The sequence below is a fragment of the Serratia sp. Ae19-1 genome (assembly GCF_059801225.1).
This window is the reverse complement of the sequence record NZ_JBCHWD010000007.1, coordinates 1-55476: the sequence shown is the minus strand read 5'-3', so window position 1 is coordinate 55476 and position 55476 is coordinate 1. Positions and strand designations below refer to the sequence as shown.

At 58.0% G+C, this 55476-nt stretch carries 55 protein-coding genes (1 of these 55 only partly in view); 24 read left to right on the top strand and 31 right to left on the bottom strand.

Annotation, left to right across the window (positions count from 1 at the left end):
* A protein-coding gene (gene ppx, locus AAIE04_RS19255) for an exopolyphosphatase (RefSeq protein WP_019452418.1) crosses the window boundary here: on the bottom strand, nt 1-601 show its 5' portion. It extends 950 nt beyond the left edge of the window; only the first 601 of its 1551 coding nucleotides appear in the window; the start codon lies at nt 599-601; the stop codon falls past the left edge of the window.
* Nucleotides 602-611: 10 nt separating this feature from the next.
* Nucleotides 612-2675: a polyphosphate kinase 1 gene (gene ppk1, locus AAIE04_RS19250; protein WP_498577542.1), complete on the bottom strand. Its 2064-nt coding sequence runs from the start codon at nt 2673-2675 to the stop codon at nt 612-614.
* Between the two features lie 396 nt (nt 2676-3071).
* On the opposite strand from ppk1, the gene AAIE04_RS19245 reads away from it, so the two are divergent.
* The 3 genes from AAIE04_RS19245 to pstB are packed head-to-tail and all read left to right on the top strand — an operon-like array spanning nt 3072 to nt 7730.
* Nucleotides 3072-5243, top strand: a complete 2172-nt coding sequence (locus tag AAIE04_RS19245) for an ABC transporter permease subunit (RefSeq protein ID WP_498577541.1) — start codon at nt 3072-3074, stop codon at nt 5241-5243.
* Nucleotides 5240-6889, top strand: a complete 1650-nt coding sequence (gene pstA, locus AAIE04_RS19240) for a phosphate ABC transporter permease PstA (protein ID WP_498577540.1) — start codon at nt 5240-5242, stop codon at nt 6887-6889. Before AAIE04_RS19245 ends, pstA begins: the two co-directional genes overlap by 4 nt.
* A gap of 28 nt (nt 6890-6917) precedes the next feature.
* Nucleotides 6918-7730 carry a phosphate ABC transporter ATP-binding protein PstB gene (gene pstB, locus AAIE04_RS19235; RefSeq protein WP_019452422.1) on the top strand — a complete coding sequence of 271 codons (813 nt, stop codon included), beginning with the start codon at nt 6918-6920 and terminating at the stop codon, nt 7728-7730.
* Nucleotides 7731-7794: 64 nt separating this feature from the next.
* On the opposite strand, the gene AAIE04_RS19230 is transcribed toward pstB, so the two are convergent.
* Nucleotides 7795-8286 (bottom strand): TIR domain-containing protein, encoded by a 492-nt coding sequence (locus tag AAIE04_RS19230; RefSeq protein WP_197668221.1) that lies wholly within the window; start codon nt 8284-8286, stop codon nt 7795-7797.
* The gene (locus tag AAIE04_RS19225) at nt 8283-9737 is read right to left on the bottom strand and encodes an SIR2 family protein (protein ID WP_498577539.1); all 1455 of its coding nucleotides are present in this window, start codon (nt 9735-9737) and stop codon (nt 8283-8285) included. The genes AAIE04_RS19230 and AAIE04_RS19225 overlap by 4 nt, the downstream gene beginning before the upstream one ends.
* Nucleotides 9738-10106: 369 nt before the next feature.
* On the opposite strand from AAIE04_RS19225, the gene AAIE04_RS19220 reads away from it, so the two are divergent.
* The 4 genes from AAIE04_RS19220 to AAIE04_RS19205 all read left to right on the top strand — a co-directional run bounded on the left by AAIE04_RS19220 (nt 10107) and on the right by AAIE04_RS19205 (nt 18012).
* Nucleotides 10107-11774: a ShlB/FhaC/HecB family hemolysin secretion/activation protein gene (locus AAIE04_RS19220; protein ID WP_498577538.1), complete on the top strand. Its 1668-nt coding sequence runs from the start codon at nt 10107-10109 to the stop codon at nt 11772-11774.
* Nucleotides 11775-11834: 60 nt separating this feature from the next.
* Nucleotides 11835-17081, top strand: coding sequence for a DUF637 domain-containing protein (locus AAIE04_RS19215; RefSeq protein ID WP_498577537.1), 5247 nt, complete (start codon nt 11835-11837; stop codon nt 17079-17081).
* Nucleotides 17078-17344 (top strand): hypothetical protein, encoded by a 267-nt coding sequence (locus AAIE04_RS19210; RefSeq protein ID WP_239504281.1) that lies wholly within the window; start codon nt 17078-17080, stop codon nt 17342-17344. The genes AAIE04_RS19215 and AAIE04_RS19210 overlap by 4 nt, the downstream gene beginning before the upstream one ends.
* Nucleotides 17345-17646: 302 nt before the next feature.
* Nucleotides 17647-18012, top strand: a complete 366-nt coding sequence (locus AAIE04_RS19205; protein WP_049242884.1) for a DUF596 domain-containing protein — start codon at nt 17647-17649, stop codon at nt 18010-18012.
* 208 nt (nt 18013-18220) lie between these two features.
* Here the strand turns inward: AAIE04_RS19205 and AAIE04_RS19200 are convergent, their stop codons facing one another.
* The 4 genes from AAIE04_RS19200 to purM form a co-directional block, all read right to left on the bottom strand.
* The gene (locus AAIE04_RS19200; RefSeq protein WP_498577536.1) at nt 18221-18436 is read right to left on the bottom strand and encodes a hypothetical protein; all 216 of its coding nucleotides are present in this window, start codon (nt 18434-18436) and stop codon (nt 18221-18223) included.
* 199 nt (nt 18437-18635) lie between these two features.
* A complete protein-coding gene (gene speG, locus AAIE04_RS19195; protein ID WP_004941631.1) occupies nt 18636-19187 on the bottom strand; it encodes a spermidine N1-acetyltransferase in 552 nt (183 codons plus the stop codon).
* Between the two features lie 113 nt (nt 19188-19300).
* Nucleotides 19301-19939: a phosphoribosylglycinamide formyltransferase gene (purN, locus tag AAIE04_RS19190; protein WP_015378720.1), complete on the bottom strand. Its 639-nt coding sequence runs from the start codon at nt 19937-19939 to the stop codon at nt 19301-19303.
* On the bottom strand, nt 19939-20976 hold the full coding sequence (purM, locus tag AAIE04_RS19185; RefSeq protein WP_432524488.1) for a phosphoribosylformylglycinamidine cyclo-ligase: 1038 nt from the start codon (nt 20974-20976) through the stop codon (nt 19939-19941). Before purM ends, purN begins: the two co-directional genes overlap by 1 nt.
* A 255-nt stretch (nt 20977-21231) precedes the next feature.
* On the opposite strand from purM, the gene upp reads away from it, so the two are divergent.
* Both upp and uraA read left to right on the top strand, forming a co-directional pair.
* Nucleotides 21232-21858, top strand: a complete 627-nt coding sequence (gene upp / locus AAIE04_RS19180; protein ID WP_004941642.1) for a uracil phosphoribosyltransferase — start codon at nt 21232-21234, stop codon at nt 21856-21858.
* Between the two features lie 207 nt (nt 21859-22065).
* Nucleotides 22066-23355, top strand: a complete 1290-nt coding sequence (uraA, locus tag AAIE04_RS19175; RefSeq protein WP_004941645.1) for a uracil permease — start codon at nt 22066-22068, stop codon at nt 23353-23355.
* Nucleotides 23356-23400: 45 nt separating this feature from the next.
* Here the strand turns inward: uraA and AAIE04_RS19170 are convergent, their stop codons facing one another.
* Both AAIE04_RS19170 and AAIE04_RS19165 read right to left on the bottom strand, forming a co-directional pair.
* Nucleotides 23401-23649 (bottom strand): GlsB/YeaQ/YmgE family stress response membrane protein, encoded by a 249-nt coding sequence (locus AAIE04_RS19170; RefSeq protein ID WP_498577535.1) that lies wholly within the window; start codon nt 23647-23649, stop codon nt 23401-23403.
* Between the two features lie 32 nt (nt 23650-23681).
* Nucleotides 23682-24197, bottom strand: coding sequence for an E3 ubiquitin--protein ligase (locus AAIE04_RS19165; protein WP_154747545.1), 516 nt, complete (start codon nt 24195-24197; stop codon nt 23682-23684).
* Between the two features lie 272 nt (nt 24198-24469).
* On the opposite strand from AAIE04_RS19165, the gene hda reads away from it, so the two are divergent.
* On the top strand, nt 24470-25171 hold the full coding sequence (hda, locus tag AAIE04_RS19160; RefSeq protein WP_025159568.1) for a DnaA inactivator Hda: 702 nt from the start codon (nt 24470-24472) through the stop codon (nt 25169-25171).
* Between the two features lie 7 nt (nt 25172-25178).
* Here the strand turns inward: hda and AAIE04_RS19155 are convergent, their stop codons facing one another.
* From AAIE04_RS19155 to AAIE04_RS19135, 5 genes are all read right to left on the bottom strand, one after another.
* Nucleotides 25179-25724: a helix-turn-helix transcriptional regulator gene (locus AAIE04_RS19155; RefSeq protein ID WP_063919862.1), complete on the bottom strand. Its 546-nt coding sequence runs from the start codon at nt 25722-25724 to the stop codon at nt 25179-25181.
* A 13-nt stretch (nt 25725-25737) separates the two neighbouring features.
* Nucleotides 25738-25968 carry a hypothetical protein gene (locus tag AAIE04_RS19150; RefSeq protein WP_498577534.1) on the bottom strand — a complete coding sequence of 77 codons (231 nt, stop codon included), beginning with the start codon at nt 25966-25968 and terminating at the stop codon, nt 25738-25740.
* Nucleotides 25969-26168: 200 nt separating this feature from the next.
* Nucleotides 26169-26522 carry an arsenate reductase (glutaredoxin) gene (gene arsC, locus AAIE04_RS19145; protein ID WP_019452429.1) on the bottom strand — a complete coding sequence of 118 codons (354 nt, stop codon included), beginning with the start codon at nt 26520-26522 and terminating at the stop codon, nt 26169-26171.
* A 20-nt stretch (nt 26523-26542) separates the two neighbouring features.
* Nucleotides 26543-28012: a beta-barrel assembly-enhancing protease gene (gene bepA / locus AAIE04_RS19140; protein WP_063919860.1), complete on the bottom strand. Its 1470-nt coding sequence runs from the start codon at nt 28010-28012 to the stop codon at nt 26543-26545.
* A 29-nt stretch (nt 28013-28041) separates the two neighbouring features.
* Nucleotides 28042-28266: a hypothetical protein gene (locus AAIE04_RS19135; protein WP_074055495.1), complete on the bottom strand. Its 225-nt coding sequence runs from the start codon at nt 28264-28266 to the stop codon at nt 28042-28044.
* An 85-nt stretch (nt 28267-28351) separates the two neighbouring features.
* Here AAIE04_RS19135 and AAIE04_RS19130 point away from each other — a divergent pair, with 85 nt between their 5' ends.
* The gene (locus tag AAIE04_RS19130) at nt 28352-28891 is read left to right on the top strand and encodes an RrF2 family transcriptional regulator (RefSeq protein ID WP_019452431.1); all 540 of its coding nucleotides are present in this window, start codon (nt 28352-28354) and stop codon (nt 28889-28891) included.
* A 160-nt stretch (nt 28892-29051) separates the two neighbouring features.
* Nucleotides 29052-30260, top strand: a complete 1209-nt coding sequence (locus AAIE04_RS19125) for an NAD(P)/FAD-dependent oxidoreductase (RefSeq protein WP_498577533.1) — start codon at nt 29052-29054, stop codon at nt 30258-30260.
* Nucleotides 30261-30296: 36 nt separating this feature from the next.
* Here the strand turns inward: AAIE04_RS19125 and AAIE04_RS19120 are convergent, their stop codons facing one another.
* The gene (locus AAIE04_RS19120; protein WP_019452433.1) at nt 30297-30758 is read right to left on the bottom strand and encodes an Lrp/AsnC family transcriptional regulator; all 462 of its coding nucleotides are present in this window, start codon (nt 30756-30758) and stop codon (nt 30297-30299) included.
* Between the two features lie 193 nt (nt 30759-30951).
* Here AAIE04_RS19120 and AAIE04_RS19115 point away from each other — a divergent pair, with 193 nt between their 5' ends.
* Nucleotides 30952-31569 (top strand): LysE family translocator, encoded by a 618-nt coding sequence (locus AAIE04_RS19115; protein WP_025159569.1) that lies wholly within the window; start codon nt 30952-30954, stop codon nt 31567-31569.
* Between the two features lie 25 nt (nt 31570-31594).
* On the opposite strand, the gene AAIE04_RS19110 is transcribed toward AAIE04_RS19115, so the two are convergent.
* The 3 genes from AAIE04_RS19110 to AAIE04_RS19100 form a co-directional block, all read right to left on the bottom strand.
* The gene (locus AAIE04_RS19110) at nt 31595-32023 is read right to left on the bottom strand and encodes a TOBE domain-containing protein (protein ID WP_074055492.1); all 429 of its coding nucleotides are present in this window, start codon (nt 32021-32023) and stop codon (nt 31595-31597) included.
* A 113-nt stretch (nt 32024-32136) separates the two neighbouring features.
* Nucleotides 32137-32589, bottom strand: coding sequence for a GNAT family N-acetyltransferase (locus tag AAIE04_RS19105; RefSeq protein ID WP_498577532.1), 453 nt, complete (start codon nt 32587-32589; stop codon nt 32137-32139).
* Between the two features lie 30 nt (nt 32590-32619).
* Entirely contained in the window at nt 32620-32868 is a 249-nt protein-coding gene (locus tag AAIE04_RS19100; protein WP_232807618.1) for a hypothetical protein, read from the bottom strand.
* 807 nt (nt 32869-33675) lie between these two features.
* Here AAIE04_RS19100 and AAIE04_RS19095 point away from each other — a divergent pair.
* Nucleotides 33676-34752 (top strand): AI-2E family transporter, encoded by a 1077-nt coding sequence (locus AAIE04_RS19095; protein ID WP_019453894.1) that lies wholly within the window; start codon nt 33676-33678, stop codon nt 34750-34752.
* Between the two features lie 43 nt (nt 34753-34795).
* Here AAIE04_RS19095 and bcp read toward each other — a convergent pair whose 3' ends face one another.
* Both bcp and AAIE04_RS19085 read right to left on the bottom strand, forming a co-directional pair.
* Nucleotides 34796-35260, bottom strand: coding sequence for a thioredoxin-dependent thiol peroxidase (gene bcp / locus AAIE04_RS19090; protein ID WP_019453893.1), 465 nt, complete (start codon nt 35258-35260; stop codon nt 34796-34798).
* Between the two features lie 2 nt (nt 35261-35262).
* Nucleotides 35263-35868 (bottom strand): glycine cleavage system transcriptional repressor, encoded by a 606-nt coding sequence (locus AAIE04_RS19085; RefSeq protein ID WP_369795937.1) that lies wholly within the window; start codon nt 35866-35868, stop codon nt 35263-35265.
* A gap of 110 nt (nt 35869-35978) precedes the next feature.
* On the opposite strand from AAIE04_RS19085, the gene dapA reads away from it, so the two are divergent.
* From dapA to ypfH, 6 genes are all read left to right on the top strand, one after another.
* Complete coding sequence (gene dapA, locus AAIE04_RS19080; RefSeq protein WP_029988781.1) at nt 35979-36860, top strand: 4-hydroxy-tetrahydrodipicolinate synthase; 882 nt, start codon at nt 35979-35981, stop codon at nt 36858-36860.
* Nucleotides 36861-36876: 16 nt separating this feature from the next.
* Nucleotides 36877-37929: an outer membrane protein assembly factor BamC gene (gene bamC / locus AAIE04_RS19075; protein WP_019453890.1), complete on the top strand. Its 1053-nt coding sequence runs from the start codon at nt 36877-36879 to the stop codon at nt 37927-37929.
* A gap of 170 nt (nt 37930-38099) precedes the next feature.
* Nucleotides 38100-38813 carry a phosphoribosylaminoimidazolesuccinocarboxamide synthase gene (purC, locus tag AAIE04_RS19070; protein ID WP_019453889.1) on the top strand — a complete coding sequence of 238 codons (714 nt, stop codon included), beginning with the start codon at nt 38100-38102 and terminating at the stop codon, nt 38811-38813.
* 209 nt (nt 38814-39022) lie between these two features.
* Complete coding sequence (gene ypfJ, locus AAIE04_RS19065; protein WP_074055489.1) at nt 39023-39889, top strand: KPN_02809 family neutral zinc metallopeptidase; 867 nt, start codon at nt 39023-39025, stop codon at nt 39887-39889.
* A gap of 54 nt (nt 39890-39943) precedes the next feature.
* Complete coding sequence (locus tag AAIE04_RS19060; RefSeq protein WP_498577531.1) at nt 39944-41956, top strand: tRNA(Met) cytidine acetyltransferase TmcA; 2013 nt, start codon at nt 39944-39946, stop codon at nt 41954-41956.
* Between the two features lie 120 nt (nt 41957-42076).
* Nucleotides 42077-42766 carry an esterase gene (gene ypfH, locus AAIE04_RS19055; protein ID WP_154747551.1) on the top strand — a complete coding sequence of 230 codons (690 nt, stop codon included), beginning with the start codon at nt 42077-42079 and terminating at the stop codon, nt 42764-42766.
* Nucleotides 42767-42796: 30 nt separating this feature from the next.
* On the opposite strand, the gene AAIE04_RS19050 is transcribed toward ypfH, so the two are convergent.
* The 5 genes from AAIE04_RS19050 to AAIE04_RS19030 all read right to left on the bottom strand — a co-directional run bounded on the left by AAIE04_RS19050 (nt 42797) and on the right by AAIE04_RS19030 (nt 45959).
* Nucleotides 42797-42982 (bottom strand): YpfN family protein, encoded by a 186-nt coding sequence (locus AAIE04_RS19050; protein ID WP_004941720.1) that lies wholly within the window; start codon nt 42980-42982, stop codon nt 42797-42799.
* A gap of 2 nt (nt 42983-42984) precedes the next feature.
* Nucleotides 42985-43659 (bottom strand): M15 family metallopeptidase, encoded by a 675-nt coding sequence (locus AAIE04_RS19045; RefSeq protein ID WP_019453885.1) that lies wholly within the window; start codon nt 43657-43659, stop codon nt 42985-42987.
* Complete coding sequence (gene dapE / locus AAIE04_RS19040) at nt 43656-44783, bottom strand: succinyl-diaminopimelate desuccinylase (RefSeq protein WP_074055486.1); 1128 nt, start codon at nt 44781-44783, stop codon at nt 43656-43658. The genes AAIE04_RS19045 and dapE overlap by 4 nt, the downstream gene beginning before the upstream one ends.
* Complete coding sequence (locus tag AAIE04_RS19035) at nt 44780-45166, bottom strand: ArsC family reductase (protein ID WP_025159572.1); 387 nt, start codon at nt 45164-45166, stop codon at nt 44780-44782. The genes dapE and AAIE04_RS19035 overlap by 4 nt, the downstream gene beginning before the upstream one ends.
* 241 nt (nt 45167-45407) lie before the next feature.
* Nucleotides 45408-45959 carry a helix-turn-helix transcriptional regulator gene (locus AAIE04_RS19030; protein WP_019453882.1) on the bottom strand — a complete coding sequence of 184 codons (552 nt, stop codon included), beginning with the start codon at nt 45957-45959 and terminating at the stop codon, nt 45408-45410.
* A gap of 518 nt (nt 45960-46477) precedes the next feature.
* Here AAIE04_RS19030 and AAIE04_RS19025 point away from each other — a divergent pair.
* Nucleotides 46478-46903 carry a GNAT family N-acetyltransferase gene (locus AAIE04_RS19025; protein WP_498577530.1) on the top strand — a complete coding sequence of 142 codons (426 nt, stop codon included), beginning with the start codon at nt 46478-46480 and terminating at the stop codon, nt 46901-46903.
* A 7-nt stretch (nt 46904-46910) separates the two neighbouring features.
* Here AAIE04_RS19025 and AAIE04_RS19020 read toward each other — a convergent pair whose 3' ends face one another.
* Both AAIE04_RS19020 and AAIE04_RS19015 read right to left on the bottom strand, forming a co-directional pair.
* Nucleotides 46911-47342, bottom strand: a complete 432-nt coding sequence (locus AAIE04_RS19020) for a GNAT family N-acetyltransferase (RefSeq protein WP_198637021.1) — start codon at nt 47340-47342, stop codon at nt 46911-46913.
* Nucleotides 47343-47351: 9 nt separating this feature from the next.
* Nucleotides 47352-47831: a tetratricopeptide repeat protein gene (locus AAIE04_RS19015; protein ID WP_019453879.1), complete on the bottom strand. Its 480-nt coding sequence runs from the start codon at nt 47829-47831 to the stop codon at nt 47352-47354.
* A 216-nt stretch (nt 47832-48047) separates the two neighbouring features.
* Between AAIE04_RS19015 and ypfM the strand changes: the two genes are divergently transcribed.
* Entirely contained in the window at nt 48048-48107 is a 60-nt protein-coding gene (gene ypfM / locus AAIE04_RS19010) for a protein YpfM (RefSeq protein ID WP_100396732.1), read from the top strand.
* Between the two features lie 126 nt (nt 48108-48233).
* Here ypfM and acrD read toward each other — a convergent pair whose 3' ends face one another.
* Nucleotides 48234-51371, bottom strand: coding sequence for a multidrug efflux RND transporter permease AcrD (gene acrD, locus AAIE04_RS19005; RefSeq protein WP_498577529.1), 3138 nt, complete (start codon nt 51369-51371; stop codon nt 48234-48236).
* A gap of 291 nt (nt 51372-51662) precedes the next feature.
* On the opposite strand from acrD, the gene AAIE04_RS19000 reads away from it, so the two are divergent.
* A complete protein-coding gene (locus AAIE04_RS19000) occupies nt 51663-51941 on the top strand; it encodes a winged helix-turn-helix domain-containing protein (RefSeq protein ID WP_004941750.1) in 279 nt (92 codons plus the stop codon).
* A gap of 30 nt (nt 51942-51971) precedes the next feature.
* Here AAIE04_RS19000 and AAIE04_RS18995 read toward each other — a convergent pair whose 3' ends face one another.
* Both AAIE04_RS18995 and narQ read right to left on the bottom strand, forming a co-directional pair.
* Entirely contained in the window at nt 51972-52604 is a 633-nt protein-coding gene (locus tag AAIE04_RS18995) for a response regulator (protein WP_498577528.1), read from the bottom strand.
* Between the two features lie 161 nt (nt 52605-52765).
* Nucleotides 52766-54442: a nitrate/nitrite two-component system sensor histidine kinase NarQ gene (gene narQ, locus AAIE04_RS18990; protein WP_198636990.1), complete on the bottom strand. Its 1677-nt coding sequence runs from the start codon at nt 54440-54442 to the stop codon at nt 52766-52768.
* Between the two features lie 388 nt (nt 54443-54830).
* On the opposite strand from narQ, the gene nudK reads away from it, so the two are divergent.
* Nucleotides 54831-55406, top strand: coding sequence for a GDP-mannose pyrophosphatase NudK (gene nudK / locus AAIE04_RS18985; RefSeq protein ID WP_019453874.1), 576 nt, complete (start codon nt 54831-54833; stop codon nt 55404-55406).
* Nucleotides 55407-55476: the final 70 nt, after the last annotated feature.

The following is a 55476-nucleotide window of genomic DNA, read 5'->3' as shown; positions in this document are numbered from 1 at the left end:
TTTCCAGCTTCTGCGCCGCCGCCAAGCGCGCGCGGCGGAAGTTGTTTTTGCTGATCTCGCCGCCCGGGAAGAACAGCTGGGCGAAGCTGACGCAGCCCATGCGGCGGCTTTCCGCCAGCAGCGGCTCGAAGTCTTCGCCGATCACCAGCTCGGTGGAGCCGCCGCCGATGTCGATTACCAGCTTGCGGCCTTTCTCCGGCTGAGTGTGCTCCACACCCATGAAGATCAGACGCGCCTCTTCCTGGCCGGCGATGATTTCGATCGGGTAGGGGATCACTTTGGCTGCGCGCTTGAGGAACACTTCGGCGTTCACCGCCTGACGCAGGGTATGGGTGCCGACGATGGTGACGTTATCCGCCGGGAAGCCCTGCAGCCGCTCGGCAAACAGTGCCAGGCAGGCCAGGCCGCGTTCTATCGCCTCTTCACTGAGTACGTTGTTGCTGTCCAATCCGTCGGCGAGATGTACCCGCTGTTTTAAACGGCCCAATACCTGTAAGGCGCCGTTGACGACGCGGGCGATCACCATGTGGAAACTGTTCGACCCGAGGTCGATGGCGGCGATTTCCTGCGGTTTGTTCGTTGCAGTGTTTTTTAGCGGCATAGTTGCTGGCCTACTGTCCTGGTTGTTCCAGAGCTTTTAAGTACTCGTAAATAGCCACCTGGGCGCGCACTTTGCGGCGATTGCCGCGCGGCACGTACTGGTTGCTCAGTTCTTTATCCACATAGCGGGCTTTGACCGTATCGCTGAACAGGATCTCCAGAATGTCCAGAACGCGCTGTTTCAGCGCCGGATCCAGCAGCGATACCGCCACTTCGATACGGTAATCTATGTTGCGGGTCATCCAGTCGGCGGAGGACAGATACACCCGTTTGTCACCTTTATTGTCGAAAACGTAAACCCGATCGTGTTCCAAAAAGCGATCGACGATGCTGATCACCTGAATATTGTCGCTGATCCCCGGCAGGTTGGGAATCAGGGAACACATGCCGCGCACCAGCAGGCGGATCTTCACGCCGGCGCCGGACGCGGTATATAACCGATCTACCAGCCCTTTATCCACCAGATTATTTATTTTCAACATAATGCCGGCCTGTTCCCCGGCCTGGGCGTTGGTGATTTCGTTGTCGATCAGCTCATACAGCTTCAGGCGCGAGTTCTGCGGCGACACCATCAGGTTGTCGAAGGTGACCGGCCGGTAGGGGTTCTCGATAAAGTTGAATACCCGGCGCACCTCGTTGGTGATGCGTGAGTCGGCGGTCAACAGCGAATAGTCGGTGTAGATGCGCGCGGTTTTTTCGTTAAAGTTGCCGGTACCGATATGAGCATAGCGCACAATTTCATCGCCTTCACGGCGCGAAATCAGGAACAGTTTGGCGTGGATTTTCAGCCCCGGCGCCGAGAAGATTACGTGCACGCCGGCTTCGGTCAGGCGTTTCGCCCAGTGGATGTTGGCCTCTTCGTCGAAGCGCGCCTGCAGCTCGACCACCACCGTGACCTTTTTGCCGTTGTGCGCGGCGTGGATCATCGATTCGATGATGCGCGAATCTTTCGCCACCCGGTAGATGTTGATCTTGATAGCCAACACGCTCGGATCGAACGATGCCTGGCGCAGCAGCTCCAGCACGTGTTCGAAGGTGTGATACGGGTAGTAGAGCAGCACGTCCTTTTCGCGAATGGCGTCGAAGCCGTTGCGGAAACCGTCGAACCAGATGTGGCGCAGGCGCGGCAGCGGCTTGTTGACCAGATTGGCCTTGCCGACGTTCGGGAAACTGATGAAATCTTTGAAATTGTGGTAGCGGCCGCCGGCGATCACCGAATCGTAGTTGGAGATGCCCAGCTTGCCGCGCAGCAGTTCCACCATTTCATTCGGCATGTCGCGCTGATAAACGAAGCGCACCGGCTCGGCGGTCAGGCGTTGTTTCAGGCTGGAAGACATCAGTTCCAGCAGGCTGGATTCCATTTCGGTCACCAGATCGTACTCTGCGTCGCGGGTCATCTTCATCGAATAGGCGTTGAGCGCGTCGTAGTCGAAGAAGCCCTTGAAAATATCGTCCAGGCAGTAGCGCAGAATGTTGTCGAGCAGGATCATCGGCTTGCGGCGGCGCGGCGCTTCCGGCGGCAGATTGACGAAGCGCGGCACCTTGTCGGACGGGATTTCCAGCAGCGCATAGTCGATGCGCGCCCCGCGAATGATCTCCACCGCCAGGTAGGTGTAATCGTCTTTCAGGAACTGCACCAGATTGGTGTCGTGGTTGATCAGGATCGGCGTGATGTGTTGGCGCAGATGCTGCTTGAAATATTGCCGCAGCCAGATTTGCTGGTTTTCGGACACCTGGCGTTCGTTGATCAGGAAGATCTGATTGCGCGCCATTTCCAGCAGCAGATCGTTATACAGGCCATCGAACTCCTGATCGGTTTTCAGCACCTTGGCCTGGATCTTTTTCAGCAGGTGGCGTGAGGCGCCGGCGGAGCCTTGCTCTTCACTGATCAGGATGCGCCGTTTGAGATCGGCGAAGCGGACTTTATAGAACTCGTCGAGGTTGTTGGAGTAAATGCCCAGAAAACGCATACGTTCAATCAGGGGATTGCTCTTATCTGCGGCTTCCTGCAACACGCGTTCATTAAAGGATAACCAGCTTAGTTCTTTTTCGATGTAGAGCTTTTCCTGACCCATTGCCACTCCAGTTCAATTTTAGAATAGGATCCGGGACGCAGCGCCCGGATGCCGCTCTAGTGTCCTTCATCATTATTGCGAGAGATTGACAGGAAAGTCCAACATATCCATTGCGTTGGCGCGCGGTGTTTTTCGGCGGCAATAAATTTTCGTTGAGGCGGGACGCGCAACGGCGATGTGAACAGCATGAAATGATGGTTAGCTGGCTTATTTTTGGCGTTATCAAGCGTGTTAATGGTCATTTTTTAGCAATATATCAACGTCATATTATCTGTTTGCAGTGTAAAAAACCTGAATTGTGCTGGATAACTTTGTCATGCAAACGTCATAAAACTGACATAAGATGCCCGGTTATCTTACGGCGCAAGCCCGATTACTTCAGCGACAGCGAGAGACATGACACAGACGACGGCAAATCAACATCCCCGAGATCGCCTGCGCGGGCGCATCGACCGTGGCGTGCAGGCGGCAGTGACCGCCAGCGGGCTGATGGTGTTGATGACGTTGATGCTGATCTTCGTTTATCTGCTGTTTGCCGTGCTGCCGCTGTTCAAACCGGCCTCGCTCGGCCAGGCGCAGCCGCTGCCGATCGCAGTGTCGGCCCCGGCGTTGGCGCTGGGTATGGACGTACAGCAGCGAGTGGGTTATCGCATCGACGCGCAGGGCGCGGGGCAGTTTTATCGCCTGACGCCGAGACAGGGCGAGCAGGCTCAGACGCCGCTGGCGCAGCAAACGCTGTTGGCCAAACCGGCGCTGCTCGCGCAGGCTGCCGGTGAGCGCGATCTGTTTGCGCTGGCGCAGGCCGACGGCCGGTTGGTGGTGGCGCGCGCGGATTTCGCCACGGCGGAAAATGGTCGGCCGCAGTGGCTGTTCCCGCTCGGGCAACAGCCGTTGGCGCTGGATCCGCAGCGTAAGCCGCTGAAGCTGTTATCGTTGGCGGATGCGCATCGCGGGCAGTATCTGCTGGCCGGGGTGACCGACGATCGGCGCCTGGTATTCGGCCGCTTCAGCCCCGATCGGCCGCCGCAGTTCAGCGAGCGCCCGCTGGAGCAAGGCGGAGAGCAACTGGTGCTGACGCCGGATGGCCGCCAGCTATACCTGCTGACCGGCAACCGGTTGGCGCGTTATGAAATCGACGGCGCGCAGCTGCAGCTGCGTGAAACGCGCACCTTGGGCGAATATGCCCCGTATCAAATGACGGCGCTGCCCGGCGGCAGCGCGCTGCTGATCAAGGGTGCCGACGGCAATCTGCGCGAGTGGTTCGAGGTGGAAAAAGATCGGCGCTGGCGCCTGACGCCGGTGCAGCATTTCGACCACGGCGCCGACGGGCAGGAGCTGACGGTGGCCGAGCCTTACCGCCGGGTGTTCGCCACCCTGCGGCCCGACGGCGGTTTCTCGCTATTCTCTACCATTCAACCACAGCCGCTGCTGAATACCCGTTTGGGTGCCGAGGTGCGGCAGATGGCGTTCGCACCGCGCGGCGATGGCCTGCTGCTGGAGAGCGACAAAGGCTGGCAGCGCTATGCGCTCGACAACCCGTACCCGGACGTCACCTGGCGTTCGCTGTGGGGCAAGGTGTGGTATGAGAATTACCCGCAGCCGGCCTACGTCTGGCAGTCGACCTCCGGCGAAGACAGCTACCAACCTAAATTCAGCCTGATGCCGGTGATCTTCGGCACCTTCAAGGCGGCGGCTTACGCGATGCTGTTCGCCATTCCGCTGGCATTGGCCAGCGCCATCTATACCGCTTACTTTATGACGCCGGGGTTGCGGCGGGTGATCAAACCGGCCATCGAAGTAATGGGCGCGCTGCCGACGGTGGTGATCGGCCTGGTGGCCGGCATTTGGCTGGCGCCGATCATCGAGCAGTATTTGTTGGCGGTGCTGGCGTTGCCGCTGCTGTTGGCGGCGGCGGTGCTGCTGTGCGGCGCGTTGACTCATCGCCTGATGCCGCGCTGCCGGCCGGGCGTCGATCTGCTGCTGCTGTTGCCGCTGCTGGCGTTGACGGTGTGGCTGGCGTTCAGCCTGGGGCCGTGGCTGGAGGTGGCGCTGTTCGGCGAGCCGCTGCACTTCTGGTTGGGAGATAATTACGATCAGCGCAATGCGCTGGTGGTGGGCGTGGCGATGGGCTTCGCGCTGGTGCCGATCATCTTTTCGCTGGCGGAGGACGCGTTGTTCAGCGTGCCGGCCACCTTGAGCCAGGGCTCGCTGGCCCTGGGCGCCACTCAATGGCAGACGGTGATCAAGGTGGTGCTGCCTTCCGCCAGCGCCGGCATTTTCTCCGCGCTGATGATCGGCTTTGGCCGCGCGGTGGGGGAAACCATGATCGTGCTGATGGCCACCGGCAACACGCCGATCATTGATGGCAGCCTGTTCCAGGGGCTGCGGGCGCTGGCGGCCAACATCGCCATCGAGATGCCGGAGGCGGTTTCCGGCAGCAGCCATTACCGCGTGCTGTTCCTGACCGCGCTGGTGCTGTTTGTCTTCACCTTCGTGTTCAACACGCTGGCGGAGGCGGTGCGCCTGCGGCTGCGCAAACGCTACACGCCGAATCAGGAGGCGCCATGAAGAACTGGGTGAAGAGCGGGTCGCCATGGATATGGCTGACCGCCGGTTCGGTCGCCGTCAGCCTGTTGGCGCTGATCGGCATCCTGCTGCTGCTGGCCGGACAAGGGATGCGCTATTTCTGGCCGAGCCCGGTCTATCAGTTTGAGCTGAATCAGAACGGCGCCGGGCCGGTGACGGTGATCGGCGAGCTGTATCAGCAGCAAAGCATTTCGCGCCGCCAGCTGACGGAGGCGGGCGTGACGCCACCGGGCGAGGCGCAGAACGTCGAGCGTTACCTGATCAAAGTCGGCAACCGCGAGCGCGAGGGGCAAGATTTCCGCACTTTGCTGGCCAGCGATATCCGCAGCCAGAGCACGCCGCGCAGCCTGCTGGTGCTGGAGCGCGACAGCCACGGCACCGCCTACGGCTATCTGGCGGGGCTGCTGGAGGATGGGCAACCGCTGACCGGCCGCAATCTGGGGCAGGCGTTGCAACAGCGGCTGCCGCAGATCGCCGCGCTCTCGCGCCAGGCGCACGACATTCAATTCCGCGATATGGCGCGCATCAATCAACAGTTTGACGCGCTGCGGCTGCGGGAAAAGCGTATGCTGCGCGACGATAAGCTGGACGCCCGTGCGCAGGACGGCATCAAGGCCGAGCGGCTGGAGCTGCAGCGGCAGTACCAGCAGCTGTCCGAACGCCTGGCGGGGCTGAACCGCGATCGCCAGCGTGACGCGCTGCTGTTGCGCGACATGCACGGCCAGACGTTGACCATTCCGCTCAGCCAGGTGCGTGATGCCTGGTACCCGAACGCCATGAGCACCACCGAAAAACTGGCGCACTGGGGCGATCAGGTGAAGAAGTTCCTCACCGACAGCCCGCGCGAGGCGAACACCGAAGGCGGGGTGTTCCCGGCCATTTTCGGCACGGTGTTGATGGTGATCCTGATGTCGATAGTGGTGATGCCGTTTGGCGTAATTGCGGCGGTATATCTTCACGAATATGCCGGCAACAATCTGCTGACGAGGGTGATCCGCATCGCGGTGGTCAACCTGGCCGGGGTGCCTTCGATCGTCTACGGCGTTTTTGGCCTCGGCTTCTTTGTTTACATGATTGGCGGCACGCTCGATCAGCTGTTCTATCCTGAGTCCTTGCCCAACCCGACCTTCGGTACGCCCGGCGTGCTGTGGGCGGCGCTGACGCTGGCGCTGCTGACGCTGCCGGTGGTGATCGTCGCCACCGAGGAAGGGCTGTCGCGCATTCCCACCTCGCTGCGGCAGGGCTCGATGGCGCTGGGCGCCAGCCGGGCCGAGACGCTGTGGCGCATCGTGCTGCCGATGGCGGCGCCGGCGATGATGACCGGCTTGATTCTGGCGGTGGCGCGCGCCGCCGGGGAAACGGCGCCGCTGATGCTGGTGGGGGTAGTTAAATCGGTGCCGGTGCTGCCGGTGGACGAGATTTTCCCGTATCTGCACCTGGAGCGGAAGTTTATGCACCTGAGCTTCCAGATCTACGATATGGCGTTCCAGAGCCCGAGCGTAGAGGCGGCGCGGCCGCTGGTGTTCGCCACCGCCTTCCTGCTGGTGACGATCGTGGTGAGTTTGAATCTGGCGGCGATGGGCATCCGCCATTCGTTGAGGGAGCGGTACCGAGCATGGTCGCAGTAACAATGACGCTATTTTTGGGGAGTGCGTAATGGGTTTGATGACGCCAGGCAGTTTGCCCCGGCTGGATGTCCAGCATCTCGACGATGAACAGACCGCGCTGGCGGTCAACGGCCTGAATCTGTTTTATGGCGACAAACAGGTGCTGCACGATATTTCGCTGCGCATCCCGAAACACCGGGTGACGGCGCTGATCGGCCCTTCGGGCTGCGGTAAATCGACGCTGCTGCGCTGTTTCAACCGCATGAACGATCTGGTGGACAACTGCCGGATCGAGGGCGATCTGCAGCTGAACGGCGCGGCGATCTCCGGCGCGCAGATCGACGTAGCGGCGCTGCGGCGGCGAGTGGGCATGGTGTTCCAGCGGCCGAACCCGTTCCCGAAATCGATCTATGAAAACGTGGTGTACGGCCTGCGGCTGCAGGGCGTGCGCGACCGGCGCTTGCTGGATGAAGCGGTGGAGCGTTCGCTGCGCGCCGCCGCGCTGTGGCATGAGGTGAAGGACCGGCTGCGCGAAAATGCGTTCCGCTTGTCCAGCGGCCAGCAGCAGCGCCTGGTGATCGCGCGCGCCATTGCCATCGAGCCGGAGGTGTTGCTGCTCGACGAGCCGACCTCGGCGCTGGATCCGATCTCCACGCTGACCATTGAGGAACTGATTTCGGCGCTGAAACAGCGCTACAGCGTGGTGCTGGTGACGCACAACATGCAGCAGGCGGCGCGGGTTTCCGACTACACTGCCTTTATTCATCAGGGCCGGCTGGTGGAGTACAACGACACCGACGCGATTTTCACCTCGCCGCGCCAGCGGCGCACCGAGGATTATATTACCGGGCGGTATGGGTGAGGCGTTTGGGCTATAAACAAATGAAAGGCTGCACAACCATGCAGCCTTTCGTCTATCAGGGGCATCAGTAATTTTCGCGGATGCGGATCGCTTCTTCTACCCACTCAGCCAGGTTCTCTTTGATGTGGTTATAGACATTGGTGCTGGTCAGGTAAGGCGGATCATAGGCTTTGGCGATAGCGGAAAGTTTTGTTTCACCCAGTTTGATGTGATCCAACGGGTTTTTACCTTTCTCGGTTTGGTCGCCGGCGCTGTCTTTCAAATTGTGGATATACACCACCAGCACGCCCATGCCTTTTTTCCAGGCCTCGCATATTTCGAAATTAATCCATTTACGATTAGCGGTATCTTTACCGGCGAGAATCACGGCGCAGCTGCGATTGTCCAACTGACTTTTGATCCAATCGGCGATGGCTTTATCGCCGCCTTTTTTCACCTCCTCCCAATCGTTATCCGTGGCCGGCCGGTTACCGTCCAGCGCGCCCATTTCGCGTACCTGAGAGGCGCGCCAGTTGTCCGGCTCATAATGGAAACTGTAAAAGCATTTTCTGGTCATCGGGGGTTATCCTTAGTAATGATATCGATTAGTACCAACAGGCATTTTTTCTTCTCCGCCAGGCTGCCCGGTTCGTTAAGCTGATCCAGCAGATTCATGGCGGCGGGGTGGCGGTGGTAGAGGGTTTCTTTCATTTCCTCCTTGATTTTCCGGTAGATCTCGGCGGATGCGCTGCCGGTACAACCGATAGGAATGCAGACGCAACCTTGTTCCATGGCGATCTGAAACTCTTGCAGTAAACCGTCGGCCAGCACGTATTCGCCCTCGGCATTGCGTTTGTTGCCGAACAAAAAGATTGCGATGCCGCTGAGCGAAATCATGTTCTGGCGGTATTCCCGCCAAAGCTCTGGCAGCGCTATGCCCCCGCTGGCGAATTGGGGGAAAGGGCGTAATACCAGCTGGCTTTCGCTGATTTTTCCTTGGCTGTCGTAAATGGCTTCTAATGCGCCGTTGATCACCGCCGTGCCTACGCCCCAGCCGAAGCCGTTGACGATGCGGTACTGTTTGCGGATAAGCAGGCGCGCCAGGCGATGTATGAACTGGATGGACTCTTCACGGGCATAAGGATGGTAGTTGTCGGCGCTGCCGGAGATAAACACCGTGCTTTTCTTGAACTGCGTTTCGATGGCATACAGCAGGTCGGTGATTTGCCGATAGTCATCCACCAGCAGCGTTTGAATGCCGTAACGACGCAGATCGTTGATCATTAAGCCTTGTTTACGGCTGTTGTAGTCACAGGACGCCTGATCCTCGCTACCGTTATCGCCGAGCTGTACGCGCCGCATAATGCAGTAGTGGTTTCTTTGCCCTTCGGCATACTGTGCATAGAGGCGACTCAACACATATTGCAGATTGGGATCTTCGAAGCTGAAACCGATAAACAGGAAGGTTTTAGCGGTCAGCTCCGCCATCAGCATGTTGATAAAAGGAAGGTGTGTGCGGGAGTAAGTCTCGTATTGTTCGCGAGTGATAATCGCCTGGTTGGGATTTCTATAGTCACCATGCATTTTATATAAAACAACATCACGTTTGTGAATGTTAGTGGTCAGGCTTTCCGGTGTAGTTTTAACGTCGCAAACGCGGTTGTAACGAGCGTAAGTTTTTTCAATCAGGTCGTCGTAGTTGGTGGTCCAAAGTGACGCTATCGGTAATCTGGCGATAATCCGGTGGTTTTCTGTTTCTTCCGCCTGTTCAGCGAACTCTGTAATTATTTTTTGATTTATCTTATGCCTGTTGCCTTTTTCATTGAGGTGATACTGCGCCAGGGAAATAAGATCGCTCTCTTTTTCGATATCCAGCCCCAGTTCATAAGCGATATCGCCGATAAGCTCTTTCCAGCTAACGAAACCGGCGGGGATAGACAGCCCGGCGCCGGCGAACAGTGCGGCGCTGCCAGCTTTAATATCATTAACGTAATCACGAATAAACAGTTCTATATCACGGTTAAACATGAGGCTATCCCCGATATTGTTTTTCTTTATTGGTTGGTTAATAACTATGTTTTTTATGAATTAATTATGCGAGTATAACTACCAAGATAAAAGGGTGAATTAACTTTGTAAACTCTGCTTGTTTGTTTTTGCCGATATTGATCGTGTTATTTTTATATTGAATTTATTTGTTTTTATTATTCGTTTTTTTAATTTTAATATTAATTAAATTCACTCTGGATAATAAGCTGCAGTAGCTGTGGCATATGCACATTTTTTCCGCATTGTGATTTTGATCAAATAAAAGTAATTCTCATTATTATTGATTGGCGACATAAAGTGTATATACTTCGCTAAGATGTGTAAGTTAACGTAAATGGATGTATTTAAATGTGTGCATGGAAGCCGAGGATTTGGCCTGTGCTTTTGGTGTTTTGCAGCTCGGCGTGGTGCGCAGAAATCACCAGCCCTGCCGATCGCGACAGCATTACCCAACAGCAGAAAACGTTGCTGGAACAGGCCCAGCAACAGCGCGAGGCGCTGCAAAATAACGTTGAATTGCCGGCGTTACCGCTGCCTGTGCCAGCCGCCGCAGGAGCGGTTTGCCAGCCGGTGCGGCAGATTGTTTTTGAGGGCGCCGAACATCTTTCCTGGTCGGTAAAAGAAAGCCTGGCGCGCCCGTATCAGGGGCGTTGTCTGACGCTGGAGCACATCAACCGCCTGGTGCGCGAAACCACCAATGCTTATCTGCAACGCGGCTACGTCACCTCGCAGGCCTGGTTGCAGGAGCAGGATATCTCCCGTGGCGTGTTGACCGTCAGCGCCAGCGAAGGGCGAATCGAGTCCATCACGCAAAACGGTGAGCAGACACCTGCGCTGAAGATGGCGTTTCCCGCCCTGGTTGGCGACATATTGAATCTGCGCGATATCGAGCAGGGCATGGAGCAGCTCAACCGCCTGCCGTCGCAACAGGTGACTATCGATATTCAACCTGGCGAGCAACCCGGCTTTTCCAACGTGGTTTTGCTGCGCGGTGCCTCGCGCGCACCGGTCTCTTTCTCTTTCGGCGCCGATAACAGCGGCCAGAAAAGCACCGGCACCGGGCAGATGAACGCCGCCTTCTCGCTGGATAATCCACTGCGTCTCGCCGATCAATGGTCGCTTTCCGCAGCGCGCAATAACGATTTCAGCCCGCATCATCGCAGCCGCAGCCTGAACGGCAGCGTCACCTTACCCTATGGCTATTGGCTGTTCAGCTACCAGTACGCCTGGAACGATTTTTTCCAGCAGGTGCCGTTCAACGGTGCCGCTTACCGCTATCTGGGCAATAACCAGACCCAGCGTCTGGGCGCCAACCGCACGTTGCTGCGGGATGGCAAACGTAAGCTGGCTGTGGATATCGGGCTGGCGCGGCGCACCACGGAAAATAAGCTGGCGGGGGAACGATTGGGCGTCAGCAGCCCGACGCTCAGCATCGCCAGTCTGGCCCTCAATTACAGTGCGGTCGCGGGCGGCGGCTATATGACGCTGAACCCGACGGTAAGCCGCGGGCTGCGCATGCTGGGCGCTACCGTCGACGATCCTGAGCGCGACGGAGCGCCGCGCAGCGAGTTCCGCAAGCTTGGTCTCAGCGCCAGCTATTTCTATCCGCTCGCGCCTTCTCTCTACTACCTGACCTCGGCCTACGGACAAACCAGCGCAGACAACCTGTATGCCGGGGAACGCATTTCCATCGGTGGGCAATACTCGGTGCGTGGCTTTAAAGAGCAGTACCTGACCGGCAATCGCGGCGCCTACTGGCGCAATGAACTCAACTGGCAATGGCAGACCTTGCCGGGGCTGGGGGAGCTCTCTTTGACCGGCGCGTTAGACGCCGGCTGGCTGCAGGGGCGCGCCGGGCAGATCGACGGCGGCAGCGTCGCTGGCGCGGCGCTGGGCGCCACGTTAAGCGGCCGTTGGTTCAATCAGGCGATCACCGTCGCTAAACCGTTGACGCACCCAGACAGCCTGCAACCGGATCGTTGGGTGGCCTACTGGCAAGCCACCGTCACGTTATAACGCCAGCACACAGCAGGAGCGCCTCGGCGTTCAAAACAACATCCTTTCGAAGGAATGAATATGGATAAGCTCAACCCTCCGTTGGCGCGGGGCGCCAGCTATTTGCTGATCTACCTGACGGCTTTCCAGCCGTTGCACCCGGCGTTCGCCGCCGGCATTACCGCCGCCAACGGCAATACGCAGGTGGTTATCAAGCCGGGCGACGTGCCGGTGGTGAATATCGCCACGCCGAACGGTGCGGGCATTTCGCACAATAGCTATCAGGACTTCAATGTTGCTGCGCCTGGCGCGGTGTTGAACAACGCCACCGCCGCCGGTCAGTCGCAGTTGGCCGGGCAGTTGAATGCCAACGGGAATCTCAAAGGCAAGGCCGCGGAGCTGATCATCAACGAAGTCACCGGAGGCAGTCGTTCCGAGCTGCAGGGCAAGCTCGAGGTGTTCGGCAACAAAGCCAATGTGATGATCGCCAACCCGAATGGCATCACCTGCAACGGCTGCGGCTTTATCAACGCGCCGGGCGTGACGTTAACCACCGGCAAACCGCAGTTCGACAAGCAGGGCGCACTGGAGGCGCTGGAGGTGAAAAAAGGCGGCGTCACCATCGGCGGTAAAGGGCTGGACGGTTATAGCGCCGACTATGTTGACATTATCAGCCGCGCAACCGAAGTGAATGGGCAAATCAACGCCAACAATCTGTCGCTGACACAGGGCGCCAACCGTGTCAGTTTTAAAGACGGCACCATCAAGCCGATCGCCGGCGAAGGCGCCAAACCAGTGTTGGCGGTGGACACCAAGGCACTGGGCGGCATGTACGCCAACAAAATCCGCCTGGTGGCCAATGAGGATGGGGTAGGGGTTAACCTGAAAGACCTTATCACCAATCAGCGAGATATCACGCTGAACGTGAACGGTAAAATCACCCTTAACGGCACTACGCACAGTAAGACCGACCTTAACGTCAGCGCGAAAGAGCTGCTTGTAGCGCCATGGAGCGTGGTACAGGCGGATCAGGACGCTACGCTGGCCAGCCAAACGCTCACAAACGCCTGGCAAATTACCGCCAGCCGCGATATTCGCGTGTTCAGCGATACGGTGCGTAACATAGGTGCCGATACCAAAATCCATGCCAATAACAATCTGTGGATCCAGAAGGACGCGCAGGGCAACAAGGCTAACCTGATTGAAAACCGCTCAGCGACCATCAAGACTAATAGCGGTGATTTGGTTATACGAACTGAACGCTTGAATAACGTTGTTGATAATTTTGTCATGGGGGAACGTCCTGATAAAGTTGATGAAGAGGGCATGCGGCTTTTTGGTGAGATATATAACGCACGAAAAACGGGGAATATTCGCGACCGGAATGATTTTTATAATAATGACCTGAAGGTTACAAATGATTATTTCAAGATTGAATGCAGTGATGGGTGGGAGTGTGTTGCGGGTATATACACTCCTCGGGATATTTGGATAAATAATGAAACAAAGAAAAAATTTGTTCAAGGAGTATCAGCCGCAGGTCGTATTGACGCTGGCGCTAATCTGTATGTGAACGCATCCTCGCTTTATAATCATTTAAGTGAAATTCGTGCTAATAAAAATATTATTTTGACAGGAAGTGATTTGACTCTGAATAGCCAAGCTATTGGCTCGCTCAGAACTTATACTCGCTTCTCTCCAGATACGGATGTATATGGCGAATATAAAAAAATTGGTTGGATCCTTCCTCCTTTGAGTTTTATTCGTGCCGACGGAGCATCCCAAGCTTGGAGGAATGAAGGGAACATCAATTCAGTCATTTCTGCTGGGGGGAATCTGGTTGCTGATTTTAAAAACACCATTAACTTTGATACTGCACTCCCTTATGATCCCACGCGAACTCAAGAGGTCGGTATTGCTCCACGTGCGAAGGCCGTCAACGCAAATAACATTGTGATGCATGCCAATAATATTTTTATTACAGATGGCGTTGGCGCACGTACCGACTTGACCATCCAGGCGGACGATCAGGTCAACCTTGGTCAGGCCGCACTGTCTGCCGGCAGAGAGCTATCGATAACGGCTATCAACAATATTGACGCTTGGCAAAGCAGGCTTCAGGGGACGCAGGTTAATTTAATCAGCCGCTCAGGGGATATCAAAAGCCATTCAGCAATAACAACCCGCTATTTTCATCCCGATGGCAACGTGGCATTTGCCAACATCACGGCCAATGACCTGACGGTGAATGCAGGAAAAAACATCTTACTGAATGACACCGAACTGCATGTTGGTTGGAACATCACCGGCATGGCAGGAAAAAGTTTCACGATCTTCAATAACGATCGTTTATTGCCCCCGTCGGCTCTACTCACAAGTACTGAACGTGTCTCTGGCCAGCAGCATTTTAATCGGGCGTTTGCCGCACCTGGCAAGGCAGAGGTGAGAGAAAACATCACGATTATTGCCGGTGAAAATATCGATCTGCCGGGAACCTATCTGAAAGCAACATTGGATATGGTGTTGAACGCAGGAAAAAGTGTTCTTCTCGGACTAAGAACGGTTAATCCAAGCTATAGCCATTATTTTAGTTCATCCCGAACGCCCGAATTGCGTGCCAGTATCAACGGCATGCGCAGCCTGCAGATTTCAGCCGGCATGGATATCGCCGCACCGGGGGCTTATCTTTATTCGGACGGTAATGTTACAGCCTATGCTGGCCGTAATCTCTGGTTGGGTTCGCAGGGCTATTCGTATCTTGATGCTACCAACGACAACAACAGGGACGATCGCCACCTAACCACTTTTGTGCGTGCAGGGAAAAACTTGACGTTGGCGTCGAACGAGGAGCTGTCGGCCAGTGGTTCGGCATTGTTGTCTGGTGGTGATATGACATTGAGCGCCGGCGGCAACATGCGTTTTGACGCGGTGCAAAATTATACCTATCGGGAGGGAGGTAACGAGTATACGGAAAGCCTGGTCCAACAAGGCAGTGAGCTCAACGCGGGCGGTCTGATGACCGTTATTTCCAACGGCAGTATCTTGTTCCAGGCCACTAAATTGACGGCTAAAAGGGCGTTGGATGTGGCCGCTAAAGGCGGGTATCTCTATGCCCAGGCGATGGAAGAATCTAGCCACTACGAAAAGAAAGAGGTTAAGCGCAAGTGGTGGGGTAAAAAAACCGAGGTTAAGCAAACCCGTCACGACGTCGTCAATAAGGTCACCGAGTTTTCTGCCGACGGTGATATCAACTTATTGAGCCGAGACGATAGCACCTATGAGGCCAGTAAAATTGCGGCTGGGCAAAATGCACGATTGACCAGTGCACAGGGCAAAATCAACTTCCGTGCAGTAAAAAATACCGGATTTGAACAAACGGTTACGTCTTCTAAAGGATTTTATATTACTCAGTCCAACCGGGGCTATGAAGACAATAAATGGGTGTTGCCAAGTATTTATACAGGCGGAAAGTTAACGGTTGATGCGGCTCAGGGTATTACTGCTGACGTAAAGTTGAAGAACGGCCAGACATTGCAAAACGCGGTAGCCGCGTTGGGCAATACACCGGGTACGGACTGGCTCAAAGATCTCAATACCCGTAACGACGTGCAGTGGTCTGTGGTTAAGGACGCTTATGATAGCTGGGACTACAAGAGCCAGCACCTGAATCCGGCGGTCGCGGCGGTGATTGCCATCGCAGCGGCGGCGGTTACCGCAGGAGCCGGTCTTGCTGCAGCGGCCGGCCAAAGTGCCGTGACCGCCACCGGTGTGGCCGGTGCGACCGCTTCGTCGGCAGTGTATGGCTCGGCTTACGCCGGCATGACGTCGCTGGCTTCCCAGGTGGCGGTGGCACTGGTCGATAATCAGGGCAATTTGTCAAAAACCCTGAAAGTATTGGGCAGTAGTGAGACGGTCAAGGCGACGGCGACGGCAATGGCAATTGGTGGTGCACTGGCGGGCTTTGATCAGGTGCTGGACACCAATGTGCCGGCAGACAAGGCGCGATTGCCAGCGCTGATAAAGGACGAGGGGTGGAGCAAGATTGCTCAGCGTGTAGCGGGGCAATCGGTCATCAGTTCCAGCCTGAATACCGCCATCAATGGCGGCAGCTTCAAAGACAACCTGACCAATGCGCTGCTGGCGAACATCGGCAGCCAGGTTCAGGCCGAGGGCGCCAATCTGATCGGGGATAACGGTCAGGTTCTCGATATACCGGGCCGGGCCGTAAGTCATGCCGTTCTGGCGGGCGTGGCCGCAGAAATCGGCAAGGGTAATGCCAAAGGCGCGGCGGCCGGGGCGCTGGCGGCGGAGCTAGCCGGGGTGATATTGGGCGACAATATCATCAAGCCAGAGGAGTGGCAGAAGAAATCGGAACAGCAGGCGCAGATGGCACGAGTACTGGGCGCTGCCGCAGGCGCAGTCTTCACCGGCAAGTCTGATGGTGCTTACAGCGGTGCCATCGGTGGTGAGAATGCGTTCCGATACAACTATCTCAGCCACAAACAGCAAGAATTGATGGAGAAAGATTTGGCGGCCGCGAAATCGCCGCTGGATAAAGCGTTGGTGTTGGCTAGTTGGGGAATAACGAGTCATACGCAGGATGGCGCCTTTGCGGCGGGTGTAGTCTCGGGCATCCCGGTTGAAATCAGCGATACGGTGGATGGTTTAGTCGCCGTGGCCAGCAATCCACGCGAGGCCGCGGATGCATTAATAGCTCTGATAAAGAACGATGAACGCTTCTCGATTATTGGCGAAAGTGTGAAACAGGAATACCTGGGGCGGGTCGAGACATTCAAGACGAAGTATGAACATGCAGGCGTGGATGGCGCTTTTGGTGCAGGTCTGGAATTTGGTAAACTGACGATGGCTGGGCTAGGGCTGTTTGCTGGGGCCGCCGGCGCAGGTAAGCTGGGTGTAAAAATAACTAGTAACACGCTTAAAGCTACTTCTAAAGCTGCCGAGAAAAACACATTAATTGCTCTAGATCGCATGCCAAAAAGTGAGACGAAACTTCCGTGGGACTCTTGGCAAAATTATCCGAAAAAAACAGTTGATGGACGTCAATACGCACGTATAGGTGATCGTCTTTACTCTCAACATGCCGTTGACAGAATGCAACCAACAAGCTTAGGTTCCCCAGCAGGAACCATTGGACCTGGAAAAACCATTTCACCCAATATAGTTGAGCATGTAATTAAAACAGGTGTTACTGAATCAAGCATATCTAATGGTATTCAAAGGACAATTTATCGGGCTGGTGACATTGGTGTGGTTACTGAGAATAATGGTAACATAATAATCACAATCCTTCGTAGGAGCGAAAAATGAGTGAGTGGATTTATCCCGATGTAATTAAAAAACTTAGGTTTTCCTGTATGGCCTTTTTAGATGGAAAACTATCTGTAGCTGAAGTTCAATCAGAAATAGATAACGCAGGTAACAGTATTGTAGCGGTAGAGGAAAAATGGTTACGACAGGAGCTACTTGATGCGGAAAGCGATATTGAACTTTTGGTCTTCACTATTGACAATGAAAAATTGACAGAGGCTGTCACACCTATCGTACAGAATATTATCAAGGCAATAAGTTAGGATATGGTCTTCATCCCTATTTCAGCAACGTGCTATGCATCATAAATAGGCACATGATAACGTTTATGGAGGCTGCTGACCCACGCATGGAAACGGCTCTTCGGAGTCGTTTTACTCGGTTAGAGGGAGTGTGGAGCTTTCATATACAGATACCTAAAATAATAAAAATGATAAATTACTCTATAGATACATCAGGGTGTGTGTATCGGTGTTCTATTGATGTTATTGGGAATAAAGATATAAACAAAGTATCGCATCTCTCGGATAACAAGTTTGAAATCAAGTTTAGATAGGTGATCTATATGCTTACAATAGAGCAATATGAAAATAGGAAGGAAGCTCTTGTGGGAGCATCGATGGTGACTATTTGGGAAAATATTCATCCGGATAGTCTATCAGGTAAGATCTGTCTTTCTTTTTATGAGGAAAAAGAGTTATTCCTCTGGTTTATCGAGCATTTGATGAATGAGGGGATAGTAAAACTTGGTAACGGGGGCGAGTTCTTGAAGGGAACAGTGAAAGAGCAGGTCGATAAATTTAGAGCCAGTTTTCCTAATACTCCTGAAGAGATGGAATATGGCGCTTTTAATGGATATTGGTTTTTATCTGATGCATGCCCCGCAGGCCTTGTCTGGATTCACGAAAACGGCTATCAAGATTGGACTTAGATGCTGCTGTTATAAATAGTGCGTAATATTATTGTTTGACTACTAAAAGCCCGCTGTTGCGGGTTTTTAGTTTTTTTAAATTTGTATCTATTCCATCTCAGTTGTTATAAGTAATTCTGTTAGAGTGCATATGCGTTACAAAGTGCTCTTTTTGATAATATGTCTCCCGCATAACTTGTTCTGCAATATCTACGATGAAATTGGGTTTTTATCGTCCCCGCCCCGAAACCCGCAGCACCACCCCCACCAGCAGCAACGCAGCGCCTGAGGCATAGAGCGGGAACCAGCGCGTCCACCAGAGCGGGGAGAACAGCGGGGTGCTATTGGGGTCTGCGGAGGCGTAGCCGCTATAGGTATTCAGACCGGCGGCGATGGCGAGCATCGCCAGACCGATGAAAAGCAGCAGGTTTGAGACGGTCGTCATGGCATTTTTCCTTTGTAGAGGCAGAGGGTTACTCTTACTATCACTATTAATTATTTTTCGATTAATTATCTTGGGGGATATTATTCATTTTTTATTCATCAGGCTATTTCCTGACGATAAAGAGCATCCCTTAATACTAGCCACTTATTTCCCAATAAAAAACCCGCTTTCGCGGGTTTTCTCTTTTTCTTGCTAAGCGTCACTTCACCAGCGGCTTATCATTGGGCGTTTTGAACTTCGCCAGATATTGCGGCTGGAAGATGCACATGCGCAGCACGGTGCGGTATTCGCCGTTGACGAAGAACTCGTCGATCAGCTCGCCTTCCACGTTGAAGCCCAGCTTGCTGTAGATGTGGATCGCCTTCGGGTTCTCCTTGTCGACGATCAGGTACAGCTTGTACAGGTTCAGCACCGAGAAGCCGTAGTCCATCGCCAGACGGGCGGCGGTGCTGGCGTAGCCTTTGCCTTGGTGGGCGGGATCGATGATGATCTGGAACTCAGCGCGGCGGTGGATGTGATCGATCTCCACCAGCTCCACCAGGCCGACCTTGGCGCCTTCGTGCTCGATGATAAAGCGACGCTCGCTCTGATCGTGGATGTGTTTGTCGTAGAGATCGGAAAGCTCGACAAAGGCTTCGTAGGGTTCTTCAAACCAATAGCGCATAACGCTGGCGTTGTTGTCCATCTGGTGGACGAACGACAGATCGTCCCGTTCCAATGGGCGTAACCTGACGCTGGCAGTGCTGGACATGTGGGCTCCTCTGTGCCGTGAAATTGTGCAAAGTATAACGTCCCGGGAAGGGGGAAGGCGAAAAAAAACGGCGCCGCACGGGCGCCGTTTAGGCAAGGTTCAGGCTGCGCGCATCAGTCGGCGGCGTGACCCTGCTCAGGCAGGCGTTCGCCGTCCAGCCAGGCGGCGCCATCGCGCATCGCCAGGCGGCCGTCGACGAACCAGCTCACTACCAGTGGATAGATCGTGTGTTCCTGGGTTTGCACCCGTTCAACCACGTCATCCTCTTCATCGTCAGCGAAAATCGGCACCTTGGCCTGCAAGATCACCGGGCCGCCGTCGAGCTGTTCGGTCACGAAGTGCACCGAGGTGCCGTGTTCGCTGTCGCCGTTGTCGATGGCCTGACGATGCGTATGCAGCCCCGGGTATTTCGGCAGCAGGGAAGGGTGGATGTTCAGCATGCGGCCGGCATAGCGCTGCACGAACTGCGGGCTGAGGATGCGCATGTAGCCGGCCAGCACCACCAGATCGGGCTGGTACTGGTCGATGGCGTCCGCCAGCGCGGCGTCGAACGCCGCGCGATCGGCGTAAGCCTTGGCATCCAGCGCCTGGGCGGCGATGCCCGCCGCTTCGGCGCGTTGCAGGCCGTAAGCCTGCGCCTTGTTGCTGAACACCGCTACGATCTCAGCGGCGATGCGGCCCTGCTGGCAGGCGTCAATCAACGCCTGGAGATTGCTCCCCTGGCCGGAGACCAACACCACGATCTTTTTCATCAGTTGATGACCACTTGTTGTTCGTCGGAAGAGGCGGTCAGTTTACCGATTTTCCACGCTTTTTCACCTGCCGCGGTCAGCAGCGCGATGGCCGCTTCCACTTCGGCTTCCGGCAGGGCGATAACCATGCCTACGCCGCAGTTGAAGGTGCGGTACATTTCATGACGGCTGACGTTACCGGCCTGCTGCAGCCAGGTGAACACCGCCGGCCACTGCCAGCTGGCTTCGTCGATCACCGCCTGCATGCCTTCCGGCAGCACGCGCGGAATGTTTTCCCAGAAGCCGCCGCCGGTGAGGTGAGCGATGGCGTGGACGTCCGCCTTCTCGATCAGCTCCAGCACGGACTTCACGTAAATCTTGGTCGGCGCCAGCAGGTGGTCGGCCAGCGGTTTGCCTTCCAGCTGAGTCACGGTCGGATCGGTGTTGCTCACTTCCAGGATCTTGCGCACCAGCGAGTAACCGTTGGAGTGCGGGCCGGAAGCGCCCAGAGCGATCAGCGCGTCGCCGGACTGCACTTTGCTGCCGTCGATGATCTCGGATTTTTCGACCACGCCGACGCAGAAACCAGCCACGTCGTAGTCTTCGCCGTGGTACATGCCCGGCATTTCAGCGGTTTCGCCGCCCACCAACGCACAGCCGGACTGTTTGCAGCCTTCGGCGATGCCGGTGATCACGCTGGCCGCAGTGTCTACGTCCAGTTTGCCGGTGGCGTAGTAGTCGAGGAAGAACAGCGGCTCGGCGCCCTGAACCACCAGATCGTTGACGCACATCGCCACCAGATCGATGCCGATAGTGTCGTGGCGTTTCAGATCCATCGCCAGACGCAGCTTGGTGCCCACGCCGTCGGTACCGGAAACCAGCACCGGCTCGCGGTATTTCTGCGGCAACGCACACAGGGCGCCAAACCCGCCCAGACCGCCCATCACTTCCGGGCGACGGGTCTGTTTAACTACACCTTTGATGCGGTCTACCAATGCGTTGCCTGCATCGATATCGACACCTGCGTCTTTATAGCTGAGAGAGGTTTTGTCGGTCACTGCGCGATTCCCCACGACGATTTGCGGTTTGAAAACTGTGCTTCCGATGTTGATTCCGGAATAAGGCGCGGCAATTCTAACAGCGCAGGCAAACGTTTGCGAGCGGCTTGTGAACCGGCTCTGCTTTTTCGTCATCTATACTGATATTCAAACTTTTGTTGATCCCGATCGGGCTATTGTGGGTGGCGCGGCGAAAAAAAGGAGGTATAATCCCGCGATTTTTTTGGCCGCAACCACCTTAATAGGAGAAAAATGATGAAGATCGTTGAGGTGAAACACCCGCTGGTAAAACACAAGCTTGGCCTGATGCGCGAAAATGACATCAGCACCAAACGCTTCCGTGAGCTGGCCTCAGAAGTGGGTAGTTTACTGACCTATGAAGCGACCGCCGATCTGGAGACGGAAAAAGTCACCATCGAAGGCTGGTGCGGGCCAGTTGAAGTGGATCAGATCAAAGGGAAAAAGATTACCGTAGTGCCGATCCTGCGCGCAGGGCTGGGCATGATGGAAGGGGTGCTGGAGCACGTGCCGAGCGCGCGCATCAGCGTGGTGGGCGTTTACCGCGATGAAGAAACCCTGGAGCCGGTGCCGTACTTCCAGAAGCTGGTTTCCAACATCGAAGAGCGCATGGCGCTGGTCGTCGACCCGATGCTGGCCACCGGCGGTTCGATGATCGCCACTATCGATCTGCTGAAAAAAGCCGGCTGCCACAGCATCAAGGTGCTGGTGCTGGTGGCGGCGCCGGAAGGCATCGCCGCGCTGGAGAAAGCGCACCCGGACGTTGAGCTGTACACCGCTTCCATCGATCAGTGCCTGAACGACAAGGGCTACATCGTGCCTGGCCTGGGCGATGCGGGCGACAAGATATTTGGTACCAAGTAAACATTTGAGCCGACTTAACGAGTCGGCTTTTTTATGCTCTTCGTCTTTCAAGCTACAGCGTTGTTGGCTGCAGGCAATAACCTCAGTCACTTATTTGATATAAGCTCCTGGGGATTATTGCCCTGGCCGCCTGGCTGTAACTTGAAATCCATTGAGCATAGACAATTCAGCTTGCATAACGATTAATGACTCAGAGGAAAAGCACACATGACCCGTCGCGCCATCGGCGTCAGCGAGCGCCCGCCGCTGCTCCAGACCATTCCGCTCAGCTTCCAGCACCTGTTCGCCATGTTCGGCGCAACCGTGCTGGTGCCTATCCTGTTCAAGATCAACCCGGCGACCGTACTGCTGTTCAACGGTATCGGCACGCTGCTGTATCTGTTCATCTGTAAAGGCAAGATCCCGGCCTATCTCGGTTCCAGCTTCGCGTTTATCTCGCCGGTGCTACTGCTGTTGCCGCTCGGTTATGAAGTGGCGTTGGGCGGTTTCATCATGTGCGGCGTGCTGTTCTGCCTGGTGGCACTGATCGTGAAAAAGGCCGGCACCGGCTGGCTGGACGTGATGTTCCCGCCGGCGGCGATGGGGGCGATCGTTGCCGTCATCGGCCTGGAGTTGGCGGGCGTGGCGGCCAACATGGCGGGGCTGCTGCCGGCGGAAGGCGCCAGCGCCGACTCGACCACCATCACCATTTCTCTGGTGACGCTGGCGGTCACGGTGCTCGGCTCGGTGCTGTTCCGCGGTTTCCTGGCGATTATCCCGATCCTGATCGGCGTGCTGGTGGGCTATGCGCTGTCGTTCTTCATGGGCGTGGTGGATTTGACCCCGATCCGCGAGGCGCACTGGTTCGCACTGCCGACCTTCTACACCCCGCGCTTTGAGTGGTTCGCCATCTTTACCATTCTGCCGGCGGCGCTGGTGGTGATCGCCGAGCACGTCGGGCACCTGGTGGTGACCGCCAACATTGTGAAAAAAGATCTGATCCGCGATCCGGGCCTGCACCGCTCGATGTTCGCCAACGGCATCTCGACGGTGTTCTCCGGCTTCTTCGGCTCCACGCCGAACACCACCTACGGCGAGAACATCGGCGTGATGGCCATCACCAAGGTTTACAGCACCTGGGTGATCGGCGGCGCGGCGGTGTTGGCTATCCTGCTGTCTTGCATCGGCAAGCTGGCGGCGGCGATCCAGGCGGTGCCGGTGCCGGTGATGGGCGGCGTTTCCCTGCTGCTGTACGGCGTGATCGGCGCCTCGGGCATTCGCGTGCTGATCGAATCCAAAGTGGATTACAACAAAGCGCAAAACCTGATTTTGACCTCGGTGATCCTGATCATCGGCGTGAGCGGCGCCAAGGTGCATATCGGCGCGGCGGAGCTGAAAGGCATGGCGCTGGCGACCATCGTCGGCATCGGTCTGAGCCTGCTGTTCAAGGTTATCAGCCTGTTCCGCAAGGAAGAAGAGGTGCTCGACGCGCCGGACGAACCGGCCGAGCAGAAGTAACGAAAAGGGCAGCCCACGGGCTGCCCTTTTGATAGAGCATTCGCCTTAATTGCGAATTTTGCGGTACACGAACAGCACCACGATGGCGCCGATGACCGCCACCACGAAGCTGCCGAAGTTGAAGCCGTCAACCTTGCCGTAGCCGAAGAAGGTGCTGATATAGCCGCCGACCACGGCGCCGACGATCCCCAGCACAACGGTCAGGATAAAGCCGCCGCCGTCTTTGCCGGGCATGATCCACTTAGCCAAAATACCGGCGATCAGGCCGAAGATAATCCAGGAAATAATCCCCATTTACTGCTCCTCTCTTGGTGGCTGAGTATGGCTTACTGCTGGGTGGCCGGCTGTGTATTGCCGTTCACCGCCGCATCGGTCTCTTGTTTCAACTCTTGCGCTTTGTTTTCGGCGCTGTTCTTGATGGCTTCGGTTTTCGCCTTGGCTTGCTCGGTCAGATCGTTGGCGCCGTTGATGGCGTCGTTTTTGATGGCCTTGGCCTGATCCACCAACTGCTGGCTCTGCTTGCCGGCGTCATCTTTGAGCGCGGCGGCTTTGGCCTTGGCGTCGTTGGTGATGGCGTCCGCTTGCTTGGCGGCTTCATCTTTAATCGCCGAGGCTTTGTCCTTCAGTTGGTCAGCCTGCGTGGCGGCCTCTTTTTTGATTTCATCCGCCGTCGCTTTCGCCTTGTCCGTCAGATCGTCCGCTTTTTTCTGGGCGGCGTCTTTCATCTGCTCGGCGCTGTCTTTGGCTTTATCCAGGTTGGCGTCAACCTTGGAGGAGTCATCACAGCCGGCAACCAACAACCCGATAAAGGAGGCCAACAGCACTTTATTCCATACTTTCATCGTCTATATCCTTGCAGAAACCTTGTTGATGGTGATTGCGTTTTGCCTACCTATACTAGGTCAGGTTTTACTTAAATTACAAATTTAACCTGCGTAGGCATGGGGTTAGGGTTTGATATCAGACTATTCTTGCCGGTGAGGGAGCCGCAATCGATTAAACGACGCTAAGGCATTGCTCACTATTGCGGCATAAGATCCTGCCGGTTCAACAGCGGCCGTTTTCTGTGTTAAACTGCCCGCGTTTTTCTGCCAGTTTTGGTTGAGGTGCTTCTCTGAATACGCCGGCACAGCTTTCACTGCCACTTTATCTTCCCGATGATGAAACTTTCGCCAGTTTTTATCCGGGCGAGAACCCATCCCTATTAGCCGCGATCCAATCCGCCGTCCGTCAGGAACATGGCAGCTATATCTATTTTTGGTCGCGTGAAGGCGGCGGGCGCAGCCATTTGCTGCATGCGGCCTGCGCCGAGCTTTCGCAGAAAGGGGAAGCGGTGGGCTATGTGCCGCTCGACAAGCGCGCTTACTTCGTGCCTGAAGTGTTGGACGGCATGGAGCAGCTGGCGCTGGTCTGCATCGATAACATCGAGTGCATCGCCGGCGATGAAGAGTGGGAGATGGCGATCTTCAACCTCTATAACCGCATTCTGGAAACCGGCCGCACCCGTCTGTTCATCACCGGGGATCGCCCGCCGCGCCAACTGAACCTGCGTTTGCCGGATCTGGCTTCGCGTCTGGACTGGGGGCAGATCTACAAGCTGCAGCCGCTGTCGGACGAAGAGAAACTGCTGGCGCTGCAGCTGCGCGGCAAGCTGCGCGGCTTCGAGCTGCCGGAAGACGTGGGTCGCTTCCTGCTGAAACGGCTGGATCGCGAGATGCGCACGCTGTTTATGACCCTCGATCAGCTCGATCGCGCCTCGATCACCGCCCAGCGCAAGCTGACCATCCCGTTCGTTAAAGAGATTCTGGGGCTGTAACGAGCCATCAAGCCTGTTTTTCTGCGTGTTCCAGCAGGGAGCAGTAGTGTTCAACCTGCTGGCGTTGCCGATCGCCGCGCAGTTGCAAAGCGAGGTTGATGTGTTCCAGACACTGCGCATTGTCTGCGAGCCTTGGGTCGATTTTCCCCTGTTGTGCCAACCAGGCCGCCACATCAGCCCAGCGCCATAGCGGTGAGGTACCGCCGAGCCGTTGAACCGGGGAAGGGAAACCGCCGGGGCCGCGAGTCCCGTCTTTTAACATGGCGATTGCCTGACGAGACAGTTCAGTAAGCTCGGCAATATCGCTTACCCCTACCAGGCTGGAATCCACCGATATCACGTTGGCGCCAATATTTGCCGATTCAATATCGCTGATGGCGCTGCAAATGGCGTGGGCAAAGTTATCGCTTTCTCGATCAAATTCCAGATAGACGGCTTTACCGTAGAAACAGATTAGCGCGTCATCGCATCCTGCCGCAAACAGCGCATCCTCCAGCCCGGCGGTGTCGGCGTTGACCCCGCTCAACGTCAATGAGAAGTGATAGAGCGTCATGGTGATTCTCCGGCTATTTTTTCTGTGACAGCGCCAGGCAGTGATCGACTTTACGCCGGAGCTGTTTGGCATGCAGCTCTGGGTTTTTCGGCGTGCTCCAGATGCTCATCATATGTTCTTGGTGCCCGGCAAAGGCACAATGCAGCCGGCCAAAAGCATGTCCCCTGCCTGGGCGAAAATGCCAGCCCTGAGAAAGGGCGTAAGCTAACGCCGCCTGGATGTGCTTGTCTGGGTGTTTTTTCATCGCTCGTCCAGTGATGCGATCAGGGTAGATGGGGTGTTGACGGTTGTCAACGCTTGTGTCACCGTGAGACTTGGCGTTTGCGCAGCATAGCAGCAGGAGAGGGCGATGATGACGAAAAATATTTATATAACAATCAATTAAAAATAGCCCTGTTCAGGGCTATTGGTATTTTGCGGTTCAATAAGAGACTTGCCGGACGATTATAAAATCTCCAGCACCTGCTCCGGCGGGCGGCCGATGCGCGCCTTGCTGCCTTTCACCACAATCGGGCGCTCGATCAGTTTCGGATTCGCCGTCATCGCCGCCAGCAGCTGCTCTTCGCTCAGGCTTTCGTCCGCCAGCTTCAACTCCTTGTACAGGTCTTCTTTTTTACGCATCAGATCGCGCGCCGATGCGAAGCCCAGTTCCTTCAACAGCTTTTTCAGCTCATCGACCGTAGGGGGCGTATCGAGGTACAGCACCACCTTGGGCTCGACGCCGTGCTGCTCCAGCAGCGCCAGGGTTTCACGGCTCTTGGAGCAGCGCGGGTTGTGGTAAATCGTGACGTTTTTCATGGCGTTCATTCCTTGTTGAATCAGCTGCGCTGGTATTGGCGGAAGCGCTGTTGCAGTTGGCGCAGCTGGTCGATGCGCGCATCGTAGCGCGCCTGTTTCAGGCTGCCGAGTTTCTGCAGCGAGCTGGCGTTGCTGAGCAGGCCGATGGCCTGATCGAGCCGGCCGGTCAGCGCCAGGCTTTCCGCGCGGGCCGACAGTTCCTCATCGCGCAGCCCCTGAGCGGCGCTGGCCTGCGCCAGCAGATCCCACCCGTTCGGATCGTCCGGATGGGCAAAGGTGTAGCGGTTCAGGATCTTCGACGCCTGCGCCGGCTGATTGCCTTCGACATAGGCGTTGGCCAGGTTGAGCTGCAGCACCGGGTTGTTGTTCTGGGCGGCGTTGGCCGCCTGCAGGCGGGCGATGGCCTGCGGTGCGCGTTTCTGGCCGAGATCGATATCGGTCATCAGGTCGATCAGCCAGACGTTTTTCGCATCCTGCGCCAGCATCGGCTGAATGATGTTGCGCGCGTCGTCGTATTTTTTCGCTTCATAGAACAGAATGGCGCGGCCGTATTTGGCGGCTGCCTGTTCACGCACATTGCCTCTGCTGAGCGAGCCGAGCAGCTCTTCGTTCAGGCCGTAACCTTCCGAGCTGTACATGCCCAGGGAGCGCACCTTGGCCATCAGGTAGTCTTGCGAAGACTGCACGATGTGTTTCGGCATCTGGTTGGCGCGGTTGCGCGCGTCGGAGAGGCGGCTGTCCGGCAACGGGTGGGTCAGCAACATTTCCGGGGGCTTGGAAGCGTAGCGCGACTGATCCGAAAGCTTCTGCAGGAAGTCGGGCATCGCTTCCGGATCGAAACCGGCGCGCTGCAGCACCTGAATGCCGATGCGGTCGGCTTCCTGTTCGTTCGATTGGGTAAAGCTGATCATGCCTTGCTGGGTGCCGGCCAGGGTGCCGCTCAGCGCCGCCATGCCCATGGTCGGGTTGGCCATCGCCAGCAGGATGGAACCGAGCGCACCCACCCAGGTCAGCGGGGCGTTGCGCTGCTGATCTTCCATGGCGCGCGCCAGGTGGCGTTGGGTGACGTGCGAGATTTCGTGCGCCAGCACCGAAGCCAGCTGGCTTTCGTTGTCGCTGACGCGGAACAGCGCGGAGTGCAGCACCACGTTGCCGCCGAAGAAGGCGAAGGCGTTGATCTCATCGTTGCGCACCAGATAGAAATGGAACGGCGTGCGCACCGAATAGGCGCTGGCCACCAGCCGGTTGCCAAGCTGATTGATGTACTGACTCAGCAGCGGATCGTTGATCAGCGGGGCGCTGGCGCGCAGTTGGCGCACGTAGAAATCACCCATCGCCAGCTCTTGTCCGATGCTCAGGGTGCCGCCGGCGGAGGTGCCCATGTCCGGCAACTGGTCCTGGCTTTCCGCCTGTGCTGGCGCCAGGGCGGTGGCGTTCAGCGTGCCGAGCAGCAGCACCGCTAACGCGGTTTTGGTCAACCGGTTGGTCATAGTCAGGCGTTTCCCTTAAATAATCATTTCTAAGACGTCAGCAGCAGACAAGAGTTCTTTATTCCCACCGCGCAATCCGCATGAAAGTGCGGCGGCTCACAAACCGCGGCGGCGGCGCTCATCACATCATAGTCAGCCGCCGCCGACAAGGAAACGTTAGCCGGGCGCGAATCGGGCAAAAATGTTTTATTTTTCATTTCGAAGGACGTTTTCTTCGCCGTCAGCCGAACGAATTGCCAATAAAACGCGGACAAAGTTGATCCGTGTTTTATTGACAAGATAAACGCAGACTCATATAGTCTGCGTTATTGAAGATTCACTGACGATCGAAACGGACATATGGCGTACATCACAACCAGCGTTGAATATGGCATCCACTGCCTGCTGTGGCTGGTCGGCGATAACCAGCGCGCGCTCAGCAGCCGCGAACTCGCCGAGCTGCAAGGCATCTCCCCCAGCTTTCTGGCCAAGATTTTCCCCAAGCTGGAAAAGGCGGGGATCGTCGCCGCCAGCGAAGGGGTGCGCGGCGGCTACCGGCTGGCGCGCCCGGCGGACGAGATCAGCTTTTTGGCGATCATCGACGCCATCGAGGGGCACAAGCCGCTGTTCGATTGCCAGGAGGTGCGCGGGCGCTGCGCGGTGTTCGATGATTCCCCGCCGGATTGGGCTGTCTCCGGCAAATGCGCTATCCATGCGGTGATGCTGCAGGCGGAGAAGGCGATGCGCGATGCGCTGGCGGCGCAGACTCTCGGCGACGTCGCTGCCCGCTTTGGCCGCAAGGCGCCGCAGGGCTTCTTCGGTGAGGTCAACGTCTGGCTCGACGAGCGCATGACGGAGCGCACCGCACGCAGCGGCAAAACGGCGCGCGCCAAGACCTAAGCTCCGCCTTTCCTTAAAGCAAACACACTTATTCCCGCCTCCTCGGAAGGGGCGGGCGGGCCTTCTGCACCCTGTTACGGGAGCGGAACGGCATCGTTCATCCGAAAAAACTGCGGGCAAGCCTTATCGCCCGGTTAACCCTGTATGAAGGAGTCATCCCATGACGCAGAAAATAGTGATTGCCGGTTCCGGTTTTGCCGGTTTTTGGGCCGCCGTGTCCGCCATGCGCGCCATTACCCTCGCCGGTAAGCATGATGATATCGAGGTGCTCATGGTCTCGCCGACGCCAACGGTCACCATCCGCCCGCGCCTGTATGAAGCGGTGTTGGAAAACATGAACCCGGACATTTCCGCTCAGCTCGCCGCCGTTGGCGTGCGGCATCTGGCCGGCACGGTCGAAAGCATCGATGCCGCCGCCAAAACGCTCACGGTGGCGCCGGTGGCGGGAGAACGCCTTGAATTGGCCTACGACCGCCTGGTGTGGGCCACCGGCAGCCGGCTTGCCGTTCCTGCGGTGCCGGGCTTTGCCGAATACGGGTTCAACGTCGATACGCTGGCAAGCGCGCAGCGCTTGGACGCCCATATCAAAGCGCTGGCGGCCAAACCTTCGACGCCGGCGCGCAACACCGCCGTGGTGGTGGGCGCGGGGCTGACCGGCCTGGAGAGCGCGGCGGAGATGCCGCAAAGGTTGCGCGATGCGCTGGGCAAAGATGAGAAGGTGCGCGTGGTGATCGTCGATACCGCACCGGAAGTGGGCGCCGGAATGGGCGAAGAGCCGGGGGCGGTGATACGGCAGGCGCTGACCGAGTGCGGCGTGGAAATGCGGGCCGGCCTGCGCGTCTCGGCTATCGACGCCGAGGGAGCCACGCTGTCGAACGGTGAACGCATCGCCGCCAACACGGTGATCCTGGCGGCGGGCGTGCGGGCGCATCCGCTGACCGAGCAGATCCCCGGCGAGCGCGACGGCAGCGGCCGGGTGATCGGCGACGCCTTCCTGCGCGCGCCGGCGGCGGCGGGTATTTTCGTGACCGGTGATACGGTGAAAGCGGCGACCGACGATCTTGGCAATCACAACCTGATGACCTGCCAGCATGCGCTGAGCCTTGGCCGCGTCGCCGGCCACAATGCGGCGGCGGAGCTGGCGGGGTTGCCGGTGCATCCGTACAGCCAGCAGAAGTATGTGACCTGCCTGGATCTGGGGCCCTGGGGCGCGCTCTATACCGAAGGCTGGCAGCGCCAGGTGCGCTTTACCCGCCAGGAAGGCAAAAAGATTAAGCAGGAGATCAACACGCAGTGGATTTACCCACCGGCGGCGGATCGCGAGGCATTGTTTGCCGTCGCCAATCCGGATTTCGTGATTGTGCCTTAAAGGGAAGTAAAAACGGGAGCGGCAGCGCTCCCGTCGTCATTTGCCCAGCGGCAGGAATGAACGCTCCGGCACCACGGTTTTCATCACCAGCGTCGAGCTCAGGCGCTGCACGCCAGGCAGGGCGGAGAGCTTCTCGTCGTAAAGCTGCTGAAACGCGGGGAGATCGCGGGCGATGACGTGCAGCAGATAGTCCGGATCGCCGAACAGCCGCTGTGCCTGTACCACCTGGGGAATGTCCACCATGGCATTTTCGAAGGTTTCGACGGCGCGGCGATCGCCTTCGCGCATGGTGACGAACACCAGAGCAGAAAAGTTATAGCCCAGGCTGCCGGGATCGAGCTGGGCGCGGTAACCCCTGATCACCCCGGACTCCTCTAATGCACGCACCCGGCGGTGGCAGGGGGAGACGCTCAACCCGATCCGCTCGGCCAGCTCGGTCACCGACAAACGGCCGTCAACCTGCAGTTCAGCAAGAATTTTGCGATCAATCTTATCCATTTGGAAAAATTTCCCCGTTCGCACCGATTTCAGGCAAGTAATTGAAAGCACATTTTAACGCCTTGAGGATATTCTTGCCATCTGTTGAACGGTTTGACGGCCGCCGCGGCAGGCGGAGGCCGCTCTTCTTCCACGAGGAAAGCGCAATGGTTCTTTGTTCGGTGTGGCGCGGCGCGTTTGAGAGGGTGCCGGCATGACGCTCGCGTTGTTCGCCGCGTTTTGGGCGGTGTCGATTCTGTTGGTGATCACGCCGGGTATGGATTGGGCTTATGTGATCTCGGCGGGCATTCGCGGCCGGGTGGTGGTACCTGCCGTCGCCGGCTTGCTGTTCGGCCACCTGCTGATGATTGCGATCGTGGTGGCGGGCGTTGGTGCGCTACTGGTCGGCAACCCGCTGGCGCTGACGGCGCTCACCTTGCTGGGGGCGGCTTACCTGCTGTGGATCGGCTTCAACATGTTGCTGCACCCGCCGGTGCCGGGCGCCGGCGAGGATCAGCGTTCCGACTCCTGGCTGCGCTGGGCCGGCAAGGGCGTGTGCGTCAGCGGTCTGAACCCCAAGGTGTTTCTGCTGTTTTTGGCGCTGCTGCCGCAGTTTACCGACGCCCGGGCCGCATGGTCGGTGCCGATGCAGATGCTGGCGTTGGGCGCCGTGCATTTGATCAGCTGCGGCCTGGTGTATCTGTTGGTGGGGTTCGGTTCACAGTCGGTGCTGCGCACGCGCCCGCAGGCTGCGAAGGTGGTGGGGCGCATTTCCGGCGCGGCGATGATCCTCATCGCCCTCGGGCTGCTGGCCGAGCAGGCGCTGAAATAGCGGTTTGAACAGCCCGCTTGCGCTATCAGTCTCTGACGGCGAGCAGCACCGATGAGGCCTTGATCAGCGCGATGGCGCGCGAGCCGTTCTTCAGCGCCATTTCCTGCAGGCTTTCATTGGTGATCACCGACGTCAGCACAAAGCCGGCGTCCGTTTTGAGGTGGACGGTGCTGTTGACCGCGCCGTGCTCAACCGCAATGACTTCCCCGGCAAACTGGTTGCGAGCGGAAAAACGCAAGCCGCAATCCTCCGTCGCCAGGATCACCCAGGGCGCTTTAATCAGTGCGACGGCCTCTTTGCCGACGGTTAATCCCAGCGACTGTTGGCTTTGCACCGTCACGATGGCCACCAGTTTCTCACCGCCCGGCAGGGTGATCTCCACTTCGTCGTTGACGGCGCCTTTGGCGACGGAAGACACGGTACCGGCTAATTGGTTACGGGCTGAAACGGGCATAGATTCTCCTTGAAAGGGGCGAAAGGTAAAATTTGTCGCCCGGCATGCCCCCTGACCGCCGCGCTTTCAATGGCACGGGGAAAGTGGGGGAGCGGGGCGACTTGACTGAAAATTTAGCGTCGATAGATGTCTGGCTGAGCGATTTGCCAGACAAAATCGGGGCTGTTGATGGCGGTGTAGCCCACTTTTTCGTAGAGCCAGGGAGCGGTGCTGGTGACCAGCATGACTCGTCGCAGCGTCGCCATCAGCGGATGGGCCTGGCAGCATTCCGTCAGCCACAGGCCCAGCCCGCTTTTTTGATGCGTCTCCAGCACGTACACGTCGCACAGATAGCCGAAGGTGGCGTAATCAGTGACCAGCCGGGCGAAGCCGATCTGCCTGGTGCCGTGATACAAGCCGAAGCACAGGCTGTGGGAGAGGGACTGGCGAACGGTCTCTTTATCAATGCCCTCCGCCCATGTCGAACGGGTCAGAAATGCATGAATGGCGTCGAGATCCAGCAGGGCGGGATCGGTACTGACGAGATAGTCTGCACGCTGCCAGACCAGTGGGGAAGGTATTGCCATGGTATTCCTTCTCTGTTTGTTAATGAATCACTATTGGCGGTGGACCAAACCGGTGATCAGATCCAGCGCGTCGTCCGCCGCCGCGACCTCGCTTTCGCTGAGCGCCTGCCGCTCGATGAAACCTTCGATAGCTTCCAATAGGGAGAAGACGCTGATTTCATCCCCTATCTTCACGACCTCACAGACGCCACGCCCAATCGCCAGGCAGATCGCTTCATCAAATTCAAACGGCTTGTTGTTCATCTCTCCCCCAACCGCATCTGGGATTATGTTGGCCATGCTACCGGTTTTTTTCCGGCGACTGTCTGACGAAAATCTCATTTCTTTTCGCTGATGCCGAATGGTTCACGATCGCGTGCATTGGCGAAATTCTGATTTCCTGCCGGCGGTCAAATTTCCCTTGTGAGCACCGTGACGGCGCGGTATTGTCGCCAAATGACGACAATACCGCCTCATTGTTCGTACAAGAAATTCATGACGTTATCATCCCTTCATCCCGCAGCCGTGCGGGATTTTTTTATGAGGTTTATCTCAAAGTGCGGATAACCTCGACGCGATCGCTTGCCATGTTCTGGGAATAATCCTAGCTTGAAATAGTCATTTAGGGTTAGCAATCCCTCATGACCTCCTTGTAATACTTGATGCACCAGAACGTTTTCTCCCCCGCCCTGGCGGGGGTTTTTAATGGCGTGCATCGGAAAAGGCTATCAACGTAAGAACCGACAGAGTTCGTGGCGATAATCACTTTAAGCATCAAGGGACGGGACAATGAAAAATGATCTGGCGGCGGCAATCGCGATCGGCTGTGTGTTGTTGTTCGCATTGGCGGTCGGTTCGCCTCTCTCCATCAGTACCTCGCTGTAATCTTCAGCGGCCCCTCCCGGGGCCGTTCACCGGCGTCTGCGGATTTTTGCGCCGATCGCCTGCCCGTGCGATAAAATCAGCCAAATCGCTGTTGATGTATGGCTAACTTTGGGTACTCTGAGTGCTTTGCACCCCCGCGTGCGCCCGTTCTATCTATGCTTTAACCAGGCCCGTCACAGGAATCGCCATGCCCGCCCGTCAAATCTCGAGGAGCCCGCTCTGATGCTGGAGATGTTATTACAGTGGTACCGCCGCCGTTTCACCGATCCGCAGGCTATCGCGCTGCTGGTGATTCTGGTCGCCGGCTTCCTCATTCTTTATTTTTTGCACGGCATTCTGACCCCGCTGCTGGTCGCCATCGTGCTGGCCTATCTGCTGGAATGGCCGACCGCGCGCCTGCAGCGCATCGGCTGTTCGCGCACCTGGGCGGCGAGCATCATGCTGCTGGTGTTCGCGGGCGTCGCCATGCTGCTGGTGTTCGTCGTCGCGCCGACCGCCTGGCAGCAGGGCATCAATCTGATGAGCGATCTGCCGGGCATGCTCAATCAGTTCTATAACTTCGCCGCGACGCTGCCGAAGCGTTATCCGGCGTTGGTGGATGCCGGCATCATCGACATGATGGCGGAAAACTTGCGCAGCCGGTTGTCCGGCATGGGCGAATCGGTGGTGAAATTCTCGCTGGCATCGCTGGTCGGCCTGCTGACGCTGGCTATCTATCTGATCCTGGTGCCGATGATGATGTTCTTCCTGTTGAAGGACAAAGAGCAACTGCTGAACGCGGTGCGCCGCGTGCTGCCGCGCAATCGCGGTCTGGCCGGCCAGGTTTGGAACGAGATGAATCAACAGATCACCAACTACATCCGCGGCAAGGTGCTGGAGATGGTGATTGTCGGCGTGGCGACCTACCTGGTGTTCGCCGTGCTGGACATGCGCTACTCGCTGCTGTTGGCGGTGTTGGTGGGCTTCTCGGTGTTGATCCCCTACATCGGCGCGGTGCTGGTCACCATACCGGTGGTGGTGGTGGCGCTGTTCCAATGGGGCGTCGGCGCCGATTTCTGGACGCTGATCGTCGCCTATCTGGTGGTGCAGGGGCTGGACGGCAACCTGCTGGTGCCGATTTTGTTCTCCGAGGCGGTCAACCTGCATCCGCTGGTGATTATCCTGTCGGTGATCGTGTTCGGCGGCATGTGGGGCTTCTGGGGGGTGTTTTTCGCCATACCGCTGGCGACGCTGGTGAAGGCGGTGATCCACGCCTGGCCGGATGAACTGCGGGTGGAACTGGAAGACAAGGCCGACTGACCGGGGAGAGACGAAGCGCAGCAGGCGCTGCGCTTCGTGAGGATTACTGCTGCAGGTAGCTCAGCACGATGTCGTGGTGATTGGTGGTTTTGAAGTCATCAAACACTTTTTCAATCTTGCCGTTACCGTCGATCAGGAAGCTGATGCGGTGAATGCCGTCGTAGGTCTTGCCCATGAAGGTTTTCTCGCCCCACACGCCAAACTGTTGCGACACCTGATGATCTTCATCAGACAACAGCGTGAAGTTGAGCAGCTCCTTTTCGGCGAAGCGCGACAGTTTTTCCGGCTTGTCGGTGCTGATGCCCAGCACTTCGACGCCGACCTTTTTCAATTCTTCCATGTTGTCCCGCAGGCCGCAGGCTTGCACGGTGCAGCCCGGCGTCATCGCCTTCGGATAGAAATAGACCAATACTCGCTGTCCCTGGAAGTCGGCCAAATTAATTTCCTCACCGTCCTGGTCAGGCAAACTAAATTTCGGCGCTGTGTCACCGGCTTTCAATGGGCTCATCACTACTCTCCATCTTTTTCATCATGCTGTGGATAGTTCACCACGCTAATACTGCCTTGCGCGTTCAATTCTGTACATAGGCGATGGAAGGCTTGCTCAATATTTGAGGCGTCCCGATCGCCGGAGCTGTGGGCGGTGATTTGGATATACAGCTGCGGCGGCAGGTCGCCGTCCGCCGGCTGCGTGCGCGACACCAGCTCGGCGATGTTCATCTGGCTGGAGTCGAACAGATCGGTAAAACGTTCGATGATGTGCGGCGAGTCCTTCACTTCAACCTGTACCCACACCGTGGCCGGCATCGGCGGCCTTTCATGCGAGTTTGTGCGTTTCATCACGATCAGCAGCTCCAGCTCCGCGCCTTTTTGCGGCAGGGTGGATTCGATCAGGGTGATGGCGTTCCAGCTGCCGGACAGCAGCATGATGAACGTGAACTCCTCTCCCAGCATGGCCAGACGGCTATCTTCGATATTGCATCCGCAACTGCTGACGTGGCGGGTGATGGTATTGACGATTCCGGGGCGGTCGGCGCCGAGCGCGGTAATCACGAGATAGTGTTCGTCTGACTGAGGCAAAATGGCGCTTCCTGTCGTGCTTAATGGGGTTACCATGGTAAACATAAAAAAAACCGCCTGCCAAGCGCTTACAACGCGGTTGTGCGCTTGCTTTTGGATAGGCAGCAAAAGTACCATGAGTGACTTGTTTGTGGAGGGGACGGCCAATGTTTACGGGAAGTATTGTTGCACTGGTTACGCCGATGGACGACAAAGGTGCTGTCGATCGCGCGAGCCTAAAAAAATTGATCGATTATCATGTAGCCAGTGGCACCGCGGCGATCGTTTCCGTAGGGACCACCGGCGAGTCCGCAACGCTTGCCCATGACGAGCACGTTGACGTGGTGCTGCAGACGCTGGAGCTGGCCGACGGCCGCATCCCGGTGATCGCCGGCACCGGCGCCAACGCCACCGCCGAAGCCATCGCGCTCACCACCCGCTTCGCCAACACCGGCGTGGTGGGCTGTCTGACGGTGACGCCGTACTACAATAAGCCGACGCAGGAAGGGCTGTATCAGCACTTCAAGGCGATCGCCGAGAGCACCGAGCTGCCGCAGATCCTGTACAACGTGCCTTCGCGCACTGGCTGCGACATGCTGCCGCCGACCATCGCTCGGCTGGCGAAAATCAAGAATATTGTTGCTGTAAAAGAAGCGACGGGGAACTTAAGTCGCGTTAGTCAGATCCAAGTGCTGGTTGACGATGAAGACTTCATTTTGCTGAGCGGCGACGACGCCAGCGGGCTGGACTTCATGCAACTGGGCGGCAAAGGGGTGATTTCCGTGACGGCCAACGTGGCCGCGCGCGAGATGGCGCAACTTTGCGCGCTGGCGGCGCAGGGCAAATTTGCCGAAGCGCGCCGCTTAAATCAGCGCTTGATGCCGTTGCATCAGGATCTATTTGTAGAAGCAAACCCAATTCCGGTGAAGTGGGCCTGTAAGGCGTTGGGATTGATGGCAACCGATACGCTGCGTCTGCCGATGACGCCGTTGAGCGAAGCCGCCCGCCCGGTGGTGGAGCGCGCGCTGAAAAGCGTCGGTTTGCTGTAACTCTAAGGGAAATTTGATGGCTTATTCATTGCAAAAGTCGACGGTAGCAAAAGTAGTGGGCATCTCTTTGGTGATGATGCTGGCGGCCTGCAGCAGCGATCAGCGCTACAAGCGCCAGGTCAGCGGCGACGAGGCTTACCTCGACGCGGCTCCGCTCAAGGCGCTGAACGCGCCGTCCGGCATGATCCTGCCGGTGCAGAGCGGCAACTATGACGTTCCCGCCACGACGCTGCAAGGCAACGTCGGCAAGCAACTGGACATTCGTCCGCCGGTGCAGCCGTTGGCGCTGCTGAGCGGTTCGCGTGCGCAGTACGCCGGCGACAGCGGCACGCTGCTGCTGGAAAACAGCCCGCAGAACCAGAACCTGTGGTCGCGCGTGGTCAGCCTGCTGCAGGCGAAGAACATCGCGATCGCTTCCCGCCAGGACGCCGGTCAGACCCTGACCACCGACTGGGTGAAGTGGAACCGTCTGGACGAAGACAACCAGTATGAAGGCCGTTATCAGATCAGCGTGCAGCAACAGGGCTACCAGCAGGCGCTGGTGGTGAAAAGTGTTGGCCTGCAGCAGCAGGGCAAGACCGAGCAGGTGACCGATCAGTCTGAGATCCAGCGCTACAACGGCATGATGATCAACACCCTGATCGAAGGCCTGGACAAGCAGGACAACCTGGCGAGCAGCCAGACGGCCAGCCGTTTCGGCGCGTTGGACGTGCAGAGCGGCGCCGATGACACCGGCCTGCCGATGCTGGTGGTGCGCGGCCCGTACACCGTAGTGTGGGATCGCCTGCCGGCGGCGCTCGAAAAACTGGGGATGAAAGTGGGTGACCGCAGCCGTCCGCAGGGCACCGTCGCCGTGACCTACAAGTCCCTGAGCAGCAGCGATTGGGATGCGTTGGGCGTCAAGGATCCTGAACTGGCGGAAGGCGATTACAAACTGCAGGTCGGCGATCTCAACAACCGCACCAGCCTGCAATTTATCGATCCGAAAGGCAAACCGCTCACCCAGTCGAAAAACGACGCACTGGTGGCGGCATTCCAGTCTGCCTTCAGTAAAACCAGCGTTAAATAATCAAAAAGGGGCCTCGGCCCCTTTTTGTTTTGTCTATACGGTATCGTTTGCGTCGCAGGTTTGGCACAATAGTGTCCGGCACGCCAAAGAATTCATTAGGTCAATTCTATACCCCCTAATTTCGGGCCGCGCTCGGGAGACAACGGGGATACATCACTGGAGTAAGTAAGATGCAAAAGCTAGCTGAGCTGTATCGCGGAAAGGCAAAAACCGTTTACACCACCGAGAATCCCGATCTGTTGGTGTTGGAGTTCCGCAACGATACGTCAGCACTGGATGGTCAGCGCATTGAGCAGTTCGATCGCAAAGGCATGGTGAACAACAAGTTCAACCATTTCATCATGAGCAAACTGGAAGAAGCCGGCATCCCGACCCAGATGGAGCGTCTGCTGTCCGACAACGAAGTGCTGGTGAAGAAACTGGACATGGTGCCGGTGGAATGCGTGATCCGTAACCGCGCCGCCGGTTCGCTGGTGAAGCGTCTGGGCATCGAAGAAGGCCTGGTGCTGAACCCGCCGCTGTTCGATCTGTTCCTGAAAAACGACGCCATGCACGATCCGATGGTCAACGAATCCTACTGCGAAACCTTCGGCTGGGTGAGCAAAGAGCACCTGGCGCGCATGCGTGAGCTGAGCTACCGCGCCAACGAGGTATTGACCCAGCTGTTCGACGACGCCGGCCTGATCCTGGTCGACTTCAAGCTGGAGTTCGGCCTGTTCAATGGCGAAGTGGTGCTGGGCGATGAATTCTCGCCGGACGGCAGCCGCCTGTGGGACAAAAACACCCTGGACAAGATGGACAAAGACCGCTTCCGTCAAAGCCTGGGCGGCCTGATCGAAGCCTATGAAGAAGTGGCGCGCCGCATCGGCGTGAAGCTCGACTAAGCGTTGGCACCGCCATTCGGGGCGATCCGGCCGGATCGCCCCGCTATTCTGCGTTTTTCCAGAAAATTTCTACATTTCCTCCGCGGCAGACCATTTATAATGATGGATGCGAGATGACTAAAACCTATCCCTCTCAGGCTTGAAGCTGCCTCTGCGTTTACGATCGCGCGCAGCTTCAACGAGCAGGGGAAATATCTGGAGTGTATTTTATGCGTTGGCAAGGGCGTCGGGAAAGCGACAATGTTGAGGATCGTCGCGGGCAGTCTTCAGGTTTGGGCGGCGGCGGCGGTTTCCGCGTGCCGGTGGGGGGCAAGGGCGGCATCGTCATTCTGGTGGTGGTGCTGGTGGCCGGCTATTACGGCATCGATCTGTCGCCGCTGCTGAACGGCGGCAACGTCGCACCGCAGGGTCAACAACAGAGCGCCAACATCAGCCCGAAAGATGATGAGCTGGCCAAGTTCACCTCGGTGGTGCTGGCCTCGACCGAGGATAACTGGAAAGAGATTTTCCAGCGCATGGGCAAAACCTATCAACCGCCGAAGCTGGTGATGTACCGCGGCGTGACGCGCACCAGCTGCGGCACCGGTCAGGCGGCGATGGGGCCGTTCTACTGCCCGGGCGACAGAACGGTGTATATCGATCTGTCTTTCTATCAGGATATGAAGACCAAGCTGGGCGCCGGCGGTGATTTCGCCCAGGCCTATGTGGTGGCGCACGAAGTCGGCCACCACGTGCAGAACCTGTTGGGCATCGAGCCGAAGGTGCGCCAGATGCAGCAGGGCGCCAGCCAGGCGGAAGTAAACCGCCTGTCGGTGAAAATGGAACTGCAGGCGGACTGTTTTGCCGGCGTGTGGGGCAAATACGCCGAGAAGCAGCAGATGCTGGAAGAGGGCGACCTGCAGGCGGCGCTGAACGCCGCGCAGGCGATTGGCGACGATCGCCTGCAGCAGCAGAGCCAGGGGCGAGTGGTGCCGGACAGCTTCACCCACGGCACCTCGCAGCAGCGCTACACCTGGTTTAAACAGGGCTTCGACAGCGGCGATCCCAATACCTGCAATACCTTCGCATCCCGTTAACGCCTCAAGTGCCGGAGCCTGACTCCGGCATTTTTTTCGGATTGAGATAGCCTTATGTTACAGGCAGCGCAACAACTCATGCGGCAGCAGGGCATCCGGCGCCTGCTGGTGCTCAGCGGTGAGCCCGACTGGTGCCGCGAACAGGCGCAGCGGCTGGCGGCGACGCTGCCGGGCGACTGGCCGTGGGTGGGGGAAAACCCGCCGCCCGGTCAGGCGGCTTTGGCGAGCGGCGCGGTGCGCCAATTGCTGGGGCAAGAGCGGCTGCATGCGGTGTTCGACGCCGGCCAGTCGCTGGACGTGGAAGCGTTGGCGGCGCTGTGCGGCGCGCTGCGCGCCGGCAGCTGGCTGCTGCTGCTGACGCCGCCCTGGCGGCAATGGCCGCAGCAGCCGGACGGCGACAGCCTGCGCTGGAGCGATTGCCCGCAGCCGATCACCACTCCGCATTTCATTCACCATCTGCAGCACCATCTGGCTGACGACAGCGAAGTGACTGTCTGGCGGCAGGATGCGCCTCTGGCGCTGGCCGCGCTGCCGGCGCGCGCGGACTGGCGGCCGCCGGATGGCCAACCGACCGACGAACAACGGGCGATACTGACGACGCTGCTGCAGGCCGAATCCGGCGTATGGGTGTTGACCGCCGCCCGCGGCCGCGGCAAATCGACGCTGGCCGGCATGCTGGTGGCGCAGTCGCCGTTGACCTGCTGGATCTCCGGGCCGAGCCGCGCCGCTACGCAGGTGGCTGGGGAATGGGCGCAGGGGCGCGCGCAGTTTTGGGCTCCCGATGCTTTGTTGGCGCAGTGCCGGGAGGGGGACGTCAGCGCCGTGGGGTGGCTGCTGGTGGATGAGGCGGCGGCGATCCCCGCGCCGCTGTTGCAGCAGCTGATCGGCTATTTCCCGCGCGTGCTGTTAACCACCACGGTGCAGGGCTATGAAGGTACCGGCCGTGGTTTTTTACTGAAATTTTGCGCCGGGCTGCCGTCCTACCAGCCGCTGAGCCTGCAACAGCCGATGCGCTGGGCGCAGGGTGATGCGCTGGAGCGGGTAACGGACAATGCGCTGTTGTTCAACGAACTGCCCGTCTGGCCGGCGGATGGCCAGGCGATCCATTACAGCCAGGCGGAACAGCCTGAGCTGTGCGCCGAGCCGCAGCGGCTGGCGCGCTTCTACGCGTTGCTGAGCAGCGCGCATTACCGCACCTCGCCGCTGGATTTGCGCCGGCTGATGGACGCGCCCGGCATGCATTTCGGGCTGGCGCAGGCCGGGCTGGAGGTGGTCGGCGCCGTGTGGCTGGTGGACGAAGGCGGATTGAGCGCCGAGTTGGCGCACGAGGTGTGGGCCGGCCGGCGCCGGCCGCGCGGCAATCTGGTGGCGCAGTCGTTGGCGGCCCATGGCGGACAATGGTGGGCGCCGACGCTGCGCTCACGGCGCATTACCCGCATCGCGACGCTGCCGGCGTTGCGGCGACAGGGCATTGCGCGTCAGCTGGTCGAGCGGCAACGCCGCCAGGCGCAGGGGCTGGATTTCCTGTCGGTCAGCTTCGGCTATACCGAGCCGCTATGGCGCTTTTGGCAATCCTGCGGGTTCGAGCTGGTGCGCATCGGCAGCAAGCCGGAGGCCAGCAGCGGCTGCTATACCGCGATGGCCATCTTGCCCTTGAGCGAGCAAGGGGAGGCGCTGCGACATGCGGCGCACAAGCACCTGGCGCGCGACTGGCCCTGGCTGCGGCAGCGTGTCGAACTCGTGCTGGCGATCCCGGGCGATGACGGCGACACGTCGCTCGGCGAAGAGGACTGGCGCGAACTGGCCGGTTTCGCCTTCGCCCATCGGCCGCTCGAAGCCAGCCTGGGGGCGTTGCAGCGCTTGCTGTTGGCCAGCAACCTGCCGCTGCCTGCGCTGCGCGGCCACCTGCAACGGCGGCAATCTCCGGCGGCCTGCGCGGAGCAGGCGGGCGTCAACGGCCAGAAAGCCTTGCTGCGCCACTGGCGACACGAAACGGCGCAGGCGCTGGAGCAGCTGAATGCGCAGCACTGCCGCTACTGGCGCGACTGGTCGCAGTCGTTGCAATAAATTGAAGAACTCGCTCAATAAAACCCGATTTTCCCGATTTCTCAGCGGCGTATAGTAGCTGTCAGCGGTGCGGCGACGACTGTCGCTGCGCCAGATTTGATTACTATTAAGGAGTCATCGATGAAACATGAGCATTTCGTTGTCCAAAGCCCGGCAACCCCGGCGGCGCAGCTGATCTTGCTGTTTCACGGTGTCGGCGACAACCCGGTGGCGATGGGGGAGATCGGCCGCTATTTCGCCAAAGATTTTCCCCAGGCACAGGTGGTGAGCATCGGTGGCCCCGACGCTTTCGGCAACGGCGCCGGGCGCCAGTGGTTTTCGGTGCAGGATGTGACCGAAGAGAACCGAGCGGCGCGCATCGCTGAAGTGATGCCGCAGTTTGTGGCCGTGGTGCGTCATTGGCAGCAGCTGAGCGGCGTGGGCTATGCCGGTACTGCTCTGGTGGGGTTCTCGCAGGGGGCGATCATGGCGCTGGAGGCGTTGAAAGCCGAAACCCGGCTGGCCGGGCGCGTGGTGGCGTTCAGCGGGCGTTTCGCCCGGCTGCCTGAACAGGCTTTCGGCGACAGCGTGGTGCATTTGATCCACGGCGAGGAGGATGCGGTGATCGCGGTGCAACACGCTCACGCGGCGGCAGATGCGTTACGGGCCAACGGCGTGGATTTCACGCTGGACGTGGAAGAGAACGTCGGGCATGCGATCAATCAGGACATGATGAACGCCGCGTTGGAAAGGCTGCATTACTATGTGCCGCAGCGCTACTGGGACGAGGCGTTGTCCGGCAAGCGCGGCGAGCTGATCGCCTTCCGTTAAAAACTCAGGGCGCCGATGAGCGCCCTGTTGTCATTTCTTTTTCGGCCAGTCGTCTTCGTCATCCCACTGGGCGTTGTTGTCGCGGTGCGGCGGTATCTCCGGCTTGTTGGCCAGATAGCTTTTGACGTCAACGCGGCGCAGTTCCTTGATGCCGCTGACGACCATCCCCACCAGAACCAGCAGGATAATCCACCAGTAATCAGCTAACCATTGCATAGCTACTCCTTTCCTTCACTGCGTATGAAACGCGAAAAAATCGATGGCAGATGGCGTTCGAGCCATTCGGCACCGGCGACCTCCTTGTCTTGCCAGGCCGCCAGCAACAGCGCCGGGGTCAGCAAATGTTCGGCCTCTTGCGCCAGCGGCCGGTAGCTCAGATGCCACGGTTCCACCGCCACGCCGCCGCAGTCTTCGGTAAAGGGACGGTAGAAACCGAACTCGGCCATATGCGCCGTCAGCCATTGGTTGAGCGGCGCAAAATAACCGCCTTCCTCATACTCCCACGGCTCCAGCTGCAGCTTTTGCCCTTCCGGCAGCAGCGACGGGTCGTACACGTCCAGATCGCTGCCCCAGTGGTGGCGGCTGGCGCCCGGCAGGGCCGACCAGCGCAGGATTGCCTCACAGCGCTCGGCGGCGGACAGCGGCGCGACGTCGATCGGCCGGCTGTCCTTATCTAATACTGGCCGCTGGCCGCAGAATTTGCCATTCCAGATAGCCAGTTGCCGATCGAAATCGCGGAAGGTGCTGGCGGGCTGGAGATCGAATCCCGCCGCGCGCGCCGCCTGCTGCATCGCCAGGAAGGCGTTGGCCGCCTGCGGCTGCAGCCGATGGTTGCCGCTCAGCGGCGTCAGGTGTTCGGTCGAGCGGCCAGTGAGCATCTCTGCGGTGATCATGCGACCAATTGCTCCATGATGCGTTGATACATGCGGCTCAGCAGCTGCAGATCCGCGGCGTTGACGCATTCGTTGACCTTGTGGATGGTAGCGTTGACCGGCCCCAGTTCCACCACCTGCGCGCCCATTTGCGCGATGAAGCGGCCATCGGAGGTGCCACCGGTGGTCAGCAGCTGCGGCGTCAATTCTGAATAGTGCTCGACGGCGTTGACCACCGCATCCACCAGCGCGCCGCGCGAGGTGAGGAAGGGTTGGCCGGACAGGCGCCATTCGATGCTGTAATTCAGCTGATGGCGTTCCAGCAGCTCTTCCACGCGCTGTTTGATCATCGCATCGGTGAGTTCGGTGCTGAAACGGAAGTTGAACTGGACATAGAGATCGCCCGGGATCACGTTGTTGCTGCCGGTGCCGGCCTGCACGTTGGCGATCTGCATGCTGGTTGGCGGGAAGAACTCGTTGCCGCGATCCCATTCGATCGCCACCAGTTCATTCAGCGCCGGCATGGCGCGGTGCACCGGGTTGTCCGCCAGATGCGGATAGGCAACGTGCCCCTGTACGCCGTGGATATGCAGGTTGGCGGTGATCGAACCGCGACGGCCGTTCTTCACCACGTCGCCGACGCGCTCGGTGCTGGACGGCTCACCGACCAGGCAGTAATCCAATCGCTCGTTGCGCGCCATCAGCGTTTCAACCACTTTAACCGTGCCGTGGGTGGCGCTGGCCTCTTCATCTGAGGTGATCAGAAAAGCCAGGCGGCCCTGATGATGCGGATTAGCGGCGACAAAGCGTTCCGCCGCCACTACCATCGCGGCCAATGACCCTTTCATGTCCGCTGCGCCACGGCCATACAGCATGCCGTCGCGGATCGCCGGTTCAAACGGCGGGTTATCCCAGCGTTTTTCGTCGCCAGTCGGCACCACGTCGGTGTGCCCGGCGAACGCCAGGGTTTGTCCTTCGCCGCGCCATGCCCAGAAGTTTTGGGTGTCTTCGAAGTCCATCGCCTCGACGGTGAAGCCGATTGCCTGCAGACGTTCAATCATCAGCTGCTGGCAGCCTTCATCATTTGGGCTGAGAGAAGGGCGTTTGATCAACTGCTGGGCCAGTTCGATAACCGGGCAAGTCATACGGCAACCTCGGCGATAAATTGCTGATAAGCGTCGGCGTTGAAGCCGAGCAGGGCGCGCCCGTCGCCGGCGTCCAGCAGCGGGCGTTTGATGATGGCCGGCTGCGCCAGCATCAGCGCGATGGCGGCATCGGCGTTATCGCAGGCGTTGCGCTGCGCTTCATCCAGCTTGCGCCAGGTGGTGCCGCGAGTATTGAGCAGCGGCTCCCAGCCCAGTTGTGCGACGAAGCCGCGTAGCCGTTGTTCGTCCAGGCCGTCGGCGCGGTAGTCGTGAAAATGATAGGCCACGCCCTGATCTTCCAGCCAGCGGCGGGCTTTTTTGATGGTGTCGCAGTTTTTGATGCCGTACATCGTCAGCGTTGTCTGTTGCGGTTTATTTGCCATGGCGTAAAGCTACCTGTCTCGTCGAGTCGATACTGAGCGGCGGGCGCGATCTTTGGCCCTCTCGCCGCCCGGCGATAGCAGAGATAATGCCAGTAAAGCAGCGACGAGATCCAGCAACGATGCGCCCGTAGTGCGATTGATGAGGCCGGCGACGCGGTTACACGGCTGCCTTCGCCGACGGCGCTAGTGAAAGGCGCCGGCGAAAGGCCCAGCCGTATGGACGGAGCTGAGGGAGAGAAGGCTACTCTTTATTTATTCTTATGTTTAAACGATCGGTTAAACACCGTACGCGGGTAATATGCAACAGCGGTTTTATTCGGCTGGCGCCGAGTTTTTTCATGATTCGCGATTTGTAATGATTGGCGGTTTTGCTTTGGATATTCATGGCATGGCTGATGTCGCTCAGCGATTTTCCCGTCGACCATTCCGAGAGGAACAGCGACTCGCGCTGAGAGAGTTGCGGCGGCTCGGTATAGTGGCTGTAACGCTTATATAAGTCGCCGATCAGGTGGCTGAAGCGGCTCAATGATATAAGGTTTGATAATATAATGGTCTTTCTGTCGACAATAACCATTTCATGTGGACAGTCGGTGATAATGACTATTTTATAGGTGTTAGGGTTGGCATATTCGTCGCGGTAGCGCGCTTCAAAATTGTCGAGGGTGACATCGATAAAGCAGACCTTTTTGCGGTTAAAGCCGGCAGGCGCACGTTTTTCTCCCCAGGTTTGGGTGATAAGCTGCCGGATGCCGATGGCGGTATAGGTACACTCGCTGAAAATATCAATTTCCATTTTATTATAATCCTTTACTTTCTATTTCCCGGTGAGGATTGATATCTTAAAACATAAAAAAATAAATAATATAAATAATTTCATATTGAATTGTTCTGGCGCCGCAGGCAGAGACGCCTCCTCGGACGCGGCAAGCAAGGTAAGCCTAATATACTACCATGATTTATAAAGAGTAAATTTTATTTTTAATCAATACTCTGCTCAGGAAGCGTTCAACAGAATAGAAATCCTCTATTAATACCCCGAGGATTAAAAGGAATTAACATAGGTGTTGACTATCATTATTTTTTATTCGATCGTTTTTATCGATCGTAAAGGGTGGCAATCACTGCCTTAATGGGTTAATAACTAAGAAGTTTCTTGTTTTTACCGACGATGGCGGCTTTATTTTAATCGTTGGCTATGGGGATAAGGTAATGCCGCTAAAATTGACACGAAGATAAATCTAAACAAAGAGAATGCGATGTTTTAAGCTGCGATCGGAACGCAAACGCAGTTGATTGATACGGAGAGTTGGCGTGAAAGAATACCATATCGAAATTTCCGATCGGGTAACATCGGAAATAACGTCCTGTATTGCGGACGGATTGGACCGTTTTAACGATGAATATATCGGCTACGGCGATCGCCAGCCGCTGGCGGTGGTGATAAAAGATCCCGACAGCGGTGAAGTCCTGGGCGGGATTACCGGACGCTCCTCGCTGGGCTTGCTGTTTCTTGATCTCTTTTATCTGCCGGAGGCGCTGCGCGGAGCGGGGGTGGGCAGCGAACTGTTGCGCCGTTTCGAGCAGGAAGGGCGCCGTCGGGGTTGCCTTTCCGCCGTGTTGTACACCATCAGTTTTCAGGCGCCGGGCTTTTATCAACGGCATGGCTGGCAGCGAATGGGGGAGGTGCCATGCCTGCCGCCGGGTACCAGCCGGGTGTTTATGACCAAAACGCTGTGATGCGCGCTTAACGCACGTAGCCCCCCTGTTGCAGACGCTGCAGCGAGGCGCCGTCCGCATACACCATACCGGTGGTTAAATCGTGAAAGCCGTACTTCTTATAGAAAGCCAGTTTTTCCGGCACCGAATAGATGAATATCTTGCCGAGCGGCGCCAGATCTTGCATCACCCGATCCATCAACCGGCGCCCCAACCCCTGCCCCTGAAAGCGCGGATCGATCGCCACGTCGGCCAGATAGGCGACCGATGTCAGATCGCTGATGGCATGCGCAGTGGCTATCAGCTCATCGCCGATAAATCCCCAATAGCAAAACTGACTATGCTGGTAAACGCGTTGCAGCGTATGAGGATCGCGTTTGCCCAGCCCGGCAGCCTCCAGCAATTCACACAGCCGTTGCCAGTCGACGGCGCGGCGGCTCATATCCGTGATGATTTCCATCGTTTTCCTCTAACCAATAAGACTGAGATCGGCGGCATAGTGCCGAATGGCGCGTTGATAACTGCGGATGTCGGCATCTGACGAGGTTTCCGCCAGCAGCAGCAACAGATCGGCCACGGCCTGTTTACCGTCCCCCAGGTTGTACCGGGTCATGGCGCGAAACAGCATCAGCTCTTTGGCCTGCGGGAACTCGCTCAGGCCGTCGTCGAAAGCGCGCAGCGAAGCCGGATATTCCCCCAGAGCGCGGTAAGTGCTGCCGAGACCCAGCCAGGCTTCACGGCGCTGGGCGGACGGCAAATCGCGAGCCAGCGCCGCGAGGTAGTGGGGGATGGCCTGTTGCTCCAGGCCCTGCACGTCATACAGGCAGGCCAACTGAAAGTGCAGCGTTGCCGCTTCCGGCTCCTCCGCCAGTTGCCGTAACGCCAGCGCAGTGGCTTCCTGATAGCGCCCTTGCGTTTTTAACTCTAAGAGAGACAAAGAAGTGGACATGAACTGGGCTCCATTGGCGTATTTTTATACCTTTTACACGCTATCGTGGAGAAATTGATATCACAAGGGAATAGCTGCACTGCACATTGATCAGATAAATACGAAAATGTGCGCTAACCCCGGTTTTCGGGCCCGGCATCGTTCCCGTTTCCCTTCACATGGTCAAAAAACAGGCGTAGAATCCGCTTCGTCAAATAATTGAGGTTGTAAAGTATTATGGTTGATCGTGAATTAGGAAACTGGAAAGACTTCATTGATGAGATGTTGGGCAACTGACACAGCGTTGAAGCAGATGGCAAGGTTGAGTCATTGGAAAGTCACTGAAACACCTTGGGAACGAGATTATCGTTCGAAAAAAAGCAGCATCGGTAACCCGACGCTGCTTTTTTTATGCGCCGCCGATCACTCGCCGGCGGCTGTTGTCGTGGTGACTGGATGCGCTTTACCCGGGAAGCGGCGCCGCACCAGCACAAAGAACAGTGGCACGAAGAAAATCGCCAGCAGGGTGGCGGAGATCATGCCGCCCATCACCCCGGTGCCGACCGCATGCTGGCTGCCGGAACCGGCGCCGCTGCTGGTGGCCATCGGCAGCACGCCGAAGATGAACGCCAGTGAGGTCATCAGGATCGGCCGCAGACGCATGCGTGACGCGTCGAGCGTTGCCGACATCAGATCCTGCCCTTTATGGTTCAGCTCATTGGCGAACTCGACGATCAGAATGGCGTTTTTTGCCGACAGCCCAATGATGGTCAACAGGCCGACCTGGAAATAGACGTCGTTCTCCAGCCCTCGCAACCAGGTGGCGGCGACCGCGCCGATCACCCCCAGCGGCACCACCAGCATCACCGAGAACGGTATCGACCAGCTCTCGTACAGCGCCGCCAGGCACAGGAACACCACCAGCAGCGAGATGGCGTACAACGCCGGCGCCTGCGAGCCGGACAGCCGTTCCTGATAGGACATCGCCGTCCATTCCAGACCAAAGCCGGTCGGCAGTTGGCTGACCAGTTTCTCCATTTCCGCCATGGCGGTGCCGGTGCTGACGCCGTTGGCCGCCTCGCCGACAATCTCCAACGCCGAGCTGCCGTTATAACGCTCCAGCCGCGGCGAACCGTACTCCCAGTGTGAGGTGGCGAAGGCCGAGAACGGCACCATGCCGCCCGCGCTGTTGCGCACATACCATTTGTTGATGTCATCCGGCAGCATGCGGAACGGCGCCGCAGCCTGCACATAGACTTTTTTCACCCGGCCGCGATCGACGAAGTCGTTGACGTAGGTCGAGCCCCAGGCGGTGGAGAGGGTGTTGTTGATGTCGTCGATCGATACGCCCAGCGCCTGGGCCTTGCGCTGATCGATATCGATTTGCAGCTGCGGGCTGTCGTCCAGGCCGTTGTGGCGCACGCGCGACAGCAGCGGGTTTTGCGCCGCCAGCTGCAGCAGCTGATCGCGCGCCGCCATCAGCTTGGCGTGGCCGAGGCCGGCGTGGTCTTCCAACTCCATATCGAAGCCGGAGGAGTTGCCGAGGCCGGTGATAGCCGGCGGGCTGCTGGCGATCACCCGGGCTTCGTTAATCTTGTTGAATGCCAGCGTGGCGCGGTCGATGATGTCGAACGAGCTGTTGGCGCCCGAGGTGCGCAGATCCCAGTCTTTCAGCCGCACGAACAGGCGCGCCACGTTTTGGCCGTTGCCGCCGGGCCCGGAGCCGATGATGGCGAATACTGACAGCACGTCCTGTTTCTCTTCGGTGAGGAAATACTGCTCGACCTTTTCTACCACTTTGGAGGTTTGCTGCAGGGTTGATCCCGCCGGCAGCTGCACCTGCACGGTGAAGATGCCGCGGTCTTCCTGCGGCAGGAATGAGGTCGGCAGCTTGATGAACAGCAGCGCCATGCCGCCGAGCAGCAGCAGATAAATCACCATATAACGGCCGCTGGCGTGCAGGATCCGCCCCACGCCGCGCTCATAGCGTTCGGCGTTGCGGTTGAACATGCGGTTGAACCAGCCGAAGAAGCCGCGCTTGCCGTGGTGATGGCCCTTGGCGATCGGTTTTAGCAGCGTGGCGCACAGGGCCGGCGTCAGGATCATCGCCACCAGCACCGACAGCACCATGGCGGAAACGATAGTGATGGAGAACTGGCGATAGATGGCGCCGGTGGTGCCGCCGAAGAACGCCATCGGCACGAACACCGCCGACAGCACCAGCGCGATGCCGACCAGCGCGCTCTGGATCTGCCCCATGGATTTACGCGTGGCTTCACGCGGCGGCAGGCCTTCCTCGCTCATCACGCGTTCGACGTTCTCCACCACCACGATGGCGTCGTCCACCAGCAGGCCGATCGCCAACACCATGGCGAACATGGTGAGGGTGTTGATGCTGAAGCCGCAGGCGGAAAGGATGGCGAAGGTACCCATCAGCACCACCGGCACGGCGATGGTGGGGATCAGCGTGGCGCGGAAGTTCTGCAGGAACAGATACATCACCAGGAACACCAGCAGGATGGCTTCCAGCAGCGTTTTCACCACGTCCTTGATCGAGGCTTTGACGAACGGGGTGGTTTCATAGGCCACTTTGGCCTCCAGCCCGTGCGGGAAGTATTGCGACAGCTCGGCGATCTTGTCCTTCACCAGTTGGTCGGTCTGCAGTTCGTTGGCGCCGGAGGCCAGCTTGATGTTCATGCCTGCGGCCTGCATGCCGTTGTAGCGGCTCAGGTAGTTGTAGTTCTCGCCGCCCAGTTCGACGGTGGCGACGTTGCCCAGCGTCACCAGCGACCCGTCCTGGTTGACCCGCAGAGTGATCTGGCGGAACTGCTCCGGCGTCTGGAGCTGCGACTGGGCGTTGATGGTGGCGTTCAGCGCCTGTTTATCGACCGACGGCGTGCCGCCCAGCTGGCCGACCGCCACCTGGGCGTTCTGCGACTGAATGGCTTTGACGACGTCCTGGGTGGTGAGCTGGTAGCTGTTGAGCTTGTTGGGATCGAGCCAGATGCGCATGGCGTATTGCGAACCGTACACGTCCATGCTGCCGACGCCGTTGATGCGGCTGAGCGGATCCTGCAGGTTGGAGACGATGTAATCGGCGATGTCCTGCTTGTCCATGCTGTTGTCGGTGGAGACGAACGCCACCATCATCAGCGTGGTATCGCCGGATTTGGAGACCGTGACCCCCTGATTCTGCACCGCCTGCGGCAGGCGTTTAATCGCCGCCTGCAGCTGGTTTTGCACCTGCTGCATCGCTTCGTTGGGATCGGTGCCGGCTTCGAAGGTCAGCGTGACGGTCGCCTGACCGGTATTGGTGCTCTGCGACGACATGTACATCATGTTGTCGAGCCCGGTCATATTCTGTTCAATGATCTGCGTGACGGTGTTTTCCAGCGTTTGCGCCGAAGCGCCTGGGTAAGTTGCGCTGATGCGCACGTTCGGCGGCGCTAAATTCGGGTATTGTTCCACCGGCAGAGAAAAAATCGCCAACGCCCCGGTCAGGCAAAGAATAATTGCCAGTACCCAGGCGAAAATCGGGCGATCAATAAAAAAATTGGCCATGCAGCGCGAACCTCGTTATGACTTGTTCTATCTTTAAAACGCATCAGAATTATACATTTCAGCGGCAGGGAAGGATTCCGGCGCTATTGCACTTTACTCGGGATAGCCGAGTAAAGCGTGGAGAAAAAAAGGAGATAGTGTAAATAACGGTAGCGGGAAACCGCGTTGGCGCATTGGCGCCGGTTATTGCCGTCTATTAAGACATTTTTATTACTATCAAAGGCCTTGCGCGCCCCTTCGTCGCAGGGAACCGGAAAGTAAACCGGACTCACTTTACAGCAGGAGCTTGGCATGGGAATTAACCCGGTATTTGCCCGTCGGCTTTATTTGTGCTGGCTGATCAGCCACAGTGAGCGGCCCAATGTGCCGCGGTTGATGGCGCTGACCGGTTGGCCGCGCCGCACGTTGCAGGATGTGCTGAAGGCGCTGCCCGGCATGGGCGTCGAACTGCAGTTCGTGCAGCAGGGTGTGCGCAATAATGACGGTTTCTATCAGTTGGAAAGCTGGGGGCCGTTCAACAAGAGCTGGGTGCACCAGCATCATCAGGCGCTGCTCAGCGCCATCGAGTAAGCTGCCCCGGCGCACGGCCGGGGCGGGCGATCATTGGTTCTTCTGCTCCAGGTACATCACCGTCGCTGCCACGCGGGAACGCACGTCCAGCTTGCGCAGTATGTTGCGAATGTGCACTTTCACCGTTTCTTCAGAGATATGCAGCTGCGCTGCCACCTGCTTGTTGGACAGGCCGCGCGCCACTTCTTGCAACACGTCCAGCTCGCGTTCGGTCAGGGCGGCAAAGGGATCGCGCTGCTCGCCGCGCGCAAGCAGGTAATCCGCCATGGCGTCGCTGATCACATTCTGCCCTTCGGCGGCGGCGTTGATGTGTTCCAGCAGCTGCTCCGGTTCGCTGTCTTTCAGCAGGTAGCCATCGGCGCCGGCGTCGATCAGCGCATACAGATCGCTGCGCGCGTCGGAGACCGTCAGCACGATGATGCGTGCGTCCACGCCTTCCTCACGCAGGGCCTGCAGCGTATCCAATCCGGACATGCCCTTCATGTTCAGATCCAACAAGATCACGTCCGGGGCGTGCTGCAGCGCCAGCGCAACCGCCTCGCTGCCGTTGCCGGCCTCCGCCACCACCTCAAATCGCGCATCCAGTCCCAGCAGTTGTTTGATGCCGCGCCGCATCAACGGATGATCGTCAACGATCATGACTCGGTATTGCTTCATCACCATGAAATATGCTCCCTGTAGCAAGTAAAGCCACTCAAACGCGCCTTACGGCGTGCTTCACAGTGGGACTGTCTCTTCAAAAATAGCGGCAATCTGCGCCGAAAACCTGATCGGGCGGCATTCCGGCTGGCGGCAACCGTAACGCAAGGTGAACAGCCGCGAGGTCAGGGCGGAAAGGTCAGGCAGACCGCCGTGCCGCCGCTGCTTCTGCGCCGGATACGCAGCGTTCCTCCCAATCGCGCTGCACGTTCGCTCATGATGGTCAAACCATAATGTCCTTCCGGCTCCTCCAGGCTGGCGATGCCGCAACCGTCGTCGGTAATGCTGAATAGGTTGTCGCCCGCGGCGTTGACCTCGCAACAAACCGCGATTTCGTCCGCCCCGGCGTGCTTGACGGCGTTGAGCACCGCCTCGCGCACGATCTGCAGCGCGTGCACCTGCTGCTGGGCGTTGAGCGCCTGCGATGACAGCCGACAGTGTAACTGAATCCGTGCGGTGGTTAGAGCCTTTAATGGCTGCAACAGCTGCTCCAGCGCGGCGTTCAGATCCGCCTCCTGAATGTTGAGGCGGAAGGTGGCCAGCAATTCTCGCAGCTGGCGATAGGCATCGGCCAGCGTGCGATCGAAATCGTCGATGATCGTCTGCTCCGCCGGCCGATCGGCGGTGCGCCTGAGCAGCGTCAGCTGGATGCGCAGGAATGACAGCGTCTGCGCCAGCGAATCGTGCAGCTCGCGGGCGATGGTCGCGCGCTCTTCCATCAACAGCAAATACTGGTGCTGCTTCTGCGCCCGGTTGAAGTAGACGCCGCGGCCCAGCATGTTGGCCAGGCTTTGCATCAGTTGAGGATGTGGCGGGTGCGCTTCGGGCTGCCAGCGCAGCTCGCCCAGCGGTTTTTCGCCCTGGGTGATCGGCAGCGCATCCCAGGCTTGCGTCGGCGCCGCTTCTCCTTCGCTCAGTTGCCACTGGCCATGATCGTCCACGACGTTCAGCCGGATGCAGCGCAGCCGTTCACTGTGGCGCACGATGCGCAGCACATTTTCGAACGCCTGCTGATCGATCTGGCGCACGCTCAGCGCTTGCGAACAGCGATACAGCACCTCCAGCGTTTCGTTGGCCTGCTGCAGACGCTGGGTCTTTTCCTGTACTTTCAGCTCCAGCGACTGATAAAGCCGGGCCAGTTCGTCCGACATGGCGCTGAAGGTTTGCGACAGCACGCCGAGTTCGTTCGGCAACGCCACGTCCAGCGGCGGGTGGCTGAAATCGCGTTGCTGCACGCGCTGGCTGGCGTCGACCAGATGCTGCAGCGGCGCAACCACCTGGCGGCGCATAAAGCGGATGCAGAACAACACCAGCCCGATGATGGCGGCGTAGCCCAGTATGCTGACGACGGCCACCAGGCTCAGTTTCAACTCGGAATAGCGCTGCAGGGCGGAAACGAAATGATCGACGCGGTTGACGTGGCCGGCGACCTCCGCCCGGTAGGCGGCCGCTTGTCCGTCGCGGATTTGCCGCTCCATCGTTTGCCACGCTTGCTGCAGCCCCAGATAATGATCGCGCACCTCGGCGGGCACGTAGAAGCGCGTCAGCTTGTGCAGCGCCGGCGCCTGCAAAGACTGCCGGTACTGCTGCAGATGCAGCTCCAGCTCGGCGCTCTGCCGGTCGAGATCGTAGGCCAATCGATAGCTTTGCATGCGCAGCGAACCGGCGATATTGATCGCTTCTGCGTCGCTCTGGCTGCCGGCGACGGCGGTCAACGCCAACCCGGTGGCGAGCACCGACAGTATCACGATGCCGAACAACGCCCTGGCCAGGCTGCCGGTCACGGTACGTTTAACAAGCAATCAAGGATCCTTCTCTCTCAGGTGAGGCGCTTCGCCAGTTTCATTCGAAAGCAAAACTATAACTTTTGCAACTAAAATGCACCGCGATTTGTATCAAGTTGTCAACAAAACGGGAACAATTGTCGTTGCACAATCAAATGAATAGCAAAATGCCCGCTGTTTTTCGGCGGCGGGTCGATTTCCTCTGGCGATTTGTCTTTGGGGGGCGAATCGCACTGGGTTTTATGCAATGTAATGCGTCTGGGCTCGACTTATTTTTCATTATTTTAAGCGATATTAAGTCCCGACTTGGCTGGCGGGACGCGGTACGATTTTTGTTGCAAATAGCCTGCCGCTGCGTGGCGTAATCGCGGTATGATTTTCAGGTTGCAACCAAGGGAAAAGGGTCATGTCGTCGAAAATTGAGAATGTGAAGAAAGAGCTGCTGTCGGACAACTGGTATGTGCTGCACAAGTATACGTTCGATCTGAAACGCAAAAACGGCGGTTCGGTACAGCAGATGCGCGAGGTCTACGATCGCGGCAACGGCGCCACCATTTTGCTGTACAACCGCGCCAAGGGCACGGTGGTGCTGACCAACCAGTTCCGCATGCCGACCTATGTCAACGGCAACGAGAGCGGCATGCTGCTCGAGGCCTGCGCCGGCCTGCTGGACGCCGATTCGCCGGAGCAGTGCGCGCGCCGCGAAGCGGTAGAGGAGACCGGTTTCCAGGTGGGCGAGGTCAAGAAAATCTTCGAAGCCTACATGTCGCCGGGCGGCGTGACCGAGATCGTGCACTTCTTTATCGCCGAATACCATGACGATGAGCGTCGTGCGGCCGGCGGCGGCATTGAAGATGAAGATATTGAGGTGATCGAGTTGCCGTTCAGCGAAGCGGTGGCGATGATCGCCGATGGCCGGATTAAAGACGGCAAGACCATCATGCTGCTGCAGTATTTGCAGATTCATCGGGTGATGGAATAAAAAAAAGCCGGTCATGATGACCGGCTTTTTTATCGGCTGACGCCAGGCGGCTTACTTCAGCAGCGCCTGC

Excerpts from the sequence above, each read along its gene's own strand:
- ppk1 (WP_498577542.1), bottom strand. The coding sequence starts at position 2,675 with ATGGGTCAGGAAAAGCTCTACATCGAAAAAGAACTAAGCTGGTTATCC.
- AAIE04_RS19245 (WP_498577541.1), top strand. The coding sequence starts at position 3,072 with ATGACACAGACGACGGCAAATCAACATCCCCGAGATCGCCTGCGCGGG.
- pstA (WP_498577540.1), top strand. The coding sequence starts at position 5,240 with ATGAAGAACTGGGTGAAGAGCGGGTCGCCATGGATATGGCTGACCGCC.
- pstB (WP_019452422.1), top strand. The coding sequence starts at position 6,918 with ATGGGTTTGATGACGCCAGGCAGTTTGCCCCGGCTGGATGTCCAGCAT.
- AAIE04_RS19230 (WP_197668221.1), bottom strand. The coding sequence starts at position 8,286 with ATGACCAGAAAATGCTTTTACAGTTTCCATTATGAGCCGGACAACTGG.
- AAIE04_RS19225 (WP_498577539.1), bottom strand. The coding sequence starts at position 9,737 with ATGTTTAACCGTGATATAGAACTGTTTATTCGTGATTACGTTAATGAT.
- AAIE04_RS19220 (WP_498577538.1), top strand. The coding sequence starts at position 10,107 with ATGTGTGCATGGAAGCCGAGGATTTGGCCTGTGCTTTTGGTGTTTTGC.
- AAIE04_RS19215 (WP_498577537.1), top strand. The coding sequence starts at position 11,835 with ATGGATAAGCTCAACCCTCCGTTGGCGCGGGGCGCCAGCTATTTGCTG.
- AAIE04_RS19210 (WP_239504281.1), top strand. The coding sequence starts at position 17,078 with ATGAGTGAGTGGATTTATCCCGATGTAATTAAAAAACTTAGGTTTTCC.
- AAIE04_RS19205 (WP_049242884.1), top strand. The coding sequence starts at position 17,647 with ATGCTTACAATAGAGCAATATGAAAATAGGAAGGAAGCTCTTGTGGGA.
- AAIE04_RS19200 (WP_498577536.1), bottom strand. The coding sequence starts at position 18,436 with ATGACGACCGTCTCAAACCTGCTGCTTTTCATCGGTCTGGCGATGCTC.
- speG (WP_004941631.1), bottom strand. The coding sequence starts at position 19,187 with ATGTCCAGCACTGCCAGCGTCAGGTTACGCCCATTGGAACGGGACGAT.
- purN (WP_015378720.1), bottom strand. The coding sequence starts at position 19,939 with ATGAAAAAGATCGTGGTGTTGGTCTCCGGCCAGGGGAGCAATCTCCAG.
- upp (WP_004941642.1), top strand. The coding sequence starts at position 21,232 with ATGAAGATCGTTGAGGTGAAACACCCGCTGGTAAAACACAAGCTTGGC.
- uraA (WP_004941645.1), top strand. The coding sequence starts at position 22,066 with ATGACCCGTCGCGCCATCGGCGTCAGCGAGCGCCCGCCGCTGCTCCAG.
- AAIE04_RS19170 (WP_498577535.1), bottom strand. The coding sequence starts at position 23,649 with ATGGGGATTATTTCCTGGATTATCTTCGGCCTGATCGCCGGTATTTTG.
- AAIE04_RS19165 (WP_154747545.1), bottom strand. The coding sequence starts at position 24,197 with ATGAAAGTATGGAATAAAGTGCTGTTGGCCTCCTTTATCGGGTTGTTG.
- AAIE04_RS19155 (WP_063919862.1), bottom strand. The coding sequence starts at position 25,724 with ATGACGCTCTATCACTTCTCATTGACGTTGAGCGGGGTCAACGCCGAC.
- AAIE04_RS19150 (WP_498577534.1), bottom strand. The coding sequence starts at position 25,968 with ATGAAAAAACACCCAGACAAGCACATCCAGGCGGCGTTAGCTTACGCC.
- arsC (WP_019452429.1), bottom strand. The coding sequence starts at position 26,522 with ATGAAAAACGTCACGATTTACCACAACCCGCGCTGCTCCAAGAGCCGT.
- bepA (WP_063919860.1), bottom strand. The coding sequence starts at position 28,012 with ATGACCAACCGGTTGACCAAAACCGCGTTAGCGGTGCTGCTGCTCGGC.
- AAIE04_RS19130 (WP_019452431.1), top strand. The coding sequence starts at position 28,352 with ATGGCGTACATCACAACCAGCGTTGAATATGGCATCCACTGCCTGCTG.
- AAIE04_RS19125 (WP_498577533.1), top strand. The coding sequence starts at position 29,052 with ATGACGCAGAAAATAGTGATTGCCGGTTCCGGTTTTGCCGGTTTTTGG.
- AAIE04_RS19120 (WP_019452433.1), bottom strand. The coding sequence starts at position 30,758 with ATGGATAAGATTGATCGCAAAATTCTTGCTGAACTGCAGGTTGACGGC.
- AAIE04_RS19115 (WP_025159569.1), top strand. The coding sequence starts at position 30,952 with ATGACGCTCGCGTTGTTCGCCGCGTTTTGGGCGGTGTCGATTCTGTTG.
- AAIE04_RS19110 (WP_074055492.1), bottom strand. The coding sequence starts at position 32,023 with ATGCCCGTTTCAGCCCGTAACCAATTAGCCGGTACCGTGTCTTCCGTC.
- AAIE04_RS19105 (WP_498577532.1), bottom strand. The coding sequence starts at position 32,589 with ATGGCAATACCTTCCCCACTGGTCTGGCAGCGTGCAGACTATCTCGTC.
- AAIE04_RS19100 (WP_232807618.1), bottom strand. The coding sequence starts at position 32,868 with ATGGCCAACATAATCCCAGATGCGGTTGGGGGAGAGATGAACAACAAG.
- AAIE04_RS19095 (WP_019453894.1), top strand. The coding sequence starts at position 33,676 with ATGCTGGAGATGTTATTACAGTGGTACCGCCGCCGTTTCACCGATCCG.
- bcp (WP_019453893.1), bottom strand. The coding sequence starts at position 35,260 with ATGAGCCCATTGAAAGCCGGTGACACAGCGCCGAAATTTAGTTTGCCT.
- AAIE04_RS19085 (WP_369795937.1), bottom strand. The coding sequence starts at position 35,868 with ATGGTAACCCCATTAAGCACGACAGGAAGCGCCATTTTGCCTCAGTCA.
- dapA (WP_029988781.1), top strand. The coding sequence starts at position 35,979 with ATGTTTACGGGAAGTATTGTTGCACTGGTTACGCCGATGGACGACAAA.
- bamC (WP_019453890.1), top strand. The coding sequence starts at position 36,877 with ATGGCTTATTCATTGCAAAAGTCGACGGTAGCAAAAGTAGTGGGCATC.
- purC (WP_019453889.1), top strand. The coding sequence starts at position 38,100 with ATGCAAAAGCTAGCTGAGCTGTATCGCGGAAAGGCAAAAACCGTTTAC.
- ypfJ (WP_074055489.1), top strand. The coding sequence starts at position 39,023 with ATGCGTTGGCAAGGGCGTCGGGAAAGCGACAATGTTGAGGATCGTCGC.
- AAIE04_RS19060 (WP_498577531.1), top strand. The coding sequence starts at position 39,944 with ATGTTACAGGCAGCGCAACAACTCATGCGGCAGCAGGGCATCCGGCGC.
- ypfH (WP_154747551.1), top strand. The coding sequence starts at position 42,077 with ATGAAACATGAGCATTTCGTTGTCCAAAGCCCGGCAACCCCGGCGGCG.
- AAIE04_RS19050 (WP_004941720.1), bottom strand. The coding sequence starts at position 42,982 with ATGCAATGGTTAGCTGATTACTGGTGGATTATCCTGCTGGTTCTGGTG.
- AAIE04_RS19045 (WP_019453885.1), bottom strand. The coding sequence starts at position 43,659 with ATGATCACCGCAGAGATGCTCACTGGCCGCTCGACCGAACACCTGACG.
- dapE (WP_074055486.1), bottom strand. The coding sequence starts at position 44,783 with ATGACTTGCCCGGTTATCGAACTGGCCCAGCAGTTGATCAAACGCCCT.
- AAIE04_RS19035 (WP_025159572.1), bottom strand. The coding sequence starts at position 45,166 with ATGGCAAATAAACCGCAACAGACAACGCTGACGATGTACGGCATCAAA.
- AAIE04_RS19030 (WP_019453882.1), bottom strand. The coding sequence starts at position 45,959 with ATGGAAATTGATATTTTCAGCGAGTGTACCTATACCGCCATCGGCATC.
- AAIE04_RS19020 (WP_198637021.1), bottom strand. The coding sequence starts at position 47,342 with ATGGAAATCATCACGGATATGAGCCGCCGCGCCGTCGACTGGCAACGG.
- AAIE04_RS19015 (WP_019453879.1), bottom strand. The coding sequence starts at position 47,831 with ATGTCCACTTCTTTGTCTCTCTTAGAGTTAAAAACGCAAGGGCGCTAT.
- acrD (WP_498577529.1), bottom strand. The coding sequence starts at position 51,371 with ATGGCCAATTTTTTTATTGATCGCCCGATTTTCGCCTGGGTACTGGCA.
- AAIE04_RS19000 (WP_004941750.1), top strand. The coding sequence starts at position 51,663 with ATGGGAATTAACCCGGTATTTGCCCGTCGGCTTTATTTGTGCTGGCTG.
- AAIE04_RS18995 (WP_498577528.1), bottom strand. The coding sequence starts at position 52,604 with ATGGTGATGAAGCAATACCGAGTCATGATCGTTGACGATCATCCGTTG.
- nudK (WP_019453874.1), top strand. The coding sequence starts at position 54,831 with ATGTCGTCGAAAATTGAGAATGTGAAGAAAGAGCTGCTGTCGGACAAC.